The following is a 55,283-nucleotide window of genomic DNA, read 5'->3' as shown; positions in this document are numbered from 1 at the left end:
CCACTTCACCCAGGGCATCGCCACCGCCGGCATGAAGTAGCCCCGCCCGCCCCCCGGGGCGGGTGCGGTTCGGGGCCCCCGCACGCCGGGGCGCGGCCCCCCCCCCCCGGCCCGGCCGCGCCCCCCCCCCCCGGGGCCGGGGCAACGTCGGCCGCGATGGCGGGGCCGGTCCTCACGAGCGCGGGTGCCAGGACGTTCAGGGCGCAGACGTGTCCGTTTGACACGCGTTCGTTGACGGCGGCGATCAGCTTCGGCGCGCTCCACCGGAGCTTGGTTCCGACGGCCGGGGCGTCGGGGACCAGGTCCAGGCGGCCGGTGTCCGCGTCGAACCCTGTCGCCTTCACGCGCCCGGCGAGCTCGGGCACGGTCGCGGTGAGGATGGTGTCGAAGTGGGCGAGGACGGTGCCGCCGGCGGTCGGGGCGGCCAGGCCTCGCTCGGTCATCATCATGCCGATCGCCGCGCCAAGTCCGAGCGGCTCGCGGCCGTCGCGCCGTACGGCGGTGGTGGTGCGCCGCTTCGGCTTCGTGGTGCGGGCGCCGTTCTTCTTCGCCGCTTCCCGCGCCGCGGTCAGGGCTTGGCGGGCAAGGTCGACGCCGCTCAACTCCGACTCGGTGGTCATGCGATCACCATCCCGGTGGCGTCGCCGTCCAGTGGGCGGGCGGTGAGCTCGGGCAGCCGGTCCGTCCACGACGCGGGCCGCTCGGTCCGGGCGTTGGCTTGCTCGCTCAGTTGCTCCAGTCGCGTCGCGAGCAGGTACTCGGCCACGCGCTCCCTGGCGGTGTCGGCGGCCTTCGTCGCGGCCGCGACGGCGTCCGCACCGTGTGGGTTGTACCTGTACCAGCGCCGGTTCTGCTCGGTCTTGTAGGCCCGCTGGGCCTCCGCTTCGGCTTCCTGGGTCTGGCTCAGCATCGCCAGGGCGGTGTCGTGGTGCTCCTGGAGGGCCTGTTGCGTGGTCTGGAGCGCGGCGAAGGCGTACGCGTCGCGCGCCGCCTCCGGGCTGGCTTCCAGGGCGGCAACGCCGGTGGTGTCGGTCATCTCCAGGAACTCCTGCCATGCGGCGGTGACGCTGTGGCCGATGGCGGTCCGGACCGTGGCGGCGACGGCCGCGACGCTGGCCGGGTCGGTGAGGTCGGCGGACCAGGTCGCCACGAGGAGACCGGCCTGACTGATCAGGGTCTCGGTCTGGCGGCAGTGGTCGCACGTCTCGCATAGCCCACCGGCCTGCTGCTGCCCGCAGTCCTCGCACGCCAGCGCCTGGCGGACCGCGTCGGCGGCGGCCGAGGCCAGGCGCTCGCGCTCCGCCCGGTCAGCGGCTGCCGCGCGGGCGGCATCCCGGCGAACGTGTTCCGCGCGGGCCTGCTCGCGGCGCCACACGTAGTCCTCCGCCTCGATGGCGGCGAGTTGCCGAAGCCGGGCCTCGACGGCGCGGTGGCGCTCAGCGTCGCCGAGGCCGGGCTGCCGGCGCTCGATGTCGGCAGCGGCCCGGGCGCGCATCCCGCGTCGCAGATGGAGGACGTTGCGGCAGTTCTCGCACTCGGTCCGGGTGTCCAGCCGGGTCCCGTCGTCGCACCGCAGATCCGGGCACGCGCGCCGCTGGGGCAGGCCCCGGCGGATCAACCACGCGTACGGGTCACCGATCAGGGCCTCGCCGCCGGTCTCCTCCAGACGATCGGTAAGCCGCTCAGCCAGCAGCCGCGGCGCAGCGCCCTGCTGCATCAGCAGCGCGTCCAGACGGGCCAACTCCGTCTTCGCGGCGGCCTCTACCTGGTCCTGCTGCCACCTGGACAACCGTTCCCAGAGCCAGGTCACAGGCCCGAGAGCGACCCGCAGACGAAGATCATCCGGCAGCCCCCACCGCCGCTGCTGCCGCGTCTTTTCCCACCCGGTGCCCTTCGGCCGTTCACCGGCCCCAGCCCCGGCGACGCGCTGCCCAAAACGCTCGTTGACCGGAGACTCCTTCGGCTGTTCCCCGCGCAGCGGGCCGCCCGCTGCCACCGACGACCAGCTCCCGGCAACGTTGGTCTCGCTGTCGACGGCCTGTTCCTCGCCCGCGCACGCGTGCTCCGGCCGACGACCTGCAGTCCCACGGCCTTCGCCGGAAAAGCGACCAGAGAGCTGCGGACGAACGGCTTGAGTGACCACAGAAGAGTGATCAGTGTGAAGGGTTGCCGCAACGTCGGGCTCTGCAACAGCAGCCCCATCCGTTCCCAACAGGCCGCTGACCTTTGATTCCGTGTCCGCTTCTGGCGCCTCAACAGGCCCTGCCGCAACGTCGGGGTCTGAAATCTCGGCCTCCGGTGCCTCCGCAAGGTCCTCCTGGACGTCGTCGGCGACCGTACGACCGTGCGCGGCGGCGACCGCTGGAACCATCAGCCGCGACCGGCTCCGCAGGCCCGAGCCCGTCTTCAGACGCCGCCGGAGCACGAGCTCTTGGTCCTCCAGGCGCTCCAGTACCCGCTCCCCCGCCGACGCCGAGCAGCCCATCAGCCGGGCCACCGTTGCCGCCGCCCGGCCGCGCCGGGTGTCCACCGTCCCGCCGCACAGCCGAACCTGTCCGGACTCCCGCGCCTCCAGCACCAGCAGCAGCAGCGCCAGACGGTCCGTCGCCGCGCCCCGTCCGGTACGTGTACCGATCAGCCCGGCCGGGGTGACCGAGCCGTCCCGGTGGGTCCAGCCCGGCGCCATTACGGCCTCCAGCAGCCGCAAGAAGGTGGAGTACTCCTTCTTCGCCAGGTTCAGCGGATGCCCGACGACGTCTTGCGCCGCCCACAGCGGCAGCACCCGGCACTTCAGGCACTCGTCCTGCCCGAACTCACCCTCCTTGGTCTCCACCGACACGAGAGCGGAGCGGCGCAGCGCCGGGATCACGACAGAGGCGACGTACGACGCCGACAGCCCCAGCCACCGGGCCAGTTCGGACGTACGGATTTCCACCACACCCGACTCCGACGGCGTCCTGGACGCCACCACGATCACGGTCAGGCGGACCGAATCCGGGGCGCCAGCCAGACCGGAGGCATCCAGCAGCATATGGACCGCGGCGCGCAGCCGGGCACGGGCGTTCCGGCCCAGGGCGAGAGGACGGCCCGGACCCCGCACCGGCACCGGACCCGTCTGGACCGGGCCCAGCGTCGACCGACGCCAACGAGGCTGCGGCACCCGAGACACCGCGGCGGCCCGCGTCGCAACCGCGTTCACTGGGTGCCCCTCAAGCAGGGAGCGAGCTGTGAGGTAAGAGGCGTGTGGCCAGGGTGTGTTGGGGTCATGAGCGCACGATGGACCGCCGTTGGGTTAGCTCCGCAAGTCCTGTCGCTGGACCTTCCCGTCACGCGGGCGATGATCATCGGGGCGGTTTCCCGGGGCGGGAACGGGTCCGTCCGGGTGCCTGTCGGCTGGGTGTGGGCGAGGTCGCGAACGGCACGCTGGCAGCCCGTGGGCAAGGCGGCGCGCCGGGTGCTGCTGGGGACGCTGCTCGGCATGGCACGCAGTGCCGACCACTGATGGGTGAAAGCTGCCTGAAAGGGGCGAAGCGGAAGCGCCTGGATCAAGAATGGCGGGAATCTGACACCTCGAATCGGCATGAAACGGGCGTATGTGGGCTGGAAAAGTGCGTGCGGGTACGGCAAAATGGCTCCTCGTCGGGGGCCACGCCTTCAGACACAACGAAGCCCCGTTGGTGGCTTCGGTTCCGCGGAGAACCTAGAAGTTGAATCGTTCGAAGCCGGCTGGTACCGGGGCGAACGACTCCTCCGAGAGGGCCCTTGCAGGGGCCGGAACGGAGATTGGATGGGGCGCTGAGCCCGAGGTGCGTCAACACCTTGAGAAGCTGAGCGTCCCGGCGGCTGTCCCGTAGAGCGGGTGTCGCCTCAGGCACCTACGACGTTTCGACCTCCATGGGAGAGACGTACCCGCGTCCGGACAGTCGCGGAAGCATGGAAAAGGCACCCTCAAGCCGGAGCGACGTGCTGGTCATCGCTGCGACGGCAGTGGGTGCCTTGTGTGTCTGATGAAGGGTGCGGGTATCCTGCAACATGTCGAGACCATTCGCTGTAAGGTCTGCGGCCGTGCCCCGGAGTGCAGCCTCGCGGGGCTTAACCATGTCTGCGGTGATCTTATCCACGGACACCCTACTCCCCTCGTGAACTGCATTGGCACCCTGGGACCAACCGTGTCGCCGCCTTAGGCTTCCTGACGTACCGCCATGCGGACAGCTCCCTCCCCTGGTCGCAAGGCGGAAGCCCGGCCCGGCATGATGAGTAGCGTGACGACCGACGACCTCGATGCCGACGACCTTGATGTCGAGACCTTCGCGACCCCGGGGCAACAGCGCCGCTTCGCCACCGCGATGGAACGGATTGCCGCGGCGCGAGCGCCTGGCAGTCTGGTGCGTGTGTACGTCAGCGCGGCGCCCCGGATGGCGGACAACCCCAAGTGGGCCAGCTGGCTTGCGAAGATCGCCGAAGAGCTCCCAGCCGGAGTCGAGGTCCTTCACTACCGAAGCGTGTTCAACGACGCCCGGCCTTACGAATGGGACAGCTTCGTCGAGCAGCTCGACGGCCTTGTCATAGTCGGCAAACAGAAACGGGCCGGCAGCCGTGTCAACCTCCTCGGCCCTGTGGCGCGGCTTGAACTCCGCTCGCTCATCGCGCAGAAGCCCGTACTCCTGTACGAACACAACCTGGGGTTGATCCCCGTCATCGACTGCCGAAGCCAGGTACTTCGCCCGGAAGGCACGCCGAGGCTGAAGATCATCGCGCCGAAACGATGGAAGCGGAACTCCGCGACGCTCAGGTCCGCGCTCGCCGCGCTCGCCCCATCGTCGACCCTGGCGGAGGAAACGCACGATCATCTCGCTCGCCCCTTTGCCCCTCCCGCGAGCTGACCGGTTCATCACCCCCTTCCCATCCGCCAGGAAGCCCCTCGTCCTGTACGAAGAGAAAGAGGAGAGCTGCCCCTCATGCCCCTTGCGCTTTTCGACTTGGACAACACCCTGGTCGACCGTGGAGTTGCCTTCGAGGTGTGCGTGTCCGAGTTCTGCGCAAGGGCCCGTTTCAGGTCGGAGATCAAGCAGTGGATGCTCATCGAGCTCGCAGATCGAGCAAGCCCCGGTGACTTCACCCGACTCCGGCAAGCCTTCAACCTGGAAGTACCCGTCGAGCGGCTGTGGCAGGAGTACGTCAGCCTTATGGCGGCTGCTGTTGTCTGCCGACCGGAAGTCCTCGAAGGCCTTGCTCGTTTGCGCGCGGCCGCATGGACGATCGGCGTCGTCACCAACGGGGCCGGCGACATCCAGCGGGCCAAGCTCGCCGGTGCCGGCATCGCCCCTCTGGTTGACGGCATTGCTGCCTCGGGCGACCTGGAGACCCGCAAGCCGGACCGGCGCCTCTTCGAACTCGGGGCCACTCGGTGCGGCGTCAGCCTCGCGGACGGGGGCTGGATGGTCGGCGACAACCCTGCCGGAGACATCGGCGGCGGCCGCCAGGCCGGCCTGCGCACCATCTGGCTGCAAGGGCGCCCCTGGCCCGATGGACTCCCCGCCGCGCACCACGTTGTTGACGACGTCACCGACGCCATCACTATCCTGCTCGCCGAGACGGAGTAGAACCGTGCACCAACCAACCGTCGGCATCCTCCACCCCGGCAGCATGGGCGCCGCCATCGCCGCCTGCGCCGCGACTAACGCGGCCGCGGTCCTCTGGTGCAAGACCGGGCGCAGCACCGCGTCGGCGGCGCGCGCCGCCCGGTTCGGCCTGACGCCGGTGACCGAGCTGGCCGAACTGCTGGACCGCAGCGACATTGTCATCAGCCTCTGCCCACCGGCTGCTGCCGAGGACCTCGCCCGCGACGTCGCCGTGCACCACTTCGCCGGGGTGTACGTGGAGGCGAACGCCATCAACCCCGTGCGGATGCAGCGGATCGCCGCCCTGCTCGCACCGGCAGCGACCGTCGTGGATGGTGGCGTCGTTGGCTCCCCACCGGTCGGCGGCAAGACGCCGACCCTGTACCTGTCCGGGCCCGCTGACGCGACCGCCTGCATCAAGGCGCTGTTTGCGGACACCGCCGCCCAGACCTCGGTGCTGGGCACGGAGGTGGGGAAGGCGTCCGCGCTGAAGCTGTCGTACGCCAGTTTCCAGAAGACGTCGCGGGTGCTGGTGGCGCTCGCGGTCGGCATGGCGCGCGCACACGGCGTTGACCAAGAGCTCATCGAGGTCGCTTCACGGCGCACCGACTCGTATCTGTCCGAGCCGCAGTACGTCGCCAAAACTGCCGCGCGCGCTTGGCGCTGGGGTCCGGAGCTGGAGGAAGCTGCCGACGCGCTTGCGGCCGCCGGCCTTCCGCCGGAGATGCTGCACGCGGCCGCCTCCACGCTGGAACGGTGGAACGACGCCAAGGACAACGGCGAGCTCACACTCACCGATGCCTTGGACCGACTCGCCCAGCCGTAGCCCGCGCTCACGCCGTTGCTGCCCCCGCGTGCCGTGCCAGCAGTTGGTCGATGAGCTGTGCCGCGTTCTGCGGCGCCGATGTCGTTGTGTCCACCGTCAGGTCCCAGACCAGGTCCGGGTGCGCATCCAGGTCCTCGCGGGTCGCGTCCCACGCCACCAGGCGCGCCGCGGTGTCGCCGTCGCCGCGCTCCGCCGACCGCTGCTCGGTCACCTTGCGCGGGCACCACAGCAGCACCACTGACCAGTCGGCCGGGTAGCCGTCGACCAGCGCGAGGATGCCGTCGACCTGTCCAAGGTGCACCACGGGCACCCCAGCCGCGAACGCTGCGTCGACGCCGGGTCGATCGATCACGTACGTGTTGCCGTACCGCGCGTTCGAGTAGACAACGTCTCCTGCGGCATCCAGCTCGTGCAGCTGCTCCGCTGTGCCCATCCGGTAGCCGGCCGACTTGCCCGTCCCGACCTTGAGCCTCGCGAACTGCGCGTATCGAGGGCTCAACTCGGTGAGCGCCGTGGTGACGGTGTCCTTCCCCGACGCTGGCGGTCCGTAAAGGATCACACCCTGTTTTGAGTTCATGCGTACATCGCTCCCATCGCCTGCCGGGCCTGGTCCGTGAGTGTCACTGCTGTACCCAGCCGGTTGTCGACGACCAGGTGTGGCACTGCCGGACGCAGATCCAGATCGATCGTGGCCATGTACTCGTCCCACCGCGCCAGCTTCCACGCGTCCCGGGCCGCAGAACGGAATCCGATGTACTCGCGCATTGACTCTTCGTCGCAGCGAACCCACACCGGGAAGACGTCGACACCCATCGAGCCAGCTCGATTGGTCAGGCGCTGCATCCAAGCCGGGTCGGTCATTTCGGAGATGAACGGTGCGGTCAATACCGTGGAGATGCCGCACTTGATGTTGGCCATGGCCGACTGCATCAGGCAGTCGTACTCCACCGGCCGAACCTTCTCGCGGTAGAGGTCGGTGTGCCGGTCGTTCGCGTCGCAGCCCAGCGCGGCTAGGAGGCGTTCCACCAGCGGGCGGGTGAGCGGATCCTTGTCGAGCAACGGCCAGCCCGTGAGTTGGACGAAGAAGCGGGCGAGTTCGGTCTTCCCACTGCCCGCGAAGCCACCGACCAGGATGAGCACAGGACGGTGGGGGTCGCCGCCTGTGTGCCGGCGTTTCCACGCGTCGATGATCCGCTGTTGCAAGTCGAAGTGGTTGGCCTGGTCCGACCCCGGCGCGATGCGATGAATAGCACGCTCAACAGCCAAGACTTGCGAACCGTTGAGGCGGTCGTCCAGCGGTGTGAGGTTGAAGGCCGTCTCCTCACCGGGCAGGGCGGTGCGGAATCCCAGATCGGGCTCCGTGGCCCGGTAGAGGAGACAGTAGGCGCGCCGGTAGTGCGGGCCCGGGTAGACCTCGCCCTGCTCGTGCTGCCACAAGGTCTGAGGATTCGCGGCGGGGATGCCCTTGAGCTTGGCCTGCTCGGCAACCGCGCGGAGGCGCTCCCCCGCCTTCTCCAGGGTCAGGCCGTGAGCCTCCCTCTGCTCACGCAACCGATCTGGTCGCCACCCTGCTCGCTGCTTCCCCACCCTCTGCCCCTCCGTCATTGTCATGGCCGCGAGCCTAGGGCGCGAGTACCAAATCCCATGTGTACGCGGATGTTGAGAACCCGTGAACGAGAGTGCGCATGGGCTTCGACAAGCCGCTGTGATGTTGCGTCTCACTCAGCGCGAGTGAGATGGCTCCCACATGACGAGTAGCCATGAGGGAGTCGCAGTGGCAGAGTTCGAAGGCTCAGGCATCGAACGCGTACTCCAGGATGTACGCCGCGCTGTCCATGGTCATCTCGTTCACTTCGACCGCTCGAAGGTCTGCGTCGTAGGCCGTTCGGCAGAGCTTGATGACGGGGCGCTCCAAGGGCATGGCCAGCCCTTCGGCTTCCTCGGCAACGGGCAGCCTGCAGCGGATCTCCTCGCGGAAGTGCATGGGTCCGTGGCCAAGCTCAGAGAGCCGCGCGTACGTACCTCCCTCGCCCGTGTCGACGCGCATAATCGCGGTGCCTTCTGCCAGTTCAAGGGGCAGATAGGAGGTCGCGAGCATGACCGGTCTGCTGTCCAGAACGAAGCGACGGAACCGAGCGCATACAGCCTCGTCCTCATCGAGCTTCAGCATCCGAGCGATGTGCGCTGGCACCGGGACGCTGGCAACCCGGACATCGATGGTGACGGGGCGCTCTTCGTCGGCGGACCAGATGGACTTGCCAGCTCCCCACTGTTCGCGCGCGAGCCGTTGGATGCCATGCCGTCGGATCGGGCGGAACTCGATGACACGAGCGCCGGCGCCCTTCTTCGTTTCCACCAGCCCCTCGATCCGCAGGATCTTGAGCGCTTGGCGCGCGGTAAGAATGGCAACTTCGTGCTGAGCGGCGAGCGCGCTCTCACCCGGCAGCCGATCGCCGGGCCCGTACTCGCCGGACTCGATCGCCGCCTTCAGGTCGTCGGCAATCCGCTGGTACTTGGGCCGCTGCGCGCCCGTCTCACTCGCCATGCATCTCCCTACCTCGTTAGCGATCCTACGACCACTGGCTATCGAGGAACCGGCATGGGCGTCCCGGCGGGCCAGGACATCACCAGAAGACTGTACCTCGCTAACGTACTTCTTGACATCGTTAACGAGCAGCGCTGTACTGAGGGGGCATCGGACCTCGCTAACGAGGTGAGGGTGAGGGTGTCGAAGAAGTTCGGCTTAGCCCTGCGCACTCGCCACCGGGACGCCTCCCGAGCTCAGCACGTCTGAGAGGAGTACCACCTCATGAACGCCACCCGCCGCCCCGCCGCCAGCCTCGCCGCTGAGCACTTCGACGCTGAAACGCTCGCGCTCCTGGACGAGCTGGAAATCGAACTCCCGGAGTTCGCCGAGGTCAACCTGGACGTCGCCTTTGGTACGCCGCTGGAACTGCACGAGCCCTACGCGACATCCCGCGAGAAGGTTCTGACCGACCAGCAGGAGCTACTGGAGCAGTTCTTCGCCAGGCGGCACGCGGCCCGCGACATCCTCGCGGACGACCCGAGCATCACCACTCGAATCCGGGAGCGCCTAGCCGACGTGCTCCTCCCCTGCGCCACCCAGCTGCGTATCGCGCCGCCGATCGCCTCGTCCCTCTCGATCGTGGCCTGACTCCTGGCCTACTGCCGGGTCTTCGGACCCGGCTCCCCCACCCGGAACTGCCCCACAGGCGGCGCCGGATGAGGGAGCCGGAACTGGTTCCCAACCCAACTTCATACGTCTGGCTGCCCGGCTAAATGCCGGTCCTGGGATGACGATCCATGAGGTCTCCCAGTAGCAGCAGCCAGGTGCGCAACCCCGTATTCCTCTGCAGTCGCTGTGCTGCCCGCCGGTCAGGAACGCCCGCTAGGGGCGTGGCCTGGCCGAAGGGGAACACAGCTGGACCAAGAACATCAGGAGATGCGATGCGCCCCAACAGCCGTGCCCCTCTGCTGGCCAGCCGGATGCGACCTGAGCACCTGTCCCTCCGCGAGGGCGAACCTCGCATGGTGGTCTGCCCGGATTGCGGTACCTGGCACCGCGTCAAACGGTCAATGATCATGCCGCACCGTGCCGGCCCCCCCTCCGAACCGACCTCTACCCGACGCTACGTCGGTGACAAGCCCTCCGGCGGCCCCCGCTGCCCCGGCAGCGCGCAGTCCATCGACATCGACATCACCCCCGACCAGTGGAATGAGGCGTTGCACGCCGCCGATAGCACGGCGACCGGCCGGCGCTCCGCCCGCCAGCACCACAAGCCGCTGGCGCAGCCGCCCACCCCGGTCCACCGCTTCGCCGCCCGCGGCCCGCAGGCCCTGCCCGTCCTGCTCCGCCTGATCCCGCTTCTGGAGCGGGCCCGCCGCGCGGTCCTCCAGCACCGTGCTGCGTGCGCGACGTGCCGGGGCGCCGGCGCCAGGTGCGCGACGGGCCGTGCCCTCGAGGTCCGACTCGGCGAGACAGAGGCAACCTGCACGATCGCCCGCGAGCAGGCCGAACGCCAGGAGCGGAGCACCGCCCGGGCACTGACCGCGCCGGCCGCCCGCCGGGCGCAGTGGGCCAAGCACAACAAGTCGGTCGCCGACACCGACACCCGCCGCACCCACCTGCCCACCGGCGACACCCCGCTGGGCGCGCCCTCGGTGCCGCTCCAGCCTCTCCGCCCCCAGCGCCGCGCGAGCTGACCAACAGCCCCTGCGCTGCCCCCGAACCGCACCACGAGCCCCGGGAGAACGTCTCTTGGGGGCTGTTCTCCATATGGCGTTGCCCGCCGTCCGCGGGTTTCCTCCTGCGCCGCTGGAGCCGGCCCCCATGGCTGTGAAGCTGCGCACCGCCACCACCTCGGCAGCCTGATCTGCGGCCCTGCTCCGTGCATCATCCCCAGCCCCGTGCACCGCCGCGGTGGGCTGGGGGTGGTGCGGGGCTGCAGGACGCCCCAACAGAAAGGTGCGCCGCCCGGAGCTCTGACCCTCCGGGCGGCGCGATACAGGCCCACCTCGTGAAAGGACTGCCTGTGTCCATGATTCTGGCACGGCCCAACCGATCGACTACCCAGCCCGACCTGTCCAAGAACGGTGACTCCTGGCTCCAGCCGCAGAACTCCCCCGTTCTCGCCCGGATCACCCGCCGCCCCCGCCTCCAGCACCAGATCGACAACGGCGCCGCCTGCATCACCACGGCGGTCGGCGACTTCTTCCGCGGCGACCACGAAACCGCCCACTCCTGGACAGCCCGCATCCCGCGCCTCCGCACCGTGTGCAACAACTGCCCCGCCCAAGCAGCCTGCCGCGAACTCGCCCTCCGCGACCGCGAAGGCCGAGACACCAACCGCCTCGACGACATGGTCCGCGCAGGCCTCACAACTCACCAACTCCGAGACCTCGGCGCCCTCCACGAGCGGGGCCTGGAGGAGGCGGTCGCCCGCGACGACGAGGCCACCACACGATGGCCCCGACGCACCGGCCGCGCGGAACGCCCCAACTCGCTCACCCACTCCCCCGCCACCACCAGCCACGCTATTGGCACCGCCCGCGCCTCCGCTCCGCGCGCCGGCGTGATTGATGACGTCGAGCGCGAAGACAACGCGAAGGGGCTGGAGCCTGACGACGACGCGTTCCACCAGCTCGTCCAGCGCGCTCCACGCACGCTCGCCGAGATGACCGGGGCAGCGCCGAAGCTTCCGCTTCGCCCGACGCCGCACGAGCGGGACGGGCGACAAGAGCAGGAGCCGGATGGTCGCCCGCACCCGCAGGGCATCTACGAAGAGGACCAGGACCACTGCCCGATCTGCGAGCACTGGATCTGCACCTGCGGCACCACCCACACCACCAGCCGCCCCGCCCTCGTGGCGGTGACCCGGTGACCGCCCACAGCGTCCGCACCCGCGTCCGTCGCCTCAGCCGCATCGCCTGGCAGTGCTGGATCTGCCGGCTGGAGGTCGACAACCGGCTCAAGCGCTGCCCCTTGAACCACTGAAGGGGCGTTCTCATCCATCCGGCCGTCCACTACGCCCGGGCCGCGCGTCACCGCGCGGCCCGGGCCGCTGCGGCCCTGGGCTGCACCCACCCGCAGGCACGCCGGCTGCTCACGATCGCGATCGCCGCGGCGACCCGGGCGTGGGACGCCGGACACTCCGTCGCTGACACACACCCGGCGCCGCCTCGCTGGCGCCGCTGGAAGGACTTCGTGCCCACGCTCCGCCAACTCCACGAGCTGTACATGGCCGCCGACAAGGCCCGTCGCGCGCACCTCGTCGCCTGCGGCCGCTGCACCGCAGAGCGCCCCGACTGCCGGGACGGCGACCAGTTGAACCTCAAGTTCGTCCGCCTCCAGGACCAGTACCTGGCAGCGCAGAGGCAGCACAAGTAGCGAACGCCTGCCGACACCGACCACCACCTCCACCCGCGGAGCTGCCCATGACCGACTCCACCACCGCTGACCGCTCCGACCCGCCGACCCTCGACGAACGTCTCCAGGCCGCACACCGGGCCCTCGGCGAGGCCGTCCACCACCGCCTCAGCCCGACCGTCGCTGACCACCTCGACCCGAACGGAACCCCTCGATGAGTACTCAGCCCACCTCCGACGACCGCGAGCGCCCGACCATCCACCTCACCGCCCCGCCCCCGCCGGCTACCCCGGCCCCGCCGGTTCCGCCGACCGACGACCGCCCCCGCCCGACCATCCGCCTGCGCTGACTGCCCGGTGCTGCCCGTCGTCCCCGCCCTCACCGGCGGGGCCGGCGGAGAGCGCCGGGAGCTCCCGCACGCTCCGGCCATCCGGCCGTACACGCGCACACAGCCCCGGGGATGCGCCCCCGGGGCTGCCTTCGTACCACCGGACCTTCTGGGAGGCCCTGATGAACCGCTCCATCGTACGGACCCCTTACTACGGCGCCGTCTCCACCGAGGCCCCGCCCGCTGGCCCCCGCGCGGCCTGCGCCGACGAGGACCCCGAGCTGTTCTTCCCTGTCGGCAACACCGGGCTGGCGCTGCTGCAGATCGAGGAGGCCAAGGCGGTCTGCCGCCGCGGCTGCCCGCTGATGGAGAGCTGCCTCCAGGGCGCTCTGGAGCGCGGCGAGCAGGGGGTGTGGGGCGGCACCGACGACGACGACCGCCGCCGGATGAAGCGCCGCGCCGCCCGCAACCGGCCCACGGCTGCCTGACCCGGATCTGCCGGTTGCCTTCTCCGCCTGTCCCCGCCCCGGCATTTCCCCGGTGCGCGGACGGGCGGAGTCGTGGGGAGCCGGACGGCCCGGACCGCCAGCCAACCCGGAGGAAACATGACCGATACCGCGCCGGAGCCGATCCGCTACACCGCCGACGTGGTGTGCGTCCGCGGCGCCGACGTGCTGCTGATCGAGCGCGGCTGGCCGCCCCACCAGGGCAAGCTCGCCCTGCCGGGCGGGCACGTCGACGAGGGCGAGACATCCCGGAACGCCGCCGCCCGCGAACTGCTGGAGGAGACCGGCGTCGCGGTCGCCCCGGACGACCTGGTCCTCGTCGGCGTCTACGACGCGCCCGCCCGGGACCCCTGCGGCCGGTACGTCAGCGTCGCCTACCTCGCCCGCGTCCCCGCCGACACCACCGCCCGCGCCGGCACCGACGCCACCGCCGTGCGATGGAAGCCGCTGAACAACCCCGGCGACGACCTCGCATTCGACCACGGCCTGATCCTCAAGGACGCCGGACGGCAGATGCCCGCCCAGGACCACGCGGCCCAGTGCCGCGCCCTCCCCAAGCCCTGACACCCGCCCCCGCTGTTCGAAGGAGACCTCGCCCATGGCCGGGATTTTCGCCCGTCTGACCAGCCCGCTGCGCCACATCGACGCTGACCCGGACGACTTGGTCCGCGAGGCGTACCAGCTCCTGAAGGACGCCGAGAAGAACCAGGGCCTGTGGCCCGCGATGTCGGCGTACAGCGACATGGCGAGCGTGAAGATCCAGCTCGCCCAGTACCTCAAGGAGCACCACGGCCGCTGACCGTGCCGCCGCGGCCCCGCCGGACCTCGTTCCGGCGGGGCTGGCGGTTCTCCCGCCCCGTCACCGCCGCCGCAGGGCCGTGACGGGGCCGGAGAGCCGGAACCGGCTCGGACAAGAAAAGAGGCCCCGGTCAGGGGGCCTCTCCTTGTTCCCGCGACCGCTGACAAGGAGCGCATCGCATGGTCAACGCTACCAGCGGAGGTGCCCGGTGAGCACCACCGCGACCACCCCCGGCTTCGAAAAGTCCACTGCCCCGCACACGGAGCGCAGCCCGGTGCCCGCGCTGCTGGCCACGCTCGTCGCGCTGGCCGCCGCCGTCCTGGCGCTGCTGGACCTCTTCGCCAACGGCTTCTGGCCCACCGTCCTTCACACCGCGGTCGGCCTGGGCACCTTCGGCCTCGTCCGGCTCTGCATGGGCCTGGCCCTCGAACCCCCCTCCCCCGACGACCTGCACGATGAACCGGAGACCAGCTCATGACCGCCCCCGTCGACATCCGCAAGCCCGACACCCTCCCGACCGCCGTCCCCGGCCCGGCCCGCCACCCCCGCCTCGACCACGACGACCAGGAGCACGACCCCGACGGCCAGGAGACAACCGCCCGGCAGGCCGGCACCGAGCCGGACGGCGACCCGCGCACGATGCGGCTGCTCGCCGTCATCGCCGGTGCCGGCGGCCTGGTGCTCGCCGGGATCGGGTTCACCGGCTCCTACACCACCCTGAAGAACCTCGCCCTGGGCAAGGGCTTCGGTCTCTTCTCGTACGCGTTCCCGATCGGGATCGACGCCGGGATCCTGGTGCTTCTCGCCCTCGACCTCTACATGATGCGCAAGCGGATGCCGCTCCCGGCCCTGCGTTGGACCGCCCACGCCCTGACCGCGGCCACGGTGGCGTTCAACGCCGCCGCGCCGAAAGGCCCGTGGACGGACGACCCGCTTGCCGCGGCGATGCACGGTGTCATCCCGGTCCTGTTCATCGTCGCGGTCGAGGCCGCCCGCCACTACATCGGCCGGATGGCCGACCTGCTGGCCGGTGAGATGCCGCTCGGCTCGGTCCCGCTCGCCCGCTGGCTGCTCGCCCCGCTGTCCACCGCCCGCCTCGCCCGCCGGATGCGGCTCTACCACCTTCCCTACACCGAGGCCGTCGCCCAGGCGCAGCAGATCCGGATCTACCGCGAGAGCCTGCGCCAGAAGTACGAGACGAGCGAGCTGTCGTGGCGGAAGGCCGCGTCGCCCGACGAGTTGCTCCCGTTCAAACTCGCGCCGCTCGGATTCAGCGTGGAGCGTGCCCTGGGGGTGCCGCTGGAGGAGGAGACCCGGAGGATCGTCCGGGAGGCCGAGGCCGATGTTCAGCGGGCCGAGGCCGAGATTCAGAAGGTCGAGAAGGATGTTCAACTCGCCGGGGCCCGTGCTCAAGCTGAGGTCGACAAGATCCGTGCCGAGGGCCGGTTGAAGATCGCCAAGACCGAAGCGGAACGGGAGGCTCAGGCCGAGATTCAGCGGGCCGCAGCCGATGCTCAACTCCGCGAGTCCGAGCGGGGCCACGCGCTCAAGCTCAAGGAGGACGAGGCCGCGGCCCGCGTCCAGGACCTCGCCGACGAGACCGAGAAGCGCCGCACCCTCGCCCGGATCGAGCGGGAGAAAGCACAGTCGGCCTGGAGCCTGGAGCAGCAGCAGATGACCGCTCAGGCCACCGAGGCAGAGCGCCGTATCGCCGCCGACGCCGCCGCCCGCACCCGCCGCGACGAGATCGCCCGCCAGGCCGGCCTCGCCGAGGAGCAGCAGCGCCTGGCCGCCGCCGAGGCCGCGGCGAACGAGGCCCTGGCCGAGGCCGCCGAACAGGAGCGGATCGCGGCCGAGCACCGAGCCCAGGAGGCGGAAGCCGACAGGCTGGCGCAGATGGACCGCGAGGAGACCGCCGCCTCGCTCGCCCGGGAGGAGAAGGCGAAGTCGGAGGCCGCTGAGCACCAGGCGCGCGCCCACGAGTTCGAGGCCCGGGCCGTTCAGGCCGCGGCCCTTGCCCGGATGAACCAGGTCGACTGGGACACCCACCGGGTCATCGCCATGATCCGGGCCCGGGGCGAGAGCGCGGTCACCATCCGCGTCATCGCCGACGAGTTGGGCACCAGCACCGGCTCCGCCCAGGACCGCAAGAACCGCGCCGTCGAAATCCTCAAGCAGGAGGTCGGTGACGGTTCGGTCCCGGAGCAGTCCGCCGCCTGAACCGGAATCCCCAGCCAGCACGACTCCTGGCCTCACGGTCGCCCCCGCGCCCCCTGCCCCGGCATCACGCCCCGGGCACGGAGTCGCGGGGCCGGCCGTGGCCGCCAGGCCACCGAGTATGACCCGTACCGGACCGGTTATCGCCGCTCCCCTGCCCTCGAATCCCCCTGACCGCCCCCTTTGATTCAGCTACGGACTGTAGCGGCGAGGCGAGGCGAGGCCAGGCGAGGCGAGCCGGAACACCCCCAACCCCCGCCTCGGACGGCTCCGACACGGGTGGGAGGGGGTCTGGTGCTCGCCTGGCCTCGCCTCGCCTGGCCTCGCCGCTACGGTCAGTGAGGAGAGTCGTCGTGGCAGACACCGCGACCCTTGACCCCCAGCAGGTCCCCGACACCTCCGCGGCCGACACCACCACCGTGGTCCAGGCCGCTCCGGACCCGGCCGCCGCGCCCGCTCCGGAGGCCACGGCGCCGCGCCGTGGACGGACCCGCGCGGTCCCGCTCCTCGTTCACGGCACCAACGCAACCGGAACGGCCATGGGCGCCGCTTACACCGCCGCCGGGGTTCCCGGACTCGCCGCCGCCGCGGGCGTCGGGACGGCGGTCGGGCTCGCCGCCCTGGCCGGCCGGAGGAAGAAGAACGCCGCCGCAGCGCGCAGGGCGGCCCGGAACCGGTCCGGCACCGGCTCCGGTGGCTCCGGTGGTGGCCGGTCGGGCCGGGGCGGCGGACTCCTCGGCACCGGGCGCGGCAGCCGCGGCAGTGGTAGCGGTGCCGGGTCGTCCGGAGGCCGGATGAACAACCGCTCCGGCGGTCTGAACAGCCGGGCCGGAGGGTTGAACGGCCGCTCCCCCGGGGCCCATGGGCCGGGCCGGGGAGCCTCCGGCCGGGGCGGAAACGCACCCGGATCCCCCGGCTCGTCGGGCGGCCCGCGCGGCGGTCTGAACAAGAACGGCGGCAGGTTGAACACCCCGGGCGGCAGGCTGAACAAGAGCGGCGGCGGCCTGAACGGGGCCGGTCCCGGTCGCCCCGGAGGCTCTGGCGGCGGGAAGAACGGGGGCGGGTCGCTGAACGGAGGCCGTCACCGCAAGAACGGGAGCGGCGGGGCCTGGCAGAGCGTCAAGAGCACGCTCGGCAAGCTCCGCCGCCGTGACCTGAACAACGGTGGCGGCACGACGAACACCACCACCCCGAAGACGCCCGGCACTGCCACGACCCCGAAGCCGGCGAAGCCGGGGCGCTCGCGGGCCTCCCGCCTGTTGAACACCGCACGGTCCTGGATGAACAGGCTGCGCCCCACCAAGAAAGCGAAGGCGAAGGCGGCGGCGAAGGGCGGCTCCGGATCCGGCACCCCGGCCGGGAAGGCACCCGGCCGGGTCTACCGCTGGCGGCGCCTGGTGCTCCGCAAGTCCGGACACTGGGCCCGCTGCGCCGGCGCCGGGATCCTCGCCGGACTCGTCGGGCTCGCCACCCTCCCCCTCGGCATCCTCTGGGGGACCTGGCGGCTGATCACCAAGCACCGGGACCCCCTGCACGGCTACCTCTTCCCCGTCCGGATCGCCGGACGGATCTGGCGCCACTTCTTCCGCCGCTCCCGGGCCCGGCACGACGCCGACGCCCGCGCTGAATCGCTCACCCTCACCGTCAACGACCCCCGGAAGGACACCGACACATCCATGGGTTCCAGCCTCGACACCAGCAGCGCCGTCCTCGACGGCAAGAACAGCAAGTTCGCCCTCGCCATGGCCGCCGGCCACGCCTCCTACGCCGGATACCGGCCCCTTTCGATGATGGAGGTCGCCGCCGAGTACGCCGGGCTACCCAATGCCCTGCGCTCGGCCGCCGCCACTGTCCGGGACATGGCCGTCGCCTCGGACCGCAGGTACCCGTGCAGCAAGCGGGCCCTGGTGAAGCTGGCCGAGGCCGCGCAGCGCACCGCGAACGCCGCCGCCCGCACGGACGACATGGTCGTCCTCTTCCGTACGGCCCACCAGTTCGACATCGAGCGGATCCTCCACCCGCGGACGGGCGAGTGGATGTGGAACGTCACCCCGGTCGGCGCCGCCGTGCCGGAGGGGGCAATGTTCATGCCGGGCCGGATCGAGTCCGGATGCGTCTTGATGTCCGCGCTGTACCGGACGTTCGAGCCGGTCCACATGATGCAGGTCGGCGCTGAGTACGAGGGCATGAGCCTCGGACTGGCGTCGCTGGCCGACTCGGTGTCCCTCCTTCACACCCGCACCCGCGACGTCTACCCCGTCGACGACCGGGTCACCGACGAACTCGGCACCATCACCGCCACGCTCCGCGCGGCGGCCGACGACGCCGCGATGGCCGCGAAGCTCTTCGCCCACGACCACCGCCGCGAGATCAGCCACAACGTGAACCCCCGCAAGGGGCGGTCGTCCGAGGAGATGTGGAACACCCCCCGCTGACCCCGCTCCCCCTGCACCACCCGGTGGCCGCCCGCACCCATGCGGGCGGCCACCGCCGCATCCCCCTCCCCTCTCCCCTCGGTTCTGCTTCCCCCTTCTTCCTTATGAACGGAGTTCGTCATGTCGCGTCAGTGGGACTGGTCGCCGCCCGCCGGTCACCCCACCTTCCTCGGCTACGCCGGTGAGACCGCAGCGACCGCGGTGATGCTGGCCCCGCTGACCGGGATGCCCTGGCAGGCCGCCGCCGTCACCCTCGCCGGCGCCGCGACCGCCGGAGCCGCCTGGGACATCAGGCAGTCCACCACCACCGTCACCCTCACCACCCGTGCCCTGACCTGGCTGACCGCCGGGGCCTGGACCTCCTGGGCACTCGCCGCCGCTCCCCTGACGATGACCGGCTGGGCGTCCGGCCTCGGCGTCGCCGCCGTCGGCTTCGCCCTCAACGCCAGTGTCAACCGCACCGAGGAGACCCGCTCCGAGCGCAAGGCCCTGATGCTGCTGCGCCGGGAATCGGTCGGGATCCTCAAGGACTGGGAGGACCGGCTGGAGCGGGTCGCCCGGATCAAGGACTGCCACGGCCGCGACGTGCGGCACTGGCCCGGGAAGGTCGGCTACACCGTCGAGATGGACCTCCCGCCGGGCGGCACCACCGCCGACGACCTGGCCGGGTACGGGCCCAAGTGCGCGGCGGACATGCGCCTGCCGGACGGCTGCGGCGTCGAGATCGCCCCGGGCGCCAACCGGGGCACGATCCTGATCGACGTCACCCTCGAAGACGTCGTCTCCCAGGACCTCCCCTACCCGGACGACTACAGCGACCTCACCCTGACCGAGCGGTTCCCCTTCGGGCTGCACCGCGACGGCGAGCCGGCCCTGGGGTCGCTGTGCAACGACTGCGGTGTCCTCGTCGGCGAGACCGACGCGGGTAAGACCAACACGTTGCGGGTCGTCACCGCCCAGCTCGCCCGGATGCCGGACGCGTTGATCTGGGCGATCGACATCACCGGCGGCGGTGTCGCGCTCCCCTGGATCACCCCCTGGGCGACCGAGGGCACCGCCGCGGCGCCGGTGGTGGACTGGATCGCCCACGACCTGGCCGAGGCGAAGCTGATGCTGACGATGGCAGGGGAGATCATCGCCGCCCGCAAGGCCGGCTACCAGCAGCTCATGCGGGAGAAGAAGTCCGACAACAAGCTCCCCATCACCGGCGACATCCCCGGCATCGTCATCGTCTGCGACGAGACCGCCTCCCTGCCCCACGACGTCAAGGAACTCCTCGACAAGGTCATCAACGAGGGCCGCGCGATGCGGGTCCGCACCCTGACCTGCGGGCTCCGCGGCACCCAGGATGTGATCACCGCCGCGATGAAGCTCCAGGCGAAGTGGCGGGTCGGCATGACCGTGAGCGACGCGGAAGAACTCGCCTACCTCTTCCCGGGATACATCAAGCTCGACCCGAAGGACGCGCCGGTCGCCGGGTCCGGCTGGACCATGCACACCCGTCTCGGACCGAAGAAGCCGGCCGCCTTCAAGGCGTGGTACATCACCGACGAGATCACCGACAAGGTGTGCGCCGCGACCGCCTCCCGCCGCCCCGCCCTCGACCCGCTCTCCGTCAACGTCGAGAGCGGCGCGCTGTATCCGCAGCGCTGGGCCCGGGCCCTGCCTGTCCTCTACCAGGGCCAGAGCCTGACCGAGTCCGCGCAGCACGCGGTCGACAACGCCGGGGAGCTGATCGACACCACCACCGTCATCACCCCCTCCCCCTCCCCCTCCCCCGCACCCGCTCCGGAGGGCGGCCCGGTGCCGTCCGGGTACGAGGGGTTCGGCGCCGCCGCGGCCGAGCTGTTCGCAGCTGTCGACGCCGCCCTCGCCGGAGCTGACACCGGACCGGGCGCGGTGCCCGCCGACCCGGACCCGGAGCCGGTGCGAGCGGTTCCGCAGAACGTCGTTCCGCTCCAGCCCCGGCCTGTCGCCCGTCCGGTCGACCCGCGGGAGACGGGGCTGGAGCTCCTGGCCGCCGCGGGGACGTCCGGCTGCACCCCGAAGGAACTCCACACCGCGCTGCGGCACGCGCTCGGTGACGATGTTCCGGCGGAGCGGACCGTTCGCGGCTGGATGGCGAAGTGGGCCGAGGAGGGCAAGGTCGTCGCCGATACGAGCGGCCAGTACACCCGCTACATCTCCCGCACCGCCACCCCGCTGGCCACATCACCGGCCGCACCTGCGGCGCAGAGTCCGGACCCGGCGGCACCGGACCGGGCGGTGCCGGTCGGGCCCACTGGCCCCGGACCGGACGCCCAGCCGGGTCCGGGGCTGCCGGAGGGGGAGGACGGGCTCCTCGTCCTCCAGGCCGCCGAGCTCGTCATCGCCACGCAGTTCGGGACCGCGTCGATGCTGCAGCGCAAGCTCCGCATCGGCTGGGCGCTCGCTGGACATGTTCTCGACGTCCTGCACGAGCTCGGCGTCGTCGGCCCCGCCCGCGGCAGCCAGGCGCGCGATGTCCTCGTCCTGCCCAGCGACCAGGCCGACACCCTCGCCCGCCTTGCACACGAACTGGGCATCAGCAACGCCGACATGACCGCGGCGGGACTCACCTCCCATGCCACCGACCCGAAGGAGTAGCGCCCGTGGAGACACCGGACGAGGAGATCGCCCGACTGGAGGCCGAGCGGCACTCCTACAGCGAGACCTTCCGGAACACGGCCGAGGCCGACACGGTCACCCGGGCCCACCTCCAGGAGGAGATGGACGTCCGTACCGCCCGTATCCGCGAGTTGCAGGATTACGAGCCGTTCGGGTTCCTCGCCCGCTGGGGCCTGCGCGCCCTCGCGCTCGCGGCTGTGTGGGGTGCCGTGGAGATCGACTGGCTGTGGGCCCGGATCGCCCTCGGCGTCCTCGCCGCCGCCCTCGCCCTCTACAGCCTCGCCTGACCCACCACCACACCACTGCCCCCAGGGCCCGTCCGGCACCCGCCGGACGGGCCCTTCTGCATCCCCGCCGAGGAGCCCCCTGTGAACACCACCATCCACACCGTCCCGGAGCCCGCCGCCCTCACCACGCCGCTCCCCTCTCCCGGCCCGCCCGCCTCCACCGCCCAGCTCGCGGGCCTCCCGGAAGAGGACCTGCGCCGCATCTGGGCCCTGTTCCCCGGTTCCCACCCCCACGCCGCCGCGGTGCAGCAGCCCGCCCACGACCCGGCCCTGCTGCTCGCGGACGACGCCTACCTCGCCCGCGTCCACGACCTGGTCCGCCGCGAGGAAGCCCTCGCCCCGGTGCCGGCGGCCGTTCGGCTGCTCCCTGCCGCGGCCCCCGAGCCGGTCGCGCAGCAGCGGGTGCCGGCCTTCGTGTGGAAGTACAGCGCGCTGGCGCTGTCCACCGGCGGCGGCGTCGCGCTCGCCGGGATCGGTGTCGGCGCCGCCGCCCCGGGACTGGTCGCCCTCGAAGGCGTTCTCGCCGCCACCGGACAGGCCGTGATGAGTCTCGCCGCCCTCATCCTCCTCATCGGCCTGGCCCTCACCGGCCGAAGCACCACCCGCGGCAGCGGCGCGTCCGGCACCACGGTGAACATCCGCAAGGCCGTCTTCCGCCGCAACAAGTTCCATGGCTGATCCGGACCACCCGCTCCGTCTCCCGCACCGCCACGGCGGCCCGGGAGACGGGACAGGCCGCCCGGCCCCGCACCCCCGGATCAGAAGGAGCAGCCCCGCCTTGGCAACCAACAACAACGACCTCGACGTGACCGCCGACGCCGGAATCCCCACCCCGATGAAGAAGGACACCCCGCTCGCCGACGCCCGCGCCTGGTGGAACACGGCCTGGACCACCGGCGGCGTGCTCCACGACCGGTGGGAGGACCTGCGCCTGGCCCCGCAGCTCGGCTGGCACCCCATGGCCACCTGGATCAAAACCCTGATCGCCGGCATCGGCATCGCGTTCGTCATCGTGCTGGCCGCCGACGCCGCCGCAGTCCTGATCGCCGGGACGGACCAACTCCTCACTACGCTCGCGTCCCCGGAGGCCAACCGCACCACCCACGACATCTGGGCGGCCATCGACACCCCCGCCCGCACCTACCTCACCACCCACACCCAGGACCTCCCGGTCGACGCCTCCACCACCTACGCCCTCTGGCAGACCGCAGGCCTGGTCGGCCTGGTCGGCGGGTTCCTCCGCATCACCGCCGCCCGCACCCTGTGGATCACCTGGGGCGCGGCCAGCATCGCCATGATCTGGCAGGCCACACCGGACACCGGCCGCACCGTCGCCACCGGCATCGCCGCCCTCATCTGGATCCTCGCCAGCGCCGCCGCCCTGCGCGGCCTGACCCTGCGCCCCGCTATCCGCCGCGCCCGCCCCGCGCACCGGCCGGCCCCGGCGGACGACACCGGCGTTCAGACACACCGCACCCGCTGACCCGCCGATCTGCCTGGCCCTCGCCCCCACAACTCCCGGGAGCGAGGACCGGGCAGGCCGACCGGCCGTCTGCCCTCACCCGTACCGAAGGGAACGCCCTGTGAAGATCCGACTGCCTTGGACTCCTCGCGCGCACCGGGCCCGCTGGGCCGAAGCACGCACGCTCACCGACCTCGGCCGACTCACCGCCGACTGGTTGGAGGGCACCCTCCGGTACCACCCCGGCTGCCCGGGCGCCGGCCCCGACCCGGAGACCGCACCCCTCGTCCCCGCACTCGCCCGCCTCAACCGCGCCGGACTGGTCACGGCGAACTCGCAGCCGGGCCACTCCCCCACCGTCGGCTGGGACGGCGCCGTCTACAGCCAGCGCGCCGCGGTCGACGGGTGGACCACGAACCGTGCCCTCTTCCGCCTACTGATCAAGGCCGCGCTGGAGCACGACTTCCACATCGTGATCCACGGGCTCACGCCCCGAACCGACTACACACGCATCCCGGTCACTTGCCGCAACGGTGAACCCGTCACCTGGTTCGGGGACCCCTACCACCCCGACGACCTCGCGGCCGTGTGGTCCGGCATCGACCCCGGCGCCCTCACCGCCCTTCGCAGCGCCGTCCACATCACCGTCACTGACACCACCTGGGGCCCCTCCACCCGCCTCTGGACCACGCTCACCCGCGGCCTGTGACAACCACCCCGTCCCCGTGGAGAACGGAGAAACCCACCTTGCCCATGCAGAACACCACCCCCACCACTTCCAACGTCGACAGCCGCACCGACAAGAACCTCGACGCCGCCTGCGCGGCCACCGCGAGCGAGATCGCCCGCACCGACGTCAAGGCGTCCTTACTCCTCGCCTTCAACGGCGCGGCCCTCGCCGGACTCACGACCCTCGCCGACAAGGACCTGCCGCCCCCGACCAAGACGCTCGGCGCCCTCGCCATCCTCGCCCTGAGCGTCGCCGCCGTGTTCCTGCTCCTGGTGGCCCGGCCTCGGATCAGCCGCTCGGACCGGAAATCGTTCCCGTACTGGGCCACGCTCACCCCCAGCGCAATCCGCGCGTGCATGACCGAGGACACCCGCGCCGCAGGAATCCAGGTGCTGTCCACCCTCGCCGTCACCAAGTTCACCCGCCTGCGGTACGCGGTCGACCTCAGCCTCACCGCCATGGCCCTACTCGCCCTGGCCGCGATCAGCACCGCCCTCTGAACCCACGCCCAACCCCGGCCACCGCCCCGCACGCCCTCCCCAGCACACCCACCACACCGACAACAAGGAGTAGGCATGGCCTTCACCCTCTTCACCCGCCGCCCCACCCCCGCCGAACCGCCCGCCCCCGAGCCGTGGCCCGAGACCGGCGAGACCTGGACCCCCGAGGGCGTCACCATCGCCCAGCGCTACTACAACCAGGCGCACGCGGTCGTCCTCGTCTACACCGCTGACGAGGGACCGTCCGGCACCTACTACTCCGTCGCCTGCCTCGGCTGCCACTACGCCACCCGCGAGAACGGCCAGCGCACCTACAGCACGCGCTACGGCCTCGCCGACGCCGCGAAGGTCGCCAACGAGCACGCCACGACCTGCCGGGCGCTGCCCCGCGACATCCCCGCCCGCCCGGACGACGACACCGTCCGCGAGCGGCTGCACTCCTGGGTGCGCGACGCCCGTCACCAGGAGGGGGACGTCCAGCTGTGGGTCTCCGACCTGGACCTGATCCGCCTCACGCTCCAGCGCACCAACGGCTGGATCGTGGACGTGCTCCAGCAGCTGGTCGTCGACCAGCCGGACGTCGCGCGCATCGAGCGCAGCCAGTTCGGCGACTACGTCTCCTACTACGCACGCCGCCTCTCGGAGAACTGACCGGCGCTCTCCGCGCGTCCCCGCCCGCCGCACGTCGGCGGCCGGGGGCGACGCGGTGTCCGCCCGGTCAGCCGAGACCGGACGACCGGCCCTCCCCCGGAGGTCACCGTGTCCCTCGCCCGCCGCTCCCTCATGGAGGCCGCCGCCCGCTTCGGCTGGCGCCGCGCCTACGGCGACACCACCGCCGTCGACGAGCTGCTCACCGAGCAGACCGAGACCGCGTACACCGAGGCCACCGACCACGCGGCCCGTACGGGACCGCACTCGCACGACCGCGCTTCACCAACTCCCTTTCCCTGAACCTGAAGAGGATGACGATGCTCTTCCTTGTTCGTCACGCCGAATCGATTGAGAACGCCACCAAGTACACCGGCTTCTACGAGAACCCCCGTCCGTGGACCGGGCCGGCCGCGCATGCCCTGTCCCGGGATGTTGTCGGGCTGACGCCCCGTGGCTTCTTTCAGTGCCTGTGGCTGCGGCAGACGCTGCGGGACCTGACCGGACCCAACCCGGTGATCCGCACCTCGCAGTACCGCCGCACCCTCGACACCGCCGTGCTTGCTCTGCCCGGCCTGCCCTACGAGGTGACGGCGCTCCTCAACGAGCAGCACTACGGGGAGGCCACCTACATGACCAAACAAGAGCTGTACGCCACCTACCCCGAGGGGGCGGAGGACCGGCAGACCCGCAAGCACCTGTGGACGCCCCCCGGCGCCGGCGGAGAGTCCCTCGCGGGCGGCGTCCTGCGGCGGGCCACGGCGTTCGTCGATGGCCTGCACACCGTCTCCGCGGCGGATGTCGTGGCGTTCACGCACCACACCGCGATCCTCGCGCTGCGCGCGGTCTTGGAGCGCCGGCCGGTGACCGAACTGGTCGACGAGGCCCGGGAGCACAAGACGTCCAACGCCGCCGTTCTGGTCTACGAGCAGGCCGACGGCCTGTTCCACGCCCGCGACACCGTCCAACCGGACTGCTGAGGAGGCCCCGAGCCATGAACGTCCTGTACCTCAACGGGCCCGTACAGAACGGCCCCTTCACCATCGCCGAACGGCCGGGCAAGGCAGCTGGCATCCGCGCGGCCGACGCGCTCAACACTCTCCTTGAGGCCGCGCCAGCCCCGCATCTGTGGAACACCGCCACTCTGGCCGGAGACCTGCGCCACCGCGACGCCCCGGACCGGGACACCGTCGGCCGACAGGAGCGGGAGGAGCGCGCGATCGCCGCGAAGTACGGAGCGGGAGCAGCTCCGGCCGGTGGCATTCTCACCGACACCGCGCCCGTCGTGGCCGCCCTCGCTCTGAAGATGACCGAACGCCTCCTGCAGGACGGCGTCCTGACCCTCACGCCCGTCGCGGTCCATCTCTGCACCCGCTGCGGCCACATGACCGGCACGGTCGCCCACGCCTGCCGCGCGTGCGGGCACCAGGGCTCCCGGCCGCACACTCGGCGGTTGCTGGTCTGGGACCGGTCCCCTGGCACGCCGGTGCTTGCGCGTGATGACTTCCACGCCCACCAGGCCAAGCCACCAGGGCATCTGCTGACCATCGCGCAGAACGTCCCGGAGCGGCTGATCTTGTCCCGCACCCGCGAACACGGCATCAGCCTCGCGCCGCTCGGGCTCGACGGCCTGGTCCTGGACCCGCGGGTCGGCGTGCACATCGCAGTCCTGGCCGCCGCCGCTCGGCTGGGTGTCGGGCAGCCGGTGATGACGGTCACCGAGAACGCCGCGGCGAACGTCGCTGCCTACGGGGCACCGTTTCGGCGGCGCGACGGTACACGGCTGCGGTACGCGCTGCACGGGCGCATCCCGTACGACGACACCGCGTCGTTGCAGCGGCTGTGTGAGGTGCACCGCGTCAGCCCGGCGCAACGGGAGCTGTTCCTCGCCTGGTTCCTGCCCTTGTGCTCACTGCACATCCGGGCGGGTATCACCGCGGCCCAGCTTCCGGCCCTGCTGAAATTCTGGCGCCGGGCGCACCTGGCCCGGCCGGAAACACCCGGGAGTGACGGCCTCGCCGAACTGCGGCGCCGCGTCGCGGCGGGTGATATTCGCTGGGTCATGGACGTGACGACCCTGTCCCGGGCCATCCCCGAGAACCCGCCCACCCACGGCTTCACCGAGGAGCCGGAAGGAGCGACCTGATGAGCGACAGCAACGCCTGGCGGTTCGTCAAGAAGCGGACCGCCGCCGACGGCGCGGTGTACGTGTCTGCTGACGGAACGCGCTACCGGCGCACCGGCGGAGCCGAGCTCCAAGCAGAGGCCGCCTTCCAGCGCCGGGTCGCGGACCTGGACTACCCGGTCCCGCGCGTGCTGGAGGAGGGCGTCACCGACGACGGCCACTTCTACGTCGTGGAGGAGTCGCTGGGCGACCAGACCCTGCACGACCGGGCGGTGGCGTCCCTGGACGGCGGCCGGGACCTGCCCGACGACGTCGCCGACACCGCCGCGCAGGTCGCCGCCCGCCTGCTGCGTGCCCAGGCCGTCCACTGTGTTGAGCCCACGCCCGGCGCGTTGCGTCAGTGGCTGGACCGTGCCGGGTTCACCCAGAACGTCTTCCAGGAGAACCCCGACCTGGACAACACCCGGACCCGCGCCGCGCTCGAGGACGCGCTGGACCGCCTGGCCACGGTTCCGCTGGTGCACGGCCACCTCGACTACGGCCTGCCCAACGTCATGCCGGCCGGGGTCATCGACTGGCAGCACCACGGCCTGGTCCCCCTCGGGTACGACGTCCTCCCGGCCCTGGAGATCATCGCTTTCAAGGGCGGCACCAAGGGCTACACGGCCAGTCCCGACCAGCGGCACCGCTACCTCACAGTGCTGGACGACGCGGCCAGGAACGCAACGGGACAGCCCATCAGCCAGCACCTGGGCGCGTACCTGCTCGTCAAGGCCCTGTTCTTCCTCGCCCTGATGCGGCCCATCGACCCCTCCCGCACGGACAAACACCTGAAGTGGCAGTACCGCCGGCACCTCTTCACGAAGGGACTCGAGCAGTATGAGCACACCGGGACGATCGATACCGCCCTCTTCCCCGGACTCGAAGAGTTCGCCGCTGGGCACCGCGCTGGCGACCATCCGTGACCGCGACTACCTCCTCGACCGCGCCGGGGTGATCTTCAAGGTCATCGGCGATGTCCACCCCGGCACGCACTTCCTGGGGTACGTGAAGTACTACCCGGACGCCCGCGGCGACCGGGTGCTGTTCGGCCGGACGTACCGCCAGAACAGCGTCGTGTCCAAGGCATTCGGGCTCCTGGCTGACCGGCCCGAGTGCTACATCTACTCCCCCGCCGTGGGGTGCGTCATCACCGGCGTGCCCCGCGAGGACGTCGTCGCCCACTACTCCTGCCGCCAGACCCTCGCCGCACTGAACCAGGACCCCGGCCTCCTGGACCAAACGGCGGTCAGCGAGGACCTGCTCGCCGTCATCAACTGGATCGTCGCGGCCGGCGCAGCAGACGTCATCGGCGTGACCGGGTCCTTCCTGGTCGGCGCCTGCAACGCCCGCTCCGACATCGATCTGGTCTGCTACGGGCCCCGCGGCTACGAAGCGGCACAGGCCCTGTTCGCTGAACGCACCCTCATCCGCCCGTACGAGGGCGAGACTCTCACCCGGCTGTACATGCGGCGCGCCAAGTACATGGTGGGGGGAAACTTCGACGCGCTCATGCGTCAAGAGGCCCGCAAACTGCAGGGCCTGACGGCCGGTGCGGGGGCTCACATCAACTGTGAGCCCCTGAGGTCCGACGGCGACAAGACGTTCGCCGGGGTGGTCGCCAAAGAGGTAGGGGCGATCTCCGTCCTTGCCCGGATCACGGATCACTCCGAGGGCCTGGTCACGCCGGCGCTCTACGGGATCGAGGTGGACACGGTCACGGAGTCCACGGTCGACGAGCCGCCCGTGTTCGCCCGCCGGATCACCCACCTTCGCAGCTACCTCGGTGCGTACACGGGGGCGTTCCGCACTGGCGACGTCGTCTACCTGTCCGGCCGGCTGGTCCACATCCAAGGCCCCGATAAGCACAGCGGCTTTGGCATCGAGCTGACCCCGTGGTCGGCAGCCGAGTCCTTCCTCGCCAACCTGACCCGCTGACACCCACCCGCCCGGCCGCCGGGACCACCACGGTCCCGGCGGCCCCGTTCATGTGAGGGCCGATGCCCGCCACCGTCTTCGACCAGTTCACCCGCCGCATCACCAACGTCACCACCCAGCTCACCAGCATGGGCATCCCGCTCACCGTGACGACCGACGCACCGCCCGCCAACCCCGCCGACCCGTGGACCAGTACGTTCCCCATCGCGATCGACCGCTCCACCCTCGCCTGCTGCACCGCTGCCCAGATGCTCGCCGACCACCACCACACCACCATCGACCACCAGACCCCCGTCGCCGACGCCCTGCTGCGCGAGCTCGGAGTCCGCGGAACTCCGTACCCCCTTGAGGGAGGCCCCCTCGTGTGCCTTGAGCCTTGAATGCGAGGCCCGACCTCGGTTTACCGCGGTAAACCAGGCCCGCCCGATTCACGCACCTCAGCACGAAATGGCGGTGTTGCGTACCTGGCTCTGAACCGCATCTGAAAGGATGCTCCTGCCCGAAGTACCGGAACCACGGGAAGCACACGGAGCATCACATGCCCTCTGCTGTCTACGTTGTGTCCATCGATCCGCAAGCCTCCACCGTGTGGTGGGCCAACAGGATCACGGACCTACCCTTCGACTTTTCTCAGGAGCACGAAACACCGCAGAACCTTGCCGTCCTGAAAGACACAGGCGCCAGGGTCCACGTCATCGCGAACCAGAAGGGTGGGGTTGGAAAGACCACGACCACGCTCAACCTGGCCGCCGTCGTGGCCGAGGTACTCAAGAACCAGAAGCGGCTGCACCACATCTTCATCGACACCCCAGGCAGCCTCCAGGACGAGAACCTCCTCCTCGAAGCCCTGAAGTACGCCCACGATGTCATCGTCCCCATGCCCCCCGAGGGCCTCGCCTTCGACCCCACGGCGCGAACCATCCAGAAGGTCATCGAGCCCACAGGGCTTCCCTTCCAAGTGGTCATCAACAACTGGGACCCCAGGGACGGCGTAGCAGACCTCGAAGACACGCAGGCGTACGTCGACGCACAGGGGTGGCCGCGGACCCGTACCGTCATCCGCCGATACAAGGTCCACACAAGAGCATCCGTCGAAGGCCGAGTCGTCACCCAGTACCCCAAAAACCGTGTCGCCATGGAGGCCCGCGAAGACTTCTTCCGCCTCGCCCTCGAACTCGGCTACGGAGGTGCTGCGTGATGTCAGGACGACGCACAAGCCTCGCCTCTCTGGCCGGGGCGAAGGTCGACGACGTGCCGGGACAGAGCGACCTGCTGCTGCTCTCCCTGCCCTTGGAGAAACTGGTCCCCACACGCTTCAACCCGCGTCGCAACTTCGGAAGCGAGCAGGATCTCCGCGAGTTCGGTCAGAAGCTCGTGAAGAAGCAACTCCAGCCGGCGGTCGTGGTCTCCCGTTCCGCATACCTGAAGCTGTGGCCCAGTGAAGCAGACGCAATCGGCGACGCAACGTACGTCATCGTCAATGGCGAACGTCGATACCGGGCCTCCGAACTGGTCGGGCGAAAGACCCTCGACGTCGTCCATAACGAGGGGGTCGCCAACTCCCGGGCCGACTTCCTCGACGCAGTACAGGCGGAGAACAACGATCGGGAGAACCTCGACCCGATCGAGCGGGCGCTCGGTATCGACACCATGGTGAAGGAGCTCGGCGGAGCGGGCCCGGTCGCCGCCTACTACGACAAGACCAAAGGCTGGGTGAGTCAGCAGCGCAAACTGCTCAAGCTCACTTCCGAACTTCAAGACCTCGTCAGCTCAGGTGACCTGCCTGTTCGCATCGCACGGGACATCGCTGGGCTCCCCGATGGCGAGCAAGGAGAAGCTTGGAAGGCGGAGCTGCATCGCCGCGCCGAGGCGAAGGCAGCTCCGAGAGTAAGGCGTCTCGCACAGAAGCAGGTGGCCCCACAGCTTCAACCCACTCCGAAGCAGCAGTCCGACAGCCGGTTTACCGCGGTAAACCAGCTCGCTGCTGGAGCCGGCAAGGGCGAGAATCCACCTCTCCGCCGGTCCGACGTCACGGCAAACCCTCTGCCGGAGCCTCGTAAAGATGACGCCTCATCGTCTAGTGGTCAATCGGCCGGTGGCGCCCCCCGCCCGCTGCCGTATGACGACGGCGAGTACATCGCACTCCACCTGATCATGAGGATGAAGGGGCCCGAGTTCACCAAGATGGTGAACCTCCTGGTCAAGGAGAATGACAAGCGAAGCACCGACGCCGAGGGCGCGGAGGTGGAGCAGAACAGATCCACCTGAGCCCCGTCATTGGCGCAGCGCTTGTATCGGCTCCGCACGCAACATTTGGTGCGGAGCCGGCTGAGCTCTGACCGTCGCTCTCGCGGAGAACTGGTTGAGTCGCCTTGCTGGCTGCGGTCGCACCGAGGACGGACGGATCAGCGCGAATGGAGGGTTCTGCTCTACCAGCCGGTAGAGCAGAACCCTCCATTCGTGGGCGAGGTCGGGACGTGCACCGATTGCCGAGGCACTGGCAGCGGCAGTGGCAGGAGGGTGTGCGGCGAGTACGGGAGTGGTTCATCCGCCAGGAGCGGCGGAAGCTCCAGGGAATCGCCCCGACCATCGGCGTCCACGTCCGCTGAGAACCGCTCCGCGCCGACGACGGTCGGCCTGCGAGCGTCACCGCGAACGAGGTCGGCGTCGTCACCCTTCCCGCCTAGACCACCGGCCACTCCCAGGAGCGACCGCCTCCGCGCTGTTCTGAGCGGAGGCCGCCACCATTCTGTTCGCCGCCGTTGTGGGTATCTCGTCGTTCGTCAATCTCGTGCTGTCGGTACGGTCGTGCATCGGGCCGCGATAGAGGAGGAACGGGTGTGGGCGTGATGGTGCGGTGTCAGGAACTGGAAGTGGAGGTTGATCACTATGGGTTCGCGTTTCAGGACGTAGACGACACGGTTGTGCCGGTCGAGTACCCGGAAGGGCGGGGGAGTGGTGCTCTGCTGACCGAGTTCCCGGGTCGGCTGGACGTGGAGAGCGCGGGCCACACGCACGTTGCGGCGATGCTGGTGGAAGTCTGGGACGCGGAGCCCGTTGCCCAGCCTGTTGCCGACTGGGATGACCGCGGCGACGCGGAGATCGTCTTGGCGTCGGGGGAGCTTGCTGTGTGGGGTGTGACGGCCGGCCCGCTGGAGGAGACGCTGCGGCTGTCGGATGGGCCGGGACGGTGGGCGGTACGCCTGTACGTCCGGGGCCGCGCCGAAGTCGCCCGCTTGGCGCAGGAGGGTGTCCCGGTAGGCGTCGAGCGGTATCTCGTCCAGGTCTGGCCGACCGAGGCGTAACCGGTCAGGGGCCGCGCCAGGCGTGGCGGCCCCTGACCGGCTACAGGGTCAGGAAGTGATCTTGACGAGGAATCCGTCGTCCGGTCCGTCGATCACCCGGTTCTTCTTGTAGAACTGCCCCAACAGCGTCCCAGCAGAGCCATTGTCGTCGCGGGGCACAGGCATCGCGGAGAAGTTCTTCTTCTCCGCGTACACGTTGTACTCGGCCTCGGCGCACCCCTGGTAGGTGGTCGCGAAGGGGTACTCGTCGCACTCCTTGCCGCCCGTGGCGTAGTCGGCGCCGTAGTACCGGCGGCAGGTGGACACCGCGCGGGCCCGGTTCGTCTTGCGCCGTTCAGCGTCGTGATAAAGGCGGTGGAGCGGTTCGCTGGCCTTCTGGCCGTGAACGTCCTTCAACGCGTTCGGTGGCTTCGTCGCGTTGGGCCTGGTGAACGCCTTCTTGATGTGCAGAGCCACGGCCTGCTCCGGCGCACCGTCCTTCGAGCTGTAGCGGAGGGTGGCCAGATAGCTGAAGACAGCGCCGCCCTTACGCGCGGGGACCCCGCCGCCGGTTGGGTTCCCGAGGTAGCTGGCAGCGTCCCACCGCGGGGCGAGCATGAACAGATCACCACCTGTGGCCCCGCCCATCTGCCACGCCGGTGGCGGCGTGAGCTTGACCGACGGCTGGTAGATCGCGAAGACCGTGTCGACCCGACCGCTCATCCCTTGCCCCGGCCGGTTGTGCACCGTGTGCTGGAAACTACCGAGCCGTCCCATCTCCGGCCACGACTTCGTCACCGGCAGACCGCCCGCCTGTGTGAACGTCGCACGCGCCGGCCAGTGCTGCGGCAAGGAGGCGGACAACTTCACCCTCATCAACGACGCACCGGTGCTGCCCGTGGTCTCCATGTCCGTGATGTGGTGCGTGAACTTGATCGTGCGGCTGTTGGACGCGATGGTGCCGACCACGAACACGTTGAACATGCTCTCGCCCACAGGCCGGTTGTTACGCAACCACCTCTGCACGAACGAGGCACCTGAGCACACCGCGAACCGGCTCTTGATGAAGAAGCTCTTGTCGGTGCCCAAACCCCGCTTGCACTCGGCAGCGGACATCGTCCGCGACGGCTCCGGATACGACACCGCCGCAGGAGCAGCCGCTGCCCTCCGAGCGAGCCCCGGCAGCGCGTTGCCCGAGGCACGCTTCGCCAACACCGACGAGCGGGCAGCCGGCCCCACCGTCTCCGCCGCCAGCCGCGCGCGGGGCTCTGCGGCCAGGGCAACGCGGTTCACCTCCGCAGCATCGCCGCCCAGCCTGAGCTGCTTCATCGCGTCGAGCCCGCGGCCAACGGGTACCACGTAGGTGTCGAGACGGCTTTCCGACCGTTCCCCCGCCGCTGCCGGAATGGCAAGCGGCACCACCATCGCGGCGACTGCCGCACCCACCAGGTGTGTACGCGAACGTGGCCTCTTGCTCATGACCATGGACCCCCCAGTCCTCGCAACCGGCCAGTGCACCACTGGCCGGTGGCTTCCACTCCTATCGACATTGGCGTCGTTTGTCCCGCAGAACCCACTGCCTCCGTCGTCGATGACGCAAAGTCACCGGCTCGCGGCTAGTACCTGACGTGAGCGGGCAGGGACTGGGGGACAACGCGAGTACTCCACGCGGTGTCGGACGGAGTGCTCTCCGTGTCCGCGGGGGCCTGAGGGCTTCCGTCTGACCGTCGGGGGAGTGGGACGGTGGTTAGGGTGATGGCATGGGTGAGTTACGGATAGCCATGCAAGTCCACATCGAACGTTCACTGTTCGGGCTGAGTGTGGAGGGAAGCCCAGTCCTGTGGACGGACCTGCCGATGGGGCCCACGGGGGCCGTGCACGTGGTGGATGGCACGGCGTTGTTCATTAGCTGTGCTCAGGAGCATGTTGCCACGTTGACGCTGCAGGTCAGTCGTATGAAGACGGAGAGCCTCGGCGACGGGTGTGTCCTGGTCGGGAGCTGGGCGTTCCAGAGCCATCTGGGGCAGTTGGTCCTGGACACCATCAGTGGGGGTGGGTGGGTGGACTTCCGTCTGGAGCCCGGCCAGTTGTACACGATGTACGTGTGGCGCAGGGGTGGGGAGTCTGCTGAGGAGCGGTTCTACGGCGAGTTGCGGGGCGTCACACCGAAGACGGGCCTTGAGGACTACCTGATCGAGTTCGTGCCCCAGGACGTGCACACTGCTGCCGCAGGTACGCGGGTGTCCGTGCTGCCTTCGATGGATGGGACGGGGCCCATTGCGAGCCCGCCCTCGTCAGCTGCGGGATGACCGCCCAGTCACGGAGTTCCACCGTTCCCACGCCCGGTCCAGCTCCCGGCGCGCGGATGCCGGCCGGAAATCCGAGCGCTCCGCTTCGGCCAGCCGGTCGAGGTCCGCACGGGCCGTGTCCACCGCATCGGTCCCGGCCTTGACCCGGACAAGGGCCTCCACTGCCGTATCCAGCTGCGCCTCACGATCCGCCAGCGTCGTCTTCTCCGCTGCCACCGTGTTCGTGACCTTGCCCGCGAACCCGCGCACCTCGTCTTCCGTGTGCTCCTCGAACGGCAGCGCCACATGCCGCTCACTACCATCCGGCAGCGTGGCGTAGAGGAACTGACTGACCCTGCCAAGCTCTATCCGAACCGTCAGCCCCGCGAGCGGTAGTTCCTCCTGGCCGACGACCAACGCGTGTTCGTACAAGGCGGCCTTCACACCCAGCTGGCCAAGGAGCTGCCCCGGTCCCGGATGCCTGATGCCCTCCACTCGCAGCTCCGCCGCTCTGACACGCCGCCGGTAGACGCTCTCCGCCTCCCTGAGACGCGCCTCAGCGGCAGCTCTACGCTCCGCCGCTTCGCTCCGCAGACGGGACACCTTGCCGCGGGCCCGGTCGAGTGCCGCACGTTCCCCTGCGTACTCGGCCCCGAAGGCGTACTTCCACCCGCCGGGGTACCGGCACAGCCTCCACACCAGCAACCCTCCGGCCAGGAGGATCCCCCCAACCAAGTAGCGGACGACGTCCATGACTTCCCTTTCACAACGGAACGGTGCCCCCTACGTGTAGCGCCTCCGACGGGCGACTGGAGGGTGAACACGGAGACGGGTCCGGGACCTGGTACCGCGGCACCCAGGGCCTGCCCGATCCAGAGCCGGGGCCGACGCCCAGATCGAGCGGAAGCCCGGCTCGCCGCCGCGCCCTGGCCCGTCAGGCTGAACACCAGGCACAGGTGCGGCGGGCAGCGCAGGAAGAACAGGCGGTGAAGGCGGCGGCCGAGCGTGAGGCCCGCCGTCCTCTATGCCACCGGCTGCGGGGCGAAGTTCACGGACGACCGAGCGCATCGGCACGGCCCAAGAGCCCCGACCGTCGCTGTTGGGGGACTGCGACCAGCGGCACGAGACCTGCTGGGATCACGCCCGGCCGGGCGTGAAACGCTGGGACCAGGACCGGGCATGCCCGAGCAGAAGGCCACCGGTTGGTTCTCGCGTCTGCGCGCCGCTGAGCCGGACAAGCCGCCGACTGGCGCCGGAAGCCCACCCCGGGACACCGTCGCGGCCTTGGCCAAGGCGGAGCGGGCCCGGGTACCGGGACATCGGCCCAGAGTACTGAACCCGCCGACGCCGCGGCCGTCTGCCAACGGACTCAGAACAGCCACATCAGCCTTCACAGCAGATCGAGGCTCTTTCCCTGCACACACCGACGACGCCACGCACCCCCCGGTTTCCAGCCGTGCGGAGCGGGGGATACGCAGTGACACTGAGGGCATGGCACACGGTGTTGGCGGACAGGAGCCCAGAGGTCCGCAGCCGGAGGCCGCAGCGCGGGTCGACTACACGGGGGCCGTGTACGGGTCGCTCCTCGCCGCGTCGGTGGTCGTCGGCACGGACCCGCTGGAGTCGTTCTCACGGTTGCGTCTCGTGCTGCTGCTGCTCGCCACCGGAGTGGTGTTCTGGGCCGCACATGTATTCGCCCGCCTGTTCGGGGCGCGGGTCGCGGAGGGGACTCTGAGGGGCCGGGCGGTTCGGCAGGATCTCGTTGCGGAGTGGCCGATCGTGAAGGCGGCGGTTCCGCCGGCTCTCGCCGTGGCTGTCAGTCCGCTGCTCGGGCTCGGCACGGAAGGGGCCCTGTGGCTGGCCCTCTGCGTCGCGATCGCTGGTCAAGTCGGCTGGGCGACCCTTGCCGCGTTGCGGGCGAATGCCACAGGGCGGCTGATGCTGGTCGCCGGGGCCGCGAATCTGCTGCTCGGCCTGCTGATCGTGCTCCTCAAAGTCGCCCTGCACTGAGTGCTAGACACGAAGACGAACGATGCCTCGCCGCGTCGTCGTTCTCGCTCCGAGCCCGACTGCGCACCCCGGCCGCGCCCACGTCGTCGCCACCGGCGCGGTGGCATCAATTCTTCCAGGCGAGGGCTGCGGAGGCGCGCGAGGTGGTTCCGGCCCGCAGGGAGAGAATGAGAGCATGGCAATGTGCAAGAAGTGCGGTGCGGACAAGCGCCGTTGGCCCCGTGACTGCTCCCGATGCCGGTCCCGGTCGGACCTGGGAGGTGCGGCAGCGGACGCGGCCGAGCTGGCCGTGGAGACCGGGGGGCTGCTCGGCTGGCTCGGGCGAGTGGTCATGGGCGTGGTGCGGCGCGCGTTCGACTGACCGAACCCATTCCGTGAGCTCGGCGGGAACAGCCCCGAGGGGTACCTGCCGCAGGCCATCACAGTGCCCGACCCGTATGACGTCACGCGGCACCGCCCGCGTGGCCATGGGGTCCGGCGGCCACGCGTCCGCGCCGCGCTGAGGCGCGAGACGCGGGCCACGAGCTTCGTGCCAGCGTCGGCTGCCCACCGCTTAAGGCTGCTCACCTGGCACGATTTCTCCATGAAGACCAACGGGACACGGGAATCCCTGCCAACCGTCACCGTGCGCCTGTGGCACGCTGATGCCGTTGTGCTGTTTGACTGGCTGATGAGTACCGATCTGAACTCGGTACCGGTCACGCACCCAGCTCAGAAGCAGGCGCTTGCCGACCTGCTCTCCCGATTCGAGTGGGCGGCTGATGTAGATGTCACAGGGTGCACCAACGAGGAGATCGCCGTGGCACAAGCGGCGGTCGCCAAGGAGATGGGCTGGTAGGAAACTACGTTGAGCTCGGTCCTCGCAGCAGGCCCAGCCGCACCCGCAACAACACCCACGCCGATACTTCTGGTGGTCGGTGCGCGTGCCGCGTGAGGGCGCCAGGAGCCGGTTCTACGATCCGCCCGTGGGAAAGACCGCGGCACGGAGGACTGCTAAGGGGCCCGCGGGCAGCAGCTGAAGGAGCGGCCTGAGTTCCCGCATTCCAGCCGAGTAACAGAGCCGTCTGGTCAGGGGCCAGTGAGGATGTCGTGGCCGCCGATGCGGCGCCAGATGACGTGCGGATGGCCCGTACGGCATGAGGTCCCGTACTGCCAAGTGGCGCGCCCCGCCGGGCCGGTGCCTGCGGACCAGGTGAGTTCGTAGATCCCGGGGAACCCGCTGACCTGCTTCACACGGAGCCCGGGACGGAACCCACCGCCGGTGCGGAGGTCGTGGACGAAGGTGTTCACGGTCCGCCGGAAGCGTTGGCGTTGGGCGGGGGTGAGGCGGTGGAGGTCGTTGTTGAAGCGGGTCATGGTCTCGTAGGTGGGCACGTCGGTCCTCCAGACAGTAAGAAGCCCCCGGCGTTGCCGGGGGCGGAGAGCGGGTGACGTGGCGCGGGATGGTGTGGCTGGTCGCTCTTGCGTGGGGGAGCGGTGAGTGAAGGTGTGCTGGATACCGGTGGAGGCGCTACGTGGCCTTACTCGGCGTTTTTGAGGTCGGTGGGGTTGGTGTGGTGGTTGCCGCGCAGCATTTGCATGGCCCGGCCGGTGCCCGCCCGGCGGGGTGCGATGCCGCCGCCGGCTCCCGCGGTGCGGGATCGGCGGTGAACGTTCGGTGAACCCTCCCGCCTCACGGGATCAGGCTTTTCCCCAGCTCAGGGCAGGTGTCCTCTGGGGTGATGCTGAGTGTCGCGAAGATTCAGAGGCGTAACGCCTGGCGGTACTTCGTGCGCGGGGTCGCGTTCGGGGACGGCCGTCGTCCGGCTGGTCAGTCGCTGAAGGACGCCCAGGAGGAGGCGGGGCTCCCGCCCGGGGTGTGGATGGGCCGCGGTCTTGCCGGGCTCGGGCTGGCCGCGGGGTCGGTGGTGGGGGAGCGGGAGCTGGAGTTGCTGTTCGGGGAGCTGCGGCATCCGGATGCGGACCGGATCGAGCGGGAGCTCCTGGCCGACGGGGCCGACCCTGTGCTGGCGCGGTTGGCGACGGTGTTGGGGCAGCCGGTCGAGGAGATCGAGCAGCGGGACCTGGTGCCGCTGCTCGGGTTGGAGTTCGTGTTCCGGCCGCAGGCATCCCTGCTGGTGCTGTGGGCGCTGGGTGACGAGCGGACCCGGGAGGTGATCGAGCGGGCGCATCAACGCGCGATCGAGAAGGTGCTGGAGTGGCTGGAGGACGAGGTCGCGGAGATCCGCTGGTCCTCGGGCAGGAAGCGGGCCAAGCCGCCGGGTCTGGTGGTGGCGGCGTTCAGGCACTTCGACAACCGCGACGGCTTCCCGCTGCTTCACCACCACCTTTTGCTTCTGAACCGGGCCCTGCGCGCGGACGGCACTTGGTACGCGGTCGACACCGTCCGGCTCTACCAGCACGCGGTCGCGGCGGGGACGCTCTACACCCTCGCCATGACCACGGAGGTGTGCGAGGAACTCGGTCTGGCCACCGCTCCTCGTGAGGTGACTCCCGGGCTGCGGCCGGTGATGGAGATAGCCGGGGTTCCCGCCGAGCTGCTCGAGTGGAAGTCGACCCGCCGCGAGCGCATCGAGGACGTCCTGGAGACGATCACCGACGAGTACGTCAAGGAGCACGGCCGGCTGCCGGACGAGCGCGCCCGGCACGGGCTGGGGTGGCGGGCGGCGCAGGACACCCGCCCGGACAAGAAGACCCCGCGCCCGCTGGAACAGCTGCTGGCGTGGTGGCGCGCGTCCGCGATCCTGAACTTCGGCAAGGCCATGATCGCCGGGCTGCTGGAACGCTGCCGCGCCGCAGGGGCGGTGATCCGGGCCGGGGTGCGCCCGCTGGTGGACACCGCGCTCGCGGCGGTCGATGTCGCCGCGGTCGTCTACACCGTCCGCAACACCTTCGCCCGCCGCCACGTCCTGGCCGAAGCACGACGGCATCTGCTGGAGACGCTGCGCGGCCGCGCGTTCCCGCCCGGCGTGGACGGCTACATCGCCGACCAGGCCCTTGCCCGCCACAGCCGCCAGTTGACCGTGCCCCAGGAAGGGCGCCGCACCCCGGCGCCGGACCAGATCACCTACACCGCCGACTTCCCCTGGCCCGCCCGCTGGTTCATCGCCGGCACCGACGGCGGGCCGCCCCGTTCGGCGACCCGGTACGAGCGGGCCCAGGTCGCCGGCCTGGCCCTGCAGAACGCGATCCGCACGGCCCGCACCACACCCCCTGCGCGGGACGGCGCCCCGGCCGCGACCACACCACCCCCGCACACGGGCGACCGTCACCGCCACGACGACGACCGGCCGGCGGCCGATCGGCCGCACGCCGTCGACCACCCCGGCCGGGACACCCGGCTCACCCCCGCCCAGCGGGCCGCCGCCGTCCACACCCATCTGCAGGCCGCGATGCCCCAGGAATACGCGGAGGGCCGGACGACCGACCCCGAGACGTGGACGACCGCCCCGGAACGTCTGGCTGCCCTCGCCAAACTGACCGCCGCCACCGAGGCCCGCAAACGCAGCCTCGCCGAAGCGGACGCCGACCGTCGTGCACGGGCCGACGGGAGACTCCCGGGCCCGGCCGCCGACCCGGAGATGGGCCCGCGCCGCCAGGAGCACGAGCAGCAGCGCCAGCAGCCCGACCCCGGCCAGGGCCAGGGCCTCCGGCCGTGACGCGCCGTGCGGCCCGCACGGCGGGACGGACGGTGAAGTCACCGTGCCAGGCGCTGGGACGCGACCGCCCGCCCACCCCGACGTCACCAGGGAGCAGGGGAGAGTGCCGGGAACCGCCCCCCTCAAATACACGGAGACCCTGATGGATACCCCGACCCCACCCCCGTCGCGTCTTTCGCCGGAACAGCGCGAGCGCCTGGAGCAGCTCGCCGACGCCATCCGGCTGCGCGCAGCGCTGTACCAGGCGCCGAAGCCCGCCCGGCGCCGCTCCCGCGGCGCACGGCAGTACCCCGGTGGCCGGCCGAACCCGTGGCGTGCCGGGCGGGGCCGCCGCCGGGGGTGAGTGGACACGATGGACTCCACCGCCCGCCCGTACGGAGTGGAGACCACCGTGGCGGTCCACCCGGTGGACTCCACCCGGTGGGGGAGCGCGGAACATCCCGGCATCCGTGCGCTCGGTGCGGTGCATCAGGCGCACCGGTGCGCCTGATGGCGATGCCGTGCACTCCCACTCACCGCACCACCGCACCACCGCACCGCACCGAGCGCACCGGCGTGCCGCACCACACGTTCCACTGACGCGCGGCGGAGTGGCGACCACTCCCGCCCGCTCCAGCCGATGTGTCTACGGAGGGTGACGGTGGATCGGGTGCGGTGGACTCGGTGCACCCCCTTGTCCAGGTGTGCGGTCGGATTCCACCCAGCCCATCGGGTGGAAAGCAACCCTTGGCCACCCAAGGGTTTCGGCGGGATCTTCGACGTTCTTCCTTGACACACTCCGCTACCGCCACGGAGACGCCCGCGCCGGGCTTGCGATGCGCGGTGGCGGAGGGGAGATTTCTCCTTCCCGGCACACCCCGCACCGTCACGGTCCGTAGGAGTGGTGCGCGGTGCGGACGGTGCCGTGGGTTGCCGCACCGCGGTGCGTTCCACCGGGTGGAACCGTGCGACGACGTCCGCACTGAGTGGAGAGTGGAGGCCACCGCGAAGCGCACCAGGTCCGGGTGGAGTCCACTCGATGCGCTCCACGGGTGGGGGAGTGCGTTCCATCGTCCGCACCTCGGCGCACCGTGCGCGCCCCGGTCCGCACCCGCGCGCCACCGCCCCCGGGACGGCCGGTGCGCGTGGCGCGGGCCGTCTGCCGACGTCGGCTTCTACGATCCCGGGCGTGGGACAGACCCCGGCACAGAAGGCCGCCAAGGCGGCCCGGGCCAAGCAGCCGAAGAAGCGGCCCGGCAAGGCGCAGCGCGAGGCGATCAAACGGGCGCAGGCGGCGAAGAAGGCGGGCGGGAGGAAGCCGACCGCGAAGAAGACGGCCGCGAAGAAGGCGGTGCCGTTGCCGCGCGGGTCGCTGCGGGCCGCGTACGGCGGCACCTGCCCGGCCTGCTTCAAGGACTACGCCAAGGGCGAGGTCATCACGAAGGTGGCCGACGGCTGGGGACACCCCCGCTGCGCGCCCAGGAAGTTGTCGGCGGCCGAGCGGGAGTTCGCCCGGAACAAGGCCCGGATTGAGGCTGGCGAGACGTTCCGGGGCCAGAAGCCGTCGGACTGGCGGCTCGGTTCCTCGCCGTCCAGCACCCGGCCCGCCCGCTGAACCGGGCAGGGGCGGTGTGGTGTCGGCCACGGACGAACCCTGCGGTCAAGGGGTGGTCAAGGGGTGAAACGGACACTGCGGGCCGGGGTGAGGGGAGCGCGGACAAGGGGCGATCGAGCAGGGTGGCCGTCGGCACCGCGCGGGACGGACGTGCGCGGTGCGGATGAACACTGCTGCTCTGTCCCGGCCCGGCCGGGAGGAACGAGGACCCCGTGCCCACACCTGCCCCCGCCCCCGCCGTGTCCGGTCCGGGCCCGGCCGCTCCTTCCTGCCGCTGTGGCCGCCGGGCACGATGGAGCCCCGCCGATCGCGAACCCGCCGACCGTGCGCCCGGTGTCCGGTCCGGGGTGTCCGTGCCCGGCCTGCGGCGGGCGGCGGCACGTCCTGGTGGGCTCCTGGCGCTGCCGCTTGCGTTCTCACTGCCGAAGCCACTTCCGTGCCCGGCGCCCACCCGTCCGGTATCTCCCCTTGTCAGCGCCGGTTTCCGAGCCGCCCCCGGTTTGTCACAACCCTCTTCTCTCCCCTCTGACCTGAGTTGGTTGTCGGTGGGGAGGGAGATCATCGGGTGCGGGGGCCCGGCCTCGTCCGCGGCCGGGGCCCGGCGCCCGGCCGGTAGCCGACCGGGTGGTGCGCCCCGTGGGGCGCGCGTACGGGGAGGGCGGGTCTGATGGCGGGCCGGCGCAAGACGAACGCGGCCGGGTCGTCGAACGGCCTGCGCGGCGACGTGCTGTCCGTGCTCGGAGTCCTCAAGGTCGCCACCGCCGACCAGATACAGCGCCTCGCCGCGCCGCACCTGACCTACCGCCACACGGACAAGCCGACCCCGGCGAAGCGGAAGGAAGCCCGGACCGCCTCCCATCGGGGCGCGGCGAACGACCTCCGGCGTCACGGCCTGGCCGTCGACGGCGGCCGCACCCGCGGCAACGAGGAGGTCCGCATCCTCACCGCGGCCGGCCTGGCCGCCGCCGCGACCGACCTTGACCGTGAGCCGGAGGAGATGGGCGGCATACCCAAGGGCGCGGGCCGCTCCGGAGCCTCGCACCCGATGACGGTGAACGAGACGGTCATCGCCCTGATCCGCCCGAAGCCCGACCTCGACCTGGTCACCGGGGAACCGGCCGAAGCGGTCGCCGCCGCGCGGGCCGCCGTCGACGCACCCGACGGGATCGGCACCCTCACCTCCTACGCCACCGAGGTCGCCCTCCCGGTGAAGGGCACCTGGAAGAACCCCGCCATCGGCAGCGCCCGTGCCGACATCGTCGTCACCACGCCGGGCGACGGGGTGCCGCTGCTGTTCATCGAGGCCGACAACTGCAACGAGGCGGCCGGCCTCATCGCGGCGAAGTTCGACAAGTACGCCCGGTTCTTCCAGCGCAAAGAGAAGGACACCGACGGTGTCGAGAAGCAGATGTGGCGCACCCGCTGGCCCGGAACCGCCTGGGAGGGCTACGAGTGGGTGCACCCGCCGGTCCTGCTCGTCTTCCACCAGGTCGGAAGGCGCTCCGCGAAGAAGCAGATGGAGGCGGTCGCCGACCTCACCCGCCACCACTGGAAGGGCCGCTGGGACCGTGAAGACGGCTACCACTCCTACGACGGGTGCATCCCGATCGTGGCGACCACCCTGGAGCGGCTGCGCGAGCACGGCCCGGCCGGCCCCGTCTTCTGGCGATTCGGCCGCGACCGCCTGGAGCCGCTGCTGGACGCGATCGGCAACCCGCGCCGGGACGCCGCCCTCGCCCGCCGCCGCCAGGCCGCCCGCGAGGAGGGGGAGCGCCGTGCCGAGCGCGAGGCGGCGGAGCGGGAGGCGCGGCGACCGGTATGCACCACCTGCGGTACGAAGTTCACCGACGACCGCTGGCAGTCGGTCCGGTCCTCCTGGCAGAGCGAGACGGACGGGCTGTGCGGACCGTGCGAGACCGAGCACTTCGCCCGGCTCGAAGCCGAACGCGTCGCACGGCGCGAGGCGGAGGAAGCCGCGGCGCGGGAGGCGGCCGAAGCGGAGGCGAGGAAGAACCGCCGCCGGTTCCGCCGGCCGGGGAGATAGACGACGGAGCGTCTCGGACCACCGAGCTCGGCCGGTGGCCCGGCCCGGAAGGTGACGTGGGAGACCGGGGCGGGTATCGGCGCGAAAGGTGGCGATCATTTCCGCCGCGATCGTCGTTGAGCCGGGTATGGGACTGAACGAGCAGGCCGCGCCCGGGGTTGAGCAGCGGGCCGAGTCGGTGGTGGTGAGCGCCTGTCATCTCGCCGACGTCGTCGCGCCCACGGCCTGGAGCGCTGCGGCGGCCGAGGACGCGCTCGACGCAATCGACGTCCTGGCCGCCGCGCTGTCCGGGATCAGCCCGGATACCGCCCGGGCGCTCGCCGCAGTGGCCGCCGCCACCGCGGACGTCCGCCGCCAACTCGGCCTCCCCGCCGACGCCGACACTGCTGCGCCTGTGCCCGCGGCTGGTGCCGGGGGACAGGCCGTACCCGGGAGACTGCCCCGGCCCCGGGTGCGGCGGCGCGGGCTCGGGCCCGGATACCAAGGCATCCTCACCCCGCCCTGAACCGCTCGACCGGCCAAACGACAGAAGCCCCCAGCGGCCCCGGAAGCGGCCAGGCCCGTAGGCGCTGCGCATCCTGCTGCCCCGCAACGCGGCTCAGTCACTCTCCTGAGTGAACCACCCTCGGAACCTGTGGCCGCGGGGGCAGACCAACCGGTCAAACTGGCCGTCCTGCCAGTAGACGTGAGGGAGAGATGACGGAGTTGGCGAAGACACTCAGCACCACGTTGAGCGACGGCCGCCGGGTGGAGTTGCCGGGAACGATCCGCACGATCCGCCAGGCCCTGGACCCGGAACTGGCGGACGAGTTCACTCACGAGGTGGAAAATGTGGGCGTGGACGAACTGCCGGGTGTTCTGGCCCGGTGGGCGCTGCGCACCCCGCAGGCCCATGACCCCGGCGAGGAGGAACAAGTCGCTCGGATCCGCGCCGGCGACATGACCGGCCTCATCCACGCCGACCAGGCTGACGCCTACCGGAGTGCCGGATGAGCATGCGGGTCGCCTACACACCGGCCGCCGACGCCGAACTCCGCAGCCTTCCCCCGGAGCGGCGCAAGGACTTCGACCGGGGCATGCACGCCCTGGCCCGCTCGCCGTACGGCTGCGGATCCAGCCCGATCCGGGGCGAAAGGGACCGCAGAGACGCGACGATCGCGAACATCGCGTTCATCACCTACATCGTCAGCGAAGCCGTCGTCACCGTCACCGTCGTCAAAGCCGTACGTTTCCCCTGACCGCGCAGCCACAGTGCCCGGCCGCTTCCAGACGTCCAGCACGATGATGTCCACCTACCTCCGGGAAGACTGATTCCGAAGGGCCGGCTCGCTCAGCTCTCGTTGTTGCCTGTGCCTGCGGCGGCCTGGCGTTCGCGGCGCTTCGCCCGTGTGCCGGTCGCTTGCCTTCCCGCGGTCTCCCTGTCCGGCTCCGGGCCTGGGTCCTTCGTCGGGATTTTGGTGACCTTCAAGCCGGCGGTCCGACCGCGGGTGTGCTGGCCGGTGTCACAGGTCAGCAGGTGTACCTCCCGGTTCGCCAACGCCTGAATGTGCACAGCCCGGTCGATGATTTCGTCATCCGCGATCGCGAGCCGCACGTGCCCGGGTGGGTCAAGGACGATCTCGACGTGCACGTCACCTCGGATGTTCAAGAGCCCGTTCTCCTCCTGAAACGTCGTCGCTCTGTGCCAGAGCCCAGAGGTTGAACCGTTCAGCAGCCTGTCCAGGAGACCGAGCGTGTGAGTGGCTCGCCACCGGCCATGCTGCTTGCTCGTCTCCTTGAGCCCATCGAGTTCGTCTACGACTGTGATGGGCAACAGCAGCCGAACATTCATGTCGGGACGCAGATCGAGGATGGCATGGAGGTCGATGTCCTCGAGTCTTTCTGGGTTGTGACAGTAGAAGCTGGAGTCGGCGACCACGAAGACCTCTTGGCCGGACCAGCGACGCAACCGGTCGTCCAGGGCTTCTACGGCGGCGCGGAGGTCCGCGGCGCGCTCAGCGAGCTCGAGGTTCACCAAGCCGTTCACGAGGCGCTCTTGGTCATTCCCAGCGAGGGTGCCGCAGCTACCGAGGAGCACTTCGTATCGCCGGGTCAGGATCAAACGGTTGATGTCCCCGTCGCTTATCTGGTGCCGTAGGGTGCCCGAGGTGTCCGTGGCCCACTCCAGGTACTGCAGGAGCCGGTGGTAGGTACTGGCGTTGTGCGCACTGCGGAGGTTGTCGGCTGCGAGGTGAGCGCTGCTGAGCGCGTCGCGGATGTTCTGAGGGTGGGCGCCGGGCCTCGGAGTGATGAGCATGCTCACGATCCTGTCAGCAGGCCCGGTTGGTGGTCACACGGTTTCCTTAAGCCAACGCTGATCACCACCAGGGTTCGGTTCGGTCTGCCGGAACCCGAAGCACGCCCCCATCACTGGTGGGGGTGACCTCCCGTCATTTCCCGGCCGATCTCCAGTGCCCGGAGACAAGACTGGCTGCTGACCACTTCACCCCGAAGTAAGGAGCCGACCGTGGCCCAGAACCGTGCCCGCCGTACCACCTCGAGGGCCGGCAAGCCCCGTACCTCGCGGTGGGCCGTTCTTCGTAGCCTTCTCGAGAGCCTTGCCCAGTTCGGCGACAAGGCGACGAAGACGGTTCGGGGAGTGCTCAGGACATCCCAGGATGCCGAGGCCACGTACCGGTGTGTGCGCGACATCGTCACGGCGGTCAAGAGCTTGTGGGAGGGACCAGCCGAGGCGACCGGGCACGCCTGATCTCTACACCGGCCTGTCGGAGCCCGCTGCCACACTGGGCGAACCGGGATGTCGGACCGGCGAGGAGCGGGCGGCGGCCTGACCAGCAGGTCGGAGCGGCGCCCACTCAGCCCGAGGCTGGCCAGCGCGGCGAGCTTGTTGGCGGCCCGCTTCGTGTGCCAGCTCTTGGCGCTGCTCGGGAACATCTCGATCTTGACCTTCGTGCCGTCCTCCAGACGGCCTGGCTGTCATGGTTGCGGTTGGAGGCTGCTGGTCACCGCGGAAGTGCTGAGTAGTTGAACAAGGAGCACCGCGATGTGAACGGCGGCTTGGGCGGCTTCCAGGGTGATGGGTGCGCTGGTCTGTCCTCCGGGGTGTCGGTCGCGGTGCCCGTGCCAGAGGAGTCTCATGAGGGAGAGCACTGTTTCGACCTTGGCGGGCACTGCCTTGTTGTCAAGGATCACCATCGAGTAGGCCGTCCCGTTGTCGTTCAGTTCACGGATGACGGACCCGAGGGTCGCCCGGGGGTCGGCGCTGGCGTACAGGGGTATCGCGACAGCCTCTACCGCCCGCACCGCATCGATGTAAGCGCCACTTGGGTCTGGGTGCAGGGCGTACGCCTTTGTCCAGGAACTACGTAGATAGACGCTGGCGTCGTCGCGGCCGGAGGATTCGGCCTGCTGCATGGCCGTGACGGCGGAATCGGCGACGGTGGCGTCGACGACCCGCGCCAGGCCGGCGTGCGAGACGTCGTCGGCATCGCGAACCTGGTAAGCGGAGGCGGAATCGGCGAGCAGTGCGTCCAGTGTGTCGACCGGATTCACGAACTTCGCGGGCTTGGCGAAGATCGCCGCCAAAGGAGAAGCTGTGTTCGGGTGCTTGACGAGGTACTCGTGATGGGCGACCTCGCCGATATCGAGGTAGAGCAGACAGTCGACGACATTGAGGAGCAGGTCGGCGGGCACCCCGGACAGATCACGTGCGCTCGACGGGAGACGGCCGTTGCCGAAAGCATGGGCGTCACTGTTCAGCCTCAGCGCGGCTACAACGCGGTGGACCAGCGATTCCGTCACTACCGAATCCTGGATCCACGACCGCAGTCCCGGTTCCAGGTGCTCGGGAACTCCTTCATGAACTGTCTGGTCGACGGGCAGCCCGGCCTCGCGGTCGGAGAGCGGCTGCCAGGGTGATGTCGTCATTCCTGGACCGTAGCGCTAGACACTGTCAGCGCGCGGCTCGATTTCCTGGTCGGCGGCGAACCGACTGGACCGCCTCACCGAACCCGCCCCGGCCGCCACGTAGTTCGCCGGGGGAGCGGCCCGAAGATCCCAGGCCCTACACGCACACCAGTGCGATGCCCCAGCTCAGGCCCCCGGGCATCGCACCCCAGTGCGTGTAGGGCCTGGGCCCGGTGCCCCTGGCTCCGGACAGCGAAGAACCCCGGGCGCCCTGCCCTCCGGGTCCTGTTGCCGGTCCCACCGCCGCTCACCAGTCGTCAGGTGCGCTGCCCACCCACGCGATCGGCCGGCCCCCGCTGGTGCGGCCCCAGTGCGGTTCCTCCATCGAGGTCTCGTGCCCGCCGGACAACACGCAGATCTGTCTCCAGCGGCCACGCTTGCCCGCACAGAGCCCGGCGAGTGTCGCCCTCCGCCACGGCCCCTGGTCATAGCGATCCTGCAACGCCTGGAGATTGGCGCAGCCCAGCTCCAGGCCCAGCTCTGTCTCCGCCGCCTCCACCCGCTCCCGCGCCTCCCGCACCCCCGGGTCGGACAACACAGTCGAGATGACGTCCGCCGCCTCCGCGAAGGCCCTGGCGCGGGTGTGCCGCTGCACGGCGTCCTGCATCCGCTGCCCGGTGGCCTCCTGGTCGCTCGCGCTCATCATGTTGCCCCTTCCGTGGCCGCCCACTCCAGCCCGACGGGTCGTTGGTGGCCTGGGGCGTTGTGGGTTCGTTGAGAGGCGGAGTCGGCGATTCGACGGGTGGCCGGGGTGTGTGGGCTGGGGTTATGTGTTCTGTGCTGAGCGGGGCTGGGTCTGTTGAAGGTCGTTCTAGCTTGTAAAGGCCCGGACGCCCGACCCTGATCAGTGCCTAGAGGAAGAGTTGGCCCCGAACTTGCGATGCTGACAGCAGAGTGGCTTCACAGTATGGCACTTGACAAAATATCAGTAAAGGATGTTCAATAGGGCTTGACCATTCGCCTGTTGAGCAATTGCCGCGCTGTCGGGTTCGACTCCCGTGTTGGCGTGGCTGCTTGCAGGAGCCGCCCTCTTTGGTGCTCTTTGGGCCACTTGGGAGGCGGTTGCATGTGTTCGAAGTGTGCTGAAGCGACATGAGGTCGTAGGAGCATCGGAGCGAAGGGAGTCGTCAGACTCGGAAGGGAGGCACTCATGATGGGTGACTGGAGGAAGTGGGGCGAATCCGCCCTGTGTGTTGTAGCAGCGTCAGCCGAATGGTTCGGCGTGGCTTCTGCTGAGTAGGCGAGTCGGTCTCCAAGGGCGTGCACCCAGGCGGGTGTACGCCCTGTTGTGTTTCCGTACGTGCTCTGGCCCAGGACGGCGTTGCTCGGCGGCCCTCGACTACCACAGGCGCTGTCGGCGATAGTCATGGAGTCGGCCCGGCGGAGGGTTCTGCTCATGGCCGACGCCGGGCCGTCGACCAGGCCGCCGCTACGGCGGACGAGGGATCTGACCGGCGGGGAACAGACACACAACGGGCCCCGGGGGATCAGCCATGGCGTCCTCCGGGCCCGGAGCAGGTTCCGCTGCCCAACGACCACCCCAAGCCGCCGTTACGCGGTGGTCGGCTGAGCGCACTCGCAACCGCTGTGGCGGCTTCGCCAGATGGATTCCTCCGACGTCAAGGTTGTCGGACGCTCGCAGGCGTCTCAGGCACTGTCGTCCACCCGCAGGCTGAGCAGGTAAACAACGTTGGCATCAGCGTAAACCCGCTGGGCGTACTCGATACCTAACGCTCGGAGGGGGTTTGTTGGTGGCCTGGGGTGTTGTGGGTTTGTTGGGAAGTGGTGTTGGTGGTTCGGCGGGGGTGGCCGGGGTGTGTGGGCTGGGGCTATGTGTTCTGTGTTGAGTGGGGATGGGTCTGTTGTAGGTCGTTCTAGTGTGTATAGGCCCGGCTAGTGTTTGTGCTGGTCAGGTGTGTTCTGCTGTTCGGCGGGTGGGCCTATCGGCCTCGGCGGGGGCGATGGTGGGTTTCAGCGAGGTGGTCGAGAGCCGACCTGTATGCCGCCCGCAGCGCGGATATCGACATGAGCCGGTGGCGGGCGGCGAAAGCGCACCTGCTCGCCCGCCCCTGACTCCGGCCCCGATCCCTTCACCCGAGAGGACTCCGCATGCCCACCGCCGTTCTTCGCCCACCGAGCTGACTCCGCTGGAGGAACTGGCCCACGCTCACCGGCCTACCCAGCTCGCCTCCTGGGCGACCTGGCCCAGACACTGTCGGCCACCACGGCCGTGACGCACCTGCTGGTGCGCGGCTTGCTCGCCGCTGGCACCGCGGACCGGTCTCCGACGTCGACCTGGTCGCCGCTGTCCGCGACGACCGGCTGACCGCCCTGATGGACAGTCTGGACGCGATGATGGCCACCACCTTCGGCATCCTGTTGCCCGGCTGGCGCGACACCATCGTCGGCAACCTGGGCGGCGCCGGATTCGTCTACCTGCTGCCGGTCGCACTTCATGGTGGCTCGGTCTACGACCTCTTGTTCCTTGGTGTCGACGCCGACGCGAGGTAGGGGCTCACGCGGTCCGCTCGCCACCGCCTCGCCGTCTGTCTCGCGAACATCTCGAGCCTCGTACTCCGAGGACGCATGTAGACGTAGCGGTCGGCAGCTCGAATCTGCACGATGTTGATTTGGTCCAAGAGGGCCCGAGGGATGGTGCCAACGATGTTCCTCCTTCCCAGGGCCAGCAGATGGCGGGGAGTGATGGGCAGAACGATGGAGTGCGCGTCACCGATCGCCATGTTGTACGACCAGGGCCGGGTATCCGTACGCACGGTCACCGCCGGATTGTCGCCGATCAAGAACTGTCCGTTCTCTGGTGTCAACACCTCCAACTGCCAGTTCGATGCCATGGCACGCACTCTGTTGAACATGCTCTCGAGGCTGGTGCGAAACAGCGCACCTGTTCCGAAGTCCTGGGTGATCTCGGACTGCTCGACGAGACGCTCAGCGAAGGCATGGAGGGCCCCCTCGCTGGCCAGGTGCAGCCCGGTCTGCCGCAACGCCTCACGGCGCAGCGGCTCTGGGAACCGCTCGACGACATCCTTGCGGACCTTCACGCGCACAGTCTCGAACGCGTTGGCGTACACATCGCGATAGCGGTGTGACCGCACATAGTGCAGCACGATCAGGTCACGCATAGTCTCAACATGCAAGGGGTCAGCGAACGGCGCGCCTCCGTGCACAGCCTCGAAGGCGGCAGGAGCCCGCCTTTCTACGGAATTCCACAGATCCTCGGCAGTTGCGGAGTCGTAGGCGACGAAGGTGTCGACCCAACCGCACGCCCGAGTGCTCTTCAGCTTGTTCGGACGTTCTGGGTAGCGCACATCGACGGGAAGCACCTGAGGGCCTCGTGCATCCGGCCCGCCCATGGTGAATTGCTTGAGCAGGACCTGAGAGACGAGGTGCTGCCGGGATATCTGAGTTGCCTTCACTCGCCCGATACTGCCAAGCGCCCGGCGTACGGCCCAAGAACTTTCCTTCCCTTCAGCTGCCAGAGGTGTCTCCGTGCGGCGCCTGTACACCCGGCCGGACCGTCTCACCGAACCCGCCCTGGTGGCGGCCCCAGCGGCAGATCCGCACGACGCGGCGGTCGGGCTGCGCAAAGCCCAGCAGGACCACCTACCCGGGATCACGCTCGCCGCCCTGCGATGGGCCCGCGCCAACAACCCCGACTTCCCCGCCCCGGCCGACAAACGCGGCGCCGAACTCCTCTACCGCGTCCGCGACCTCAAGAAATGGGCCCGCAACCGGCCCCGCTCCGCCACCGACACCACCGGCCTTGACTGATCACCGGCCGGGCGGGCCGGAAACCCGACCCGATCCGACCCGCCTGCCACACAGCCCCGGGAGTCGCCCAACTCCCCACGGCCTACACGAACTCCAGTTCGATGCCGGGCCCTGAGCAGCGGCATCGCATCACCCTGTGTGTAGGCCGTGGGACGGGATCCTCCCAACCCTCGGACAGCAAAACAGCCCCGGGCGCACAGTGCGCCCGGGGCTGTTTCCCGCGTGTTCACGATGCCGCCCACACCACTTCGGAAGCGGCGTTGTGAGCGGGTTCTCTCACCAGTCGTCGGGGGCGCTGCCCACCCACGCGACCGGCCGGCCCTCGCTGGTGAGGCCCCAGTGCGGCTCCCCCATCAAGGTCTCGTGACCGTCGTCCAGGACGCAGATCCGCCCCCAGCGGCCGTGCTTGCCCGCACAGAGCCCGGCGAGCCGGGCCGCGTCGCCGCCCGCCACGGCCTGGTCGCGGCGGTCCTGGAACGGCTGGAGACGGGCGCGCAACTCCATGCCGAGCTCCGTCTCCGCCGCTTCCACCCGGGCCCGCGCCTCCCGCACCCCCGGGTCGGACAGCAAAGCCGAGACGACGTCCTCCGCCTCGGCGAAGGCCCTGGTGCGGGCGTGCCGCCGCACGGAGTCCGGCACCCGCTGCCCAGCGGCCCCCTGGTCGCCCGCGCTCATCACGCCGCTCCTTCCACGGCCGCCCACTCCAGCCCGAGGCCGGCCAGCGCGGCGAGCCTGTCGACGGTCAGCTTGCCCCGGCGGCTCTTGCTGTTACTCAGGAAGACTCCGAGCTTGATCTCCGTCCCGTCCGGCAACACCTCCACATGGGCCCTGGGGACCGTCACAGAGCCCGTGCGGGCCTTGTACTGCACCAGGGCCGCAACGCCCCTGTCGAAGGCGCTCACGGGCACCGTGGAGACCTGCACGGGCACGTCCAGCTCCACCGGGGCCGGGGCCGGGGCGAGCGGGGCGACACCGAGGGCCTCCAAGCGCTCGCGCTGCCCCTCCGAGAGAGCCGCCCAGACCTTCGGCGTGCGCTGGCGGGCCAGCCACTTCCCCACGTCCATCCCGTGCACGGTGAACCCGGGCATGACCTCCGCCGGACCGTCCTCGTCGCGTACCAGCTCCCGCAGCGTGGCGAAGTGCCGCTGCCACTCCACCGGCCACGACGGATTCCAGTCCTCGTCGACCGCCCGCAGCGCCGCGTCCCACTCCGGGCGCCCCTCCAGCGCACCCGGCCGCCGCAGGTTGGACAGCCACTGCCCCAACGGCTTGTCCAACGCCGACGCCAGCCGCGGCGCGCACAGCGTCCAGTGCTCCGCGAAGTACACCCGGGCCGCCGCCAGGTTCTCCTGGAACCGACCGTCAGCGGCCGTCCAGACCATGCCCAGCTTCTCCAGCCGCTGCGCCCGACGCCCCGTCATCTGCCCGGCCCCGTAAGCCCGCCGCTGCTCCGCGATCCAGTCCCCGAGCGGGAACGCGCCCTCCCGGTGCTCGCGCGGCACCTGGGCGTGGCCCTCACGCTCGGTGAACTCCTTGAGCTTCGCCCAGCCGCGCGCCCAGTCCTGCCGCTCCGTGTCGATCACGTTGAAGCTGACCCAGTTCGCGACCATCACCGGATCACGCGGAGCCGCAAAACGAAGCAGAAGCCGGGTTTCTTCCTCGTTATCACCCGGCGCGGCACCGATGTATTCAGAGGGCTGCGCGACGTCTTTCTGAGGCTCCTGCGGGATCGCCAGCAATTCCACGGCCTCCTCGTCGTGAGCCCGCAGACCTTCCAATACCTTGACCAAAGGCCGGTACGAACCCGAGGTGAACATATCCTCCGGTGTCTCGTCGGGCTGCAAAAATACCGGCACGATCAAAGACGCGAGCTTTCCCTCTCCGGGCTTCTGACGCAGCGCCCGGCCGATCGCCTGCACGATGTCGTGCGGCGCCCCCTTGGGGTCGAGGAGGGCGACGGAGTCCACGGCGCGGATGTCGACGCCCTCGCCGAGGACGCGGCAGTTGGAGAGCACGGCCCGCCGGGCGGTGGACCCGAACTCGCCCAGCACGTCCCGCCGGCGCTCCGGGACGTGCTCACCCATCAGCCAGTCCGCCCACACCGTCGCCGGGTACTTCTCCGGCTGGTCGGCGTGCAGCCGCTTCGCCACCCGCTCCAGACCCTCCGCGTACGCCTGCGCCTCTATCGTCCGGTGGTGGAAAGTGATGCACGTCTGCAGCTGGTGCTGCGCCATGGTGTGCAGCAACGCGGCCTGGAGAGCGCCCAGGCGCTCCCCGCGGACCTTCTCGCTGTGCCGCTCCTCGCCCATCAGCCGCTCCGGGGTGACCACCGGGTCCTGGAGCTCCAGGACGATGATCTGATACCGCGCCAGCAACTTGCGGGAGACGGCCGACGCCAGCGACAGCTTGTAGAGCACCGGCCCGAACACGGCCTCATCGTCCATCGAGGCCGCCATCTCCTCCGGCAGCGCGTCCCGCACCCCCTTGGCGACCTCCCAGTGCTCAGGCCGCTCCTGCCAGATCCGGGGCGTCGCCGTCAGGTACAGCCGCCGGTGTGCGGGGATCTTCTCCTGGTCGTGGATGTCGGCCCACGCCTTACCCATCGAGCCACTGGTCCGGTGCGCCTCATCGACCACCGCCAGGTCCACCGGCGCGAGCTTCTGCCCGTAGACCCCCTCGAACGCCTCCGTGAGCACGCCCAACGAGGCGTAGGTGGCGTAGATGGTCACCGGCCCCTGCCTGTGCCACAGCGCCAGCTGCACGGGATTGGTGGTGGACCGGACCCCCAGGTGCCACAGCTCCGGGTCGTCCAGCGGCGAGCACACCATGACGGCCGGCCCCTTGTGGCCGGCTCCGCTCCACGCCTTCACGGTCTGCGCCAGGAGATCCAGGGTCGGCACCACCACGAGAATGCGGCCCTTGGGCACAATCCGCTTTGCCGAGGCCGCCGCGATGATGGTCTTTCCCGTTCCGCACGCGGCGTGTACCTGCCCGCGCAATCCATTCCAGGGGATTCCGCCCGGCGGGATATCGAGGCCGCGCACGATGGCGGCTACGGCCTCAATCTGGTGTTCACGCAGTTTCACGGCCATTCCCGTGTTCTCCCTTTCGCGGAATGCGGCGCGTCATCAGAAAGACAAGTCCGGCACGATGATCTGTGCCGGGGTGGTGGTGTCGAGACCCACACTCTACACAGCGGGTACCCGTGATGCATCATTCACACGGCAGCTTCACCCCCGAGGCTGAAACTTGACCGAATCCCGTCCGTGCGCAGCGTTCATGAGGTATGCTGGCGGGGCACTCATGAACGTGAGCAGCCGGTTTTCATGGTGGGGGAGGGGTTCGGGTGGAGCGCAGCGGAGCCCGTCACTACAGTGTGGCCGGCACCCCATCGCACCCGACAGTCCGTCATCCTCGTTGCGGGGGTGGTAGCTGGGAACCCCACACCCTACACAGGCCCGCACATGATGCACCTCCTCCTCTAGCCAGCGTCGTTGAGCCTCGCTTGCGAGGCTCCGTCAATTCGCGCTTGCGCGAATTGCCTTCCCTCGGGAATTCCGTTCACGGAATTCCATTCCGGCGCTTGCGCCGGAATCCGAATTGCGCTTGCGCAATTCGCCCTCTATGCCCCGGCTTGCCGGGGCATATCCCGCTC

At 70.1% G+C, this 55,283-nt stretch carries 60 protein-coding genes; 46 read left to right on the top strand and 14 right to left on the bottom strand.

What is annotated here, in order from left to right; genetic code table 11:
* Positions 1–5: 5 nt before the first annotated feature.
* Entirely contained in the window at positions 6–620 is a 615-nt protein-coding gene (locus ACFWIA_RS28840) for a DUF721 domain-containing protein (RefSeq protein WP_387010086.1), read from the bottom strand.
* Entirely contained in the window at positions 617–3,031 is a 2,415-nt protein-coding gene (locus ACFWIA_RS28835) for a hypothetical protein (RefSeq protein WP_387010084.1), read from the bottom strand. Before ACFWIA_RS28835 ends, ACFWIA_RS28840 begins: the two co-directional genes overlap by 4 nt.
* A gap of 1,231 nt (positions 3,032–4,262) precedes the next feature.
* Between ACFWIA_RS28835 and ACFWIA_RS28830 the strand changes: the two genes are divergently transcribed.
* The 3 genes from ACFWIA_RS28830 (at position 4,263) to ACFWIA_RS28820 (ending at position 6,447) form a co-directional block, all read left to right on the top strand.
* Positions 4,263–4,883, top strand: a complete 621-nt coding sequence (locus ACFWIA_RS28830; RefSeq protein WP_387010082.1) for a hypothetical protein — start codon at positions 4,263–4,265, stop codon at positions 4,881–4,883.
* 75 nt (positions 4,884–4,958) lie between these two features.
* Complete coding sequence (locus ACFWIA_RS28825; RefSeq protein ID WP_387010080.1) at positions 4,959–5,603, top strand: HAD family hydrolase; 645 nt, start codon at positions 4,959–4,961, stop codon at positions 5,601–5,603.
* Between the two features lie 4 nt (positions 5,604–5,607).
* Positions 5,608–6,447, top strand: coding sequence for a DUF1932 domain-containing protein (locus ACFWIA_RS28820; protein ID WP_387010078.1), 840 nt, complete (start codon positions 5,608–5,610; stop codon positions 6,445–6,447).
* 7 nt (positions 6,448–6,454) lie between these two features.
* Here the strand turns inward: ACFWIA_RS28820 and ACFWIA_RS28815 are convergent, their stop codons facing one another.
* The 3 genes from ACFWIA_RS28815 to ACFWIA_RS28805 form a co-directional block, all read right to left on the bottom strand.
* Positions 6,455–7,024 (bottom strand): guanylate kinase, encoded by a 570-nt coding sequence (locus ACFWIA_RS28815; RefSeq protein WP_387010076.1) that lies wholly within the window; start codon positions 7,022–7,024, stop codon positions 6,455–6,457.
* The gene (locus tag ACFWIA_RS28810) at positions 7,021–8,058 is read right to left on the bottom strand and encodes an AAA family ATPase (protein WP_387010074.1); all 1,038 of its coding nucleotides are present in this window, start codon (positions 8,056–8,058) and stop codon (positions 7,021–7,023) included. Before ACFWIA_RS28810 ends, ACFWIA_RS28815 begins: the two co-directional genes overlap by 4 nt.
* Before the next feature lie 181 nt (positions 8,059–8,239).
* Positions 8,240–8,992, bottom strand: coding sequence for a GntR family transcriptional regulator (locus ACFWIA_RS28805; protein ID WP_387010073.1), 753 nt, complete (start codon positions 8,990–8,992; stop codon positions 8,240–8,242).
* 264 nt (positions 8,993–9,256) lie between these two features.
* Between ACFWIA_RS28805 and ACFWIA_RS28800 the strand changes: the two genes are divergently transcribed.
* The 29 genes from ACFWIA_RS28800 (at position 9,257) to ACFWIA_RS28660 (ending at position 32,299) form a co-directional block, all read left to right on the top strand.
* Positions 9,257–9,622, top strand: a complete 366-nt coding sequence (locus ACFWIA_RS28800) for a hypothetical protein (protein WP_387010071.1) — start codon at positions 9,257–9,259, stop codon at positions 9,620–9,622.
* Positions 9,623–10,050: 428 nt separating this feature from the next.
* On the top strand, positions 10,051–10,671 hold the full coding sequence (locus ACFWIA_RS28795; protein ID WP_387010069.1) for a hypothetical protein: 621 nt from the start codon (positions 10,051–10,053) through the stop codon (positions 10,669–10,671).
* A 335-nt stretch (positions 10,672–11,006) separates the two neighbouring features.
* Positions 11,007–11,849: a hypothetical protein gene (locus ACFWIA_RS28790; protein ID WP_387010067.1), complete on the top strand. Its 843-nt coding sequence runs from the start codon at positions 11,007–11,009 to the stop codon at positions 11,847–11,849.
* Positions 11,850–12,172: 323 nt separating this feature from the next.
* On the top strand, positions 12,173–12,355 hold the full coding sequence (locus tag ACFWIA_RS28785; protein WP_387010065.1) for a hypothetical protein: 183 nt from the start codon (positions 12,173–12,175) through the stop codon (positions 12,353–12,355).
* Positions 12,356–12,402: 47 nt separating this feature from the next.
* Positions 12,403–12,552: a hypothetical protein gene (locus ACFWIA_RS28780; protein WP_387010063.1), complete on the top strand. Its 150-nt coding sequence runs from the start codon at positions 12,403–12,405 to the stop codon at positions 12,550–12,552.
* The gene (locus tag ACFWIA_RS28775) at positions 12,549–12,683 is read left to right on the top strand and encodes a hypothetical protein (protein WP_387010061.1); all 135 of its coding nucleotides are present in this window, start codon (positions 12,549–12,551) and stop codon (positions 12,681–12,683) included. Before ACFWIA_RS28780 ends, ACFWIA_RS28775 begins: the two co-directional genes overlap by 4 nt.
* A 161-nt stretch (positions 12,684–12,844) precedes the next feature.
* The gene (locus ACFWIA_RS28770) at positions 12,845–13,150 is read left to right on the top strand and encodes a WhiB family transcriptional regulator (protein WP_387010059.1); all 306 of its coding nucleotides are present in this window, start codon (positions 12,845–12,847) and stop codon (positions 13,148–13,150) included.
* 117 nt (positions 13,151–13,267) lie between these two features.
* On the top strand, positions 13,268–13,732 hold the full coding sequence (locus tag ACFWIA_RS28765; RefSeq protein WP_387010057.1) for an NUDIX domain-containing protein: 465 nt from the start codon (positions 13,268–13,270) through the stop codon (positions 13,730–13,732).
* A gap of 34 nt (positions 13,733–13,766) precedes the next feature.
* Positions 13,767–13,967, top strand: coding sequence for a hypothetical protein (locus tag ACFWIA_RS28760; protein ID WP_387010055.1), 201 nt, complete (start codon positions 13,767–13,769; stop codon positions 13,965–13,967).
* Between the two features lie 208 nt (positions 13,968–14,175).
* Complete coding sequence (locus tag ACFWIA_RS28755; RefSeq protein ID WP_387010053.1) at positions 14,176–14,445, top strand: hypothetical protein; 270 nt, start codon at positions 14,176–14,178, stop codon at positions 14,443–14,445.
* Positions 14,442–16,187 (top strand): DUF2637 domain-containing protein, encoded by a 1,746-nt coding sequence (locus ACFWIA_RS28750; protein ID WP_387010051.1) that lies wholly within the window; start codon positions 14,442–14,444, stop codon positions 16,185–16,187. Before ACFWIA_RS28755 ends, ACFWIA_RS28750 begins: the two co-directional genes overlap by 4 nt.
* Before the next feature lie 350 nt (positions 16,188–16,537).
* Entirely contained in the window at positions 16,538–18,619 is a 2,082-nt protein-coding gene (locus ACFWIA_RS28745; protein WP_387010050.1) for a hypothetical protein, read from the top strand.
* A gap of 120 nt (positions 18,620–18,739) precedes the next feature.
* A complete protein-coding gene (locus ACFWIA_RS28740) occupies positions 18,740–21,244 on the top strand; it encodes a DNA translocase FtsK (protein WP_387010048.1) in 2,505 nt (834 codons plus the stop codon).
* 5 nt (positions 21,245–21,249) lie between these two features.
* Positions 21,250–21,552, top strand: a complete 303-nt coding sequence (locus ACFWIA_RS28735; RefSeq protein WP_387010046.1) for a hypothetical protein — start codon at positions 21,250–21,252, stop codon at positions 21,550–21,552.
* Positions 21,553–21,633: 81 nt separating this feature from the next.
* Entirely contained in the window at positions 21,634–22,230 is a 597-nt protein-coding gene (locus ACFWIA_RS28730; RefSeq protein WP_387010044.1) for a hypothetical protein, read from the top strand.
* Between the two features lie 100 nt (positions 22,231–22,330).
* Positions 22,331–23,035, top strand: a complete 705-nt coding sequence (locus ACFWIA_RS28725; RefSeq protein WP_387010042.1) for a hypothetical protein — start codon at positions 22,331–22,333, stop codon at positions 23,033–23,035.
* A 100-nt stretch (positions 23,036–23,135) separates the two neighbouring features.
* On the top strand, positions 23,136–23,723 hold the full coding sequence (locus ACFWIA_RS28720; protein ID WP_387010040.1) for a DUF6919 domain-containing protein: 588 nt from the start codon (positions 23,136–23,138) through the stop codon (positions 23,721–23,723).
* Between the two features lie 44 nt (positions 23,724–23,767).
* A complete protein-coding gene (locus tag ACFWIA_RS28715) occupies positions 23,768–24,244 on the top strand; it encodes a Pycsar system effector family protein (RefSeq protein WP_387010038.1) in 477 nt (158 codons plus the stop codon).
* A 75-nt stretch (positions 24,245–24,319) separates the two neighbouring features.
* Positions 24,320–24,895, top strand: a complete 576-nt coding sequence (locus ACFWIA_RS28710) for a hypothetical protein (protein WP_387010036.1) — start codon at positions 24,320–24,322, stop codon at positions 24,893–24,895.
* Between the two features lie 108 nt (positions 24,896–25,003).
* Complete coding sequence (locus tag ACFWIA_RS28705; RefSeq protein ID WP_387010034.1) at positions 25,004–25,195, top strand: hypothetical protein; 192 nt, start codon at positions 25,004–25,006, stop codon at positions 25,193–25,195.
* Between the two features lie 17 nt (positions 25,196–25,212).
* Complete coding sequence (locus ACFWIA_RS28700) at positions 25,213–25,872, top strand: histidine phosphatase family protein (RefSeq protein WP_387010032.1); 660 nt, start codon at positions 25,213–25,215, stop codon at positions 25,870–25,872.
* Between the two features lie 14 nt (positions 25,873–25,886).
* Positions 25,887–27,038, top strand: coding sequence for a hypothetical protein (locus ACFWIA_RS28695; RefSeq protein WP_387010030.1), 1,152 nt, complete (start codon positions 25,887–25,889; stop codon positions 27,036–27,038).
* Positions 27,038–27,982 (top strand): phosphotransferase, encoded by a 945-nt coding sequence (locus ACFWIA_RS28690; RefSeq protein WP_387010029.1) that lies wholly within the window; start codon positions 27,038–27,040, stop codon positions 27,980–27,982. The genes ACFWIA_RS28695 and ACFWIA_RS28690 overlap by 1 nt, the downstream gene beginning before the upstream one ends.
* The gene (locus ACFWIA_RS28685) at positions 27,897–28,994 is read left to right on the top strand and encodes a hypothetical protein (protein WP_387010027.1); all 1,098 of its coding nucleotides are present in this window, start codon (positions 27,897–27,899) and stop codon (positions 28,992–28,994) included. The genes ACFWIA_RS28690 and ACFWIA_RS28685 overlap by 86 nt, the downstream gene beginning before the upstream one ends.
* Positions 28,995–29,056: 62 nt before the next feature.
* Positions 29,057–29,374 (top strand): hypothetical protein, encoded by a 318-nt coding sequence (locus tag ACFWIA_RS28680; protein WP_387010025.1) that lies wholly within the window; start codon positions 29,057–29,059, stop codon positions 29,372–29,374.
* A 158-nt stretch (positions 29,375–29,532) separates the two neighbouring features.
* A complete protein-coding gene (locus ACFWIA_RS28675) occupies positions 29,533–30,192 on the top strand; it encodes a ParA family protein (protein ID WP_387010023.1) in 660 nt (219 codons plus the stop codon).
* Positions 30,192–31,262 (top strand): ParB/RepB/Spo0J family partition protein, encoded by a 1,071-nt coding sequence (locus ACFWIA_RS28670; protein WP_387010021.1) that lies wholly within the window; start codon positions 30,192–30,194, stop codon positions 31,260–31,262. The genes ACFWIA_RS28675 and ACFWIA_RS28670 overlap by 1 nt, the downstream gene beginning before the upstream one ends.
* 209 nt (positions 31,263–31,471) lie before the next feature.
* The gene (locus tag ACFWIA_RS28665) at positions 31,472–31,603 is read left to right on the top strand and encodes a hypothetical protein (RefSeq protein ID WP_387010019.1); all 132 of its coding nucleotides are present in this window, start codon (positions 31,472–31,474) and stop codon (positions 31,601–31,603) included.
* A gap of 231 nt (positions 31,604–31,834) precedes the next feature.
* The gene (locus ACFWIA_RS28660) at positions 31,835–32,299 is read left to right on the top strand and encodes a hypothetical protein (RefSeq protein WP_387010017.1); all 465 of its coding nucleotides are present in this window, start codon (positions 31,835–31,837) and stop codon (positions 32,297–32,299) included.
* A gap of 48 nt (positions 32,300–32,347) precedes the next feature.
* Here ACFWIA_RS28660 and ACFWIA_RS28655 read toward each other — a convergent pair whose 3' ends face one another.
* Positions 32,348–33,763: a NucA/NucB deoxyribonuclease domain-containing protein gene (locus ACFWIA_RS28655; protein ID WP_387010015.1), complete on the bottom strand. Its 1,416-nt coding sequence runs from the start codon at positions 33,761–33,763 to the stop codon at positions 32,348–32,350.
* Positions 33,764–34,233: 470 nt separating this feature from the next.
* On the opposite strand from ACFWIA_RS28655, the gene ACFWIA_RS28650 reads away from it, so the two are divergent.
* A complete protein-coding gene (locus ACFWIA_RS28650; protein ID WP_387010014.1) occupies positions 34,234–34,587 on the top strand; it encodes a hypothetical protein in 354 nt (117 codons plus the stop codon).
* Here the strand turns inward: ACFWIA_RS28650 and ACFWIA_RS28645 are convergent.
* Positions 34,573–35,319, bottom strand: a complete 747-nt coding sequence (locus ACFWIA_RS28645; RefSeq protein ID WP_387010012.1) for a hypothetical protein — start codon at positions 35,317–35,319, stop codon at positions 34,573–34,575. The genes ACFWIA_RS28650 and ACFWIA_RS28645 overlap by 15 nt on opposite strands.
* Positions 35,320–36,057: 738 nt before the next feature.
* On the opposite strand from ACFWIA_RS28645, the gene ACFWIA_RS28640 reads away from it, so the two are divergent.
* From ACFWIA_RS28640 to ACFWIA_RS28630, 3 genes are all read left to right on the top strand, one after another.
* Entirely contained in the window at positions 36,058–36,576 is a 519-nt protein-coding gene (locus ACFWIA_RS28640; RefSeq protein ID WP_387010010.1) for a hypothetical protein, read from the top strand.
* A 175-nt stretch (positions 36,577–36,751) separates the two neighbouring features.
* On the top strand, positions 36,752–36,937 hold the full coding sequence (locus ACFWIA_RS28635; protein ID WP_387010009.1) for a hypothetical protein: 186 nt from the start codon (positions 36,752–36,754) through the stop codon (positions 36,935–36,937).
* Between the two features lie 222 nt (positions 36,938–37,159).
* Positions 37,160–37,414, top strand: coding sequence for a hypothetical protein (locus tag ACFWIA_RS28630; RefSeq protein WP_387010007.1), 255 nt, complete (start codon positions 37,160–37,162; stop codon positions 37,412–37,414).
* A 230-nt stretch (positions 37,415–37,644) separates the two neighbouring features.
* Here ACFWIA_RS28630 and ACFWIA_RS28625 read toward each other — a convergent pair whose 3' ends face one another.
* Positions 37,645–37,950, bottom strand: a complete 306-nt coding sequence (locus ACFWIA_RS28625; protein WP_387010005.1) for a hypothetical protein — start codon at positions 37,948–37,950, stop codon at positions 37,645–37,647.
* A 347-nt stretch (positions 37,951–38,297) separates the two neighbouring features.
* Between ACFWIA_RS28625 and mobF the strand changes: the two genes are divergently transcribed.
* The 8 genes from mobF to ACFWIA_RS28585 all read left to right on the top strand — a co-directional run bounded on the left by mobF (position 38,298) and on the right by ACFWIA_RS28585 (position 45,111).
* Positions 38,298–40,235: a MobF family relaxase gene (mobF, locus tag ACFWIA_RS28620; protein ID WP_387010003.1), complete on the top strand. Its 1,938-nt coding sequence runs from the start codon at positions 38,298–38,300 to the stop codon at positions 40,233–40,235.
* A gap of 142 nt (positions 40,236–40,377) precedes the next feature.
* Positions 40,378–40,578 carry a hypothetical protein gene (locus ACFWIA_RS28615; RefSeq protein WP_387010001.1) on the top strand — a complete coding sequence of 67 codons (201 nt, stop codon included), beginning with the start codon at positions 40,378–40,380 and terminating at the stop codon, positions 40,576–40,578.
* 9 nt (positions 40,579–40,587) lie between these two features.
* A complete protein-coding gene (locus ACFWIA_RS28610) occupies positions 40,588–40,725 on the top strand; it encodes a hypothetical protein (RefSeq protein WP_387009999.1) in 138 nt (45 codons plus the stop codon).
* A 678-nt stretch (positions 40,726–41,403) separates the two neighbouring features.
* The gene (locus ACFWIA_RS28605) at positions 41,404–41,829 is read left to right on the top strand and encodes a hypothetical protein (protein ID WP_387009998.1); all 426 of its coding nucleotides are present in this window, start codon (positions 41,404–41,406) and stop codon (positions 41,827–41,829) included.
* Between the two features lie 667 nt (positions 41,830–42,496).
* Complete coding sequence (locus ACFWIA_RS28600; protein ID WP_387009996.1) at positions 42,497–43,873, top strand: replication-relaxation family protein; 1,377 nt, start codon at positions 42,497–42,499, stop codon at positions 43,871–43,873.
* 88 nt (positions 43,874–43,961) lie between these two features.
* The gene (locus ACFWIA_RS28595; RefSeq protein WP_387009994.1) at positions 43,962–44,378 is read left to right on the top strand and encodes a hypothetical protein; all 417 of its coding nucleotides are present in this window, start codon (positions 43,962–43,964) and stop codon (positions 44,376–44,378) included.
* A gap of 191 nt (positions 44,379–44,569) precedes the next feature.
* Positions 44,570–44,866 (top strand): hypothetical protein, encoded by a 297-nt coding sequence (locus ACFWIA_RS28590; RefSeq protein ID WP_387009992.1) that lies wholly within the window; start codon positions 44,570–44,572, stop codon positions 44,864–44,866.
* Positions 44,863–45,111, top strand: coding sequence for a type II toxin-antitoxin system RelE/ParE family toxin (locus ACFWIA_RS28585; RefSeq protein ID WP_387009990.1), 249 nt, complete (start codon positions 44,863–44,865; stop codon positions 45,109–45,111). The genes ACFWIA_RS28590 and ACFWIA_RS28585 overlap by 4 nt, the downstream gene beginning before the upstream one ends.
* Positions 45,112–45,203: 92 nt before the next feature.
* On the opposite strand, the gene ACFWIA_RS28580 is transcribed toward ACFWIA_RS28585, so the two are convergent.
* From ACFWIA_RS28580 to ACFWIA_RS28570, 3 genes are all read right to left on the bottom strand, one after another.
* Positions 45,204–46,169, bottom strand: a complete 966-nt coding sequence (locus tag ACFWIA_RS28580; RefSeq protein WP_387009988.1) for a PIN domain-containing protein — start codon at positions 46,167–46,169, stop codon at positions 45,204–45,206.
* Positions 46,170–46,849: 680 nt separating this feature from the next.
* The gene (locus ACFWIA_RS28575) at positions 46,850–47,800 is read right to left on the bottom strand and encodes a hypothetical protein (RefSeq protein ID WP_387009986.1); all 951 of its coding nucleotides are present in this window, start codon (positions 47,798–47,800) and stop codon (positions 46,850–46,852) included.
* Between the two features lie 286 nt (positions 47,801–48,086).
* Positions 48,087–48,482 (bottom strand): hypothetical protein, encoded by a 396-nt coding sequence (locus ACFWIA_RS28570; protein WP_387009985.1) that lies wholly within the window; start codon positions 48,480–48,482, stop codon positions 48,087–48,089.
* A 1,691-nt stretch (positions 48,483–50,173) separates the two neighbouring features.
* Here ACFWIA_RS28570 and ACFWIA_RS28565 point away from each other — a divergent pair.
* Positions 50,174–50,350, top strand: a complete 177-nt coding sequence (locus tag ACFWIA_RS28565; protein WP_387009983.1) for a hypothetical protein — start codon at positions 50,174–50,176, stop codon at positions 50,348–50,350.
* Here the strand turns inward: ACFWIA_RS28565 and ACFWIA_RS28560 are convergent.
* Positions 50,308–51,273 (bottom strand): DUF4238 domain-containing protein, encoded by a 966-nt coding sequence (locus tag ACFWIA_RS28560; RefSeq protein ID WP_387009981.1) that lies wholly within the window; start codon positions 51,271–51,273, stop codon positions 50,308–50,310. The genes ACFWIA_RS28565 and ACFWIA_RS28560 overlap by 43 nt on opposite strands.
* Before the next feature lie 73 nt (positions 51,274–51,346).
* On the opposite strand from ACFWIA_RS28560, the gene ACFWIA_RS28555 reads away from it, so the two are divergent.
* Entirely contained in the window at positions 51,347–51,628 is a 282-nt protein-coding gene (locus ACFWIA_RS28555) for a hypothetical protein (RefSeq protein WP_387009979.1), read from the top strand.
* Positions 51,629–51,904: 276 nt separating this feature from the next.
* On the opposite strand, the gene ACFWIA_RS28550 is transcribed toward ACFWIA_RS28555, so the two are convergent.
* On the bottom strand, positions 51,905–52,303 hold the full coding sequence (locus ACFWIA_RS28550) for a hypothetical protein (RefSeq protein WP_387009977.1): 399 nt from the start codon (positions 52,301–52,303) through the stop codon (positions 51,905–51,907).
* Positions 52,303–54,720: a Helicase associated domain protein gene (locus tag ACFWIA_RS28545; protein WP_387009975.1), complete on the bottom strand. Its 2,418-nt coding sequence runs from the start codon at positions 54,718–54,720 to the stop codon at positions 52,303–52,305. Before ACFWIA_RS28545 ends, ACFWIA_RS28550 begins: the two co-directional genes overlap by 1 nt.
* Positions 54,721–55,283: the final 563 nt, after the last annotated feature.

It is taken from the genome of Streptomyces sp. NPDC127068 (genome assembly GCF_042724695.1).
In the GTDB taxonomy this organism is placed as follows: Bacteria; Actinomycetota; Actinomycetes; order Streptomycetales; family Streptomycetaceae; genus Streptomyces.
This window is presented reverse-complemented; position numbering and strand designations above follow the sequence as displayed.

What these genes read in the sequence shown, in the direction of transcription:
- ACFWIA_RS28715 (WP_387010038.1), top strand. Translation starts at nt 23,768, where the DNA reads ATGCAGAACACCACCCCCACCACTTCCAACGTCGACAGCCGCACCGAC.
- ACFWIA_RS28610 (WP_387009999.1), top strand. Translation starts at nt 40,588, where the DNA reads ATGGACTCCACCGCCCGCCCGTACGGAGTGGAGACCACCGTGGCGGTC.
- ACFWIA_RS28635 (WP_387010009.1), top strand. Translation starts at nt 36,752, where the DNA reads ATGGCAATGTGCAAGAAGTGCGGTGCGGACAAGCGCCGTTGGCCCCGT.
- ACFWIA_RS28815 (WP_387010076.1), bottom strand. Translation starts at nt 7,024, where the DNA reads ATGAACTCAAAACAGGGTGTGATCCTTTACGGACCGCCAGCGTCGGGG.
- ACFWIA_RS28835 (WP_387010084.1), bottom strand. Translation starts at nt 3,031, where the DNA reads ATGCTGCTGGATGCCTCCGGTCTGGCTGGCGCCCCGGATTCGGTCCGC.
- ACFWIA_RS28765 (WP_387010057.1), top strand. Translation starts at nt 13,268, where the DNA reads ATGACCGATACCGCGCCGGAGCCGATCCGCTACACCGCCGACGTGGTG.
- ACFWIA_RS28805 (WP_387010073.1), bottom strand. Translation starts at nt 8,992, where the DNA reads ATGGCGAGTGAGACGGGCGCGCAGCGGCCCAAGTACCAGCGGATTGCC.
- ACFWIA_RS28710 (WP_387010036.1), top strand. Translation starts at nt 24,320, where the DNA reads ATGGCCTTCACCCTCTTCACCCGCCGCCCCACCCCCGCCGAACCGCCC.
- ACFWIA_RS28545 (WP_387009975.1), bottom strand. Translation starts at nt 54,720, where the DNA reads ATGGCCGTGAAACTGCGTGAACACCAGATTGAGGCCGTAGCCGCCATC.
- ACFWIA_RS28795 (WP_387010069.1), top strand. Translation starts at nt 10,051, where the DNA reads ATGCCGCACCGTGCCGGCCCCCCCTCCGAACCGACCTCTACCCGACGC.
- mobF (WP_387010003.1), top strand. Translation starts at nt 38,298, where the DNA reads ATGCTGAGTGTCGCGAAGATTCAGAGGCGTAACGCCTGGCGGTACTTC.
- ACFWIA_RS28655 (WP_387010015.1), bottom strand. Translation starts at nt 33,763, where the DNA reads ATGGTCATGAGCAAGAGGCCACGTTCGCGTACACACCTGGTGGGTGCG.
- ACFWIA_RS28775 (WP_387010061.1), top strand. Translation starts at nt 12,549, where the DNA reads ATGAGTACTCAGCCCACCTCCGACGACCGCGAGCGCCCGACCATCCAC.
- ACFWIA_RS28645 (WP_387010012.1), bottom strand. Translation starts at nt 35,319, where the DNA reads ATGGACGTCGTCCGCTACTTGGTTGGGGGGATCCTCCTGGCCGGAGGG.
- ACFWIA_RS28685 (WP_387010027.1), top strand. Translation starts at nt 27,897, where the DNA reads ATGAGCACACCGGGACGATCGATACCGCCCTCTTCCCCGGACTCGAAG.
- ACFWIA_RS28760 (WP_387010055.1), top strand. Translation starts at nt 13,767, where the DNA reads ATGGCCGGGATTTTCGCCCGTCTGACCAGCCCGCTGCGCCACATCGAC.
- ACFWIA_RS28670 (WP_387010021.1), top strand. Translation starts at nt 30,192, where the DNA reads ATGTCAGGACGACGCACAAGCCTCGCCTCTCTGGCCGGGGCGAAGGTC.
- ACFWIA_RS28750 (WP_387010051.1), top strand. Translation starts at nt 14,442, where the DNA reads ATGACCGCCCCCGTCGACATCCGCAAGCCCGACACCCTCCCGACCGCC.
- ACFWIA_RS28780 (WP_387010063.1), top strand. Translation starts at nt 12,403, where the DNA reads ATGACCGACTCCACCACCGCTGACCGCTCCGACCCGCCGACCCTCGAC.
- ACFWIA_RS28695 (WP_387010030.1), top strand. Translation starts at nt 25,887, where the DNA reads ATGAACGTCCTGTACCTCAACGGGCCCGTACAGAACGGCCCCTTCACC.
- ACFWIA_RS28825 (WP_387010080.1), top strand. Translation starts at nt 4,959, where the DNA reads ATGCCCCTTGCGCTTTTCGACTTGGACAACACCCTGGTCGACCGTGGA.
- ACFWIA_RS28575 (WP_387009986.1), bottom strand. Translation starts at nt 47,800, where the DNA reads ATGACGACATCACCCTGGCAGCCGCTCTCCGACCGCGAGGCCGGGCTG.
- ACFWIA_RS28585 (WP_387009990.1), top strand. Translation starts at nt 44,863, where the DNA reads ATGAGCATGCGGGTCGCCTACACACCGGCCGCCGACGCCGAACTCCGC.
- ACFWIA_RS28580 (WP_387009988.1), bottom strand. Translation starts at nt 46,169, where the DNA reads ATGCTCATCACTCCGAGGCCCGGCGCCCACCCTCAGAACATCCGCGAC.
- ACFWIA_RS28615 (WP_387010001.1), top strand. Translation starts at nt 40,378, where the DNA reads ATGGATACCCCGACCCCACCCCCGTCGCGTCTTTCGCCGGAACAGCGC.
- ACFWIA_RS28690 (WP_387010029.1), top strand. Translation starts at nt 27,038, where the DNA reads ATGAGCGACAGCAACGCCTGGCGGTTCGTCAAGAAGCGGACCGCCGCC.
- ACFWIA_RS28770 (WP_387010059.1), top strand. Translation starts at nt 12,845, where the DNA reads ATGAACCGCTCCATCGTACGGACCCCTTACTACGGCGCCGTCTCCACC.
- ACFWIA_RS28550 (WP_387009977.1), bottom strand. Translation starts at nt 52,303, where the DNA reads ATGAGCGCGGGCGACCAGGGGGCCGCTGGGCAGCGGGTGCCGGACTCC.
- ACFWIA_RS28565 (WP_387009983.1), top strand. Translation starts at nt 50,174, where the DNA reads ATGGACAGTCTGGACGCGATGATGGCCACCACCTTCGGCATCCTGTTG.
- ACFWIA_RS28640 (WP_387010010.1), top strand. Translation starts at nt 36,058, where the DNA reads ATGGCACACGGTGTTGGCGGACAGGAGCCCAGAGGTCCGCAGCCGGAG.
- ACFWIA_RS28700 (WP_387010032.1), top strand. Translation starts at nt 25,213, where the DNA reads ATGCTCTTCCTTGTTCGTCACGCCGAATCGATTGAGAACGCCACCAAG.
- ACFWIA_RS28680 (WP_387010025.1), top strand. Translation starts at nt 29,057, where the DNA reads ATGCCCGCCACCGTCTTCGACCAGTTCACCCGCCGCATCACCAACGTC.
- ACFWIA_RS28675 (WP_387010023.1), top strand. Translation starts at nt 29,533, where the DNA reads ATGCCCTCTGCTGTCTACGTTGTGTCCATCGATCCGCAAGCCTCCACC.
- ACFWIA_RS28600 (WP_387009996.1), top strand. Translation starts at nt 42,497, where the DNA reads ATGGCGGGCCGGCGCAAGACGAACGCGGCCGGGTCGTCGAACGGCCTG.
- ACFWIA_RS28800 (WP_387010071.1), top strand. Translation starts at nt 9,257, where the DNA reads ATGAACGCCACCCGCCGCCCCGCCGCCAGCCTCGCCGCTGAGCACTTC.
- ACFWIA_RS28790 (WP_387010067.1), top strand. Translation starts at nt 11,007, where the DNA reads ATGATTCTGGCACGGCCCAACCGATCGACTACCCAGCCCGACCTGTCC.
- ACFWIA_RS28590 (WP_387009992.1), top strand. Translation starts at nt 44,570, where the DNA reads ATGACGGAGTTGGCGAAGACACTCAGCACCACGTTGAGCGACGGCCGC.
- ACFWIA_RS28840 (WP_387010086.1), bottom strand. Translation starts at nt 620, where the DNA reads ATGACCACCGAGTCGGAGTTGAGCGGCGTCGACCTTGCCCGCCAAGCC.
- ACFWIA_RS28740 (WP_387010048.1), top strand. Translation starts at nt 18,740, where the DNA reads ATGTCGCGTCAGTGGGACTGGTCGCCGCCCGCCGGTCACCCCACCTTC.
- ACFWIA_RS28570 (WP_387009985.1), bottom strand. Translation starts at nt 48,482, where the DNA reads ATGAGCGCGAGCGACCAGGAGGCCACCGGGCAGCGGATGCAGGACGCC.
- ACFWIA_RS28650 (WP_387010014.1), top strand. Translation starts at nt 34,234, where the DNA reads ATGAAGACGGAGAGCCTCGGCGACGGGTGTGTCCTGGTCGGGAGCTGG.
- ACFWIA_RS28810 (WP_387010074.1), bottom strand. Translation starts at nt 8,058, where the DNA reads ATGACAATGACGGAGGGGCAGAGGGTGGGGAAGCAGCGAGCAGGGTGG.
- ACFWIA_RS28630 (WP_387010007.1), top strand. Translation starts at nt 37,160, where the DNA reads ATGAAGACCAACGGGACACGGGAATCCCTGCCAACCGTCACCGTGCGC.